Annotated in this window: 50 protein-coding genes and 2 tRNA genes (1 of these 52 running past the window's edge); 27 read left to right on the top strand and 25 right to left on the bottom strand. The window is 64.3% G+C overall.

Going from position 1 to position 57140, the window contains the following annotated elements; all coding sequences use genetic code 11:
- Together dnaK and dnaJ are read left to right on the top strand one after the other, a co-directional pair.
- A protein-coding gene (dnaK, locus tag DOM33_RS12160) for a molecular chaperone DnaK (RefSeq protein WP_110669351.1) crosses the window boundary here: on the top strand, positions 1-940 show its 3' end. The gene continues 995 nt to the left of window position 1, outside the view; the window shows 940 of its 1935 coding nt (coding positions 996-1935); its start codon lies off the left edge, out of view; its stop codon occupies positions 938-940.
- A 94-nt stretch (positions 941-1034) separates the two neighbouring features.
- The gene (gene dnaJ / locus DOM33_RS12155; protein ID WP_110669350.1) at positions 1035-2183 is read left to right on the top strand and encodes a molecular chaperone DnaJ; all 1149 of its coding nucleotides are present in this window, start codon (positions 1035-1037) and stop codon (positions 2181-2183) included.
- Between the two features lie 99 nt (positions 2184-2282).
- Here the strand turns inward: dnaJ and DOM33_RS12150 are convergent, their stop codons facing one another.
- From DOM33_RS12150 to DOM33_RS12135, 4 genes are read right to left on the bottom strand one after another with little or no spacing between them, the layout of a single operon-like run.
- Positions 2283-2546 (bottom strand): formate dehydrogenase subunit delta, encoded by a 264-nt coding sequence (locus tag DOM33_RS12150; protein WP_110669348.1) that lies wholly within the window; start codon positions 2544-2546, stop codon positions 2283-2285.
- Positions 2547-2586: 40 nt separating this feature from the next.
- Positions 2587-5547, bottom strand: a complete 2961-nt coding sequence (gene fdhF, locus DOM33_RS12145; protein WP_110669346.1) for a formate dehydrogenase subunit alpha — start codon at positions 5545-5547, stop codon at positions 2587-2589.
- Positions 5541-7109 carry a formate dehydrogenase beta subunit gene (locus tag DOM33_RS12140; RefSeq protein WP_110670247.1) on the bottom strand — a complete coding sequence of 523 codons (1569 nt, stop codon included), beginning with the start codon at positions 7107-7109 and terminating at the stop codon, positions 5541-5543. The genes fdhF and DOM33_RS12140 overlap by 7 nt, the downstream gene beginning before the upstream one ends.
- Positions 7109-7615, bottom strand: coding sequence for a formate dehydrogenase subunit gamma (locus DOM33_RS12135; protein ID WP_110669345.1), 507 nt, complete (start codon positions 7613-7615; stop codon positions 7109-7111). The genes DOM33_RS12140 and DOM33_RS12135 overlap by 1 nt, the downstream gene beginning before the upstream one ends.
- Positions 7616-7779: 164 nt before the next feature.
- On the opposite strand from DOM33_RS12135, the gene DOM33_RS12130 reads away from it, so the two are divergent.
- Positions 7780-8880 carry a substrate-binding domain-containing protein gene (locus DOM33_RS12130; RefSeq protein ID WP_110669343.1) on the top strand — a complete coding sequence of 367 codons (1101 nt, stop codon included), beginning with the start codon at positions 7780-7782 and terminating at the stop codon, positions 8878-8880.
- 61 nt (positions 8881-8941) lie between these two features.
- On the opposite strand, the gene DOM33_RS12125 is transcribed toward DOM33_RS12130, so the two are convergent.
- The 5 genes from DOM33_RS12125 to DOM33_RS12105 form a co-directional block, all read right to left on the bottom strand.
- Positions 8942-10594 carry an OFA family MFS transporter gene (locus DOM33_RS12125; RefSeq protein ID WP_110669341.1) on the bottom strand — a complete coding sequence of 551 codons (1653 nt, stop codon included), beginning with the start codon at positions 10592-10594 and terminating at the stop codon, positions 8942-8944.
- A gap of 296 nt (positions 10595-10890) precedes the next feature.
- Positions 10891-11640: an ABC transporter ATP-binding protein gene (locus DOM33_RS12120; RefSeq protein WP_110669339.1), complete on the bottom strand. Its 750-nt coding sequence runs from the start codon at positions 11638-11640 to the stop codon at positions 10891-10893.
- Positions 11634-12698 carry a FecCD family ABC transporter permease gene (locus DOM33_RS12115; protein WP_110669337.1) on the bottom strand — a complete coding sequence of 355 codons (1065 nt, stop codon included), beginning with the start codon at positions 12696-12698 and terminating at the stop codon, positions 11634-11636. The genes DOM33_RS12120 and DOM33_RS12115 overlap by 7 nt, the downstream gene beginning before the upstream one ends.
- Positions 12691-13899 (bottom strand): ABC transporter substrate-binding protein, encoded by a 1209-nt coding sequence (locus DOM33_RS12110; protein WP_110669336.1) that lies wholly within the window; start codon positions 13897-13899, stop codon positions 12691-12693. The genes DOM33_RS12115 and DOM33_RS12110 overlap by 8 nt, the downstream gene beginning before the upstream one ends.
- A 348-nt stretch (positions 13900-14247) precedes the next feature.
- Complete coding sequence (locus DOM33_RS12105; protein ID WP_162617965.1) at positions 14248-15246, bottom strand: esterase-like activity of phytase family protein; 999 nt, start codon at positions 15244-15246, stop codon at positions 14248-14250.
- Between the two features lie 226 nt (positions 15247-15472).
- Between DOM33_RS12105 and dapB the strand changes: the two genes are divergently transcribed.
- The 4 genes from dapB (at position 15473) to greA (ending at position 21493) form a co-directional block, all read left to right on the top strand.
- Entirely contained in the window at positions 15473-16282 is an 810-nt protein-coding gene (dapB, locus tag DOM33_RS12100; RefSeq protein ID WP_110669332.1) for a 4-hydroxy-tetrahydrodipicolinate reductase, read from the top strand.
- A 261-nt stretch (positions 16283-16543) separates the two neighbouring features.
- Entirely contained in the window at positions 16544-17701 is a 1158-nt protein-coding gene (gene carA / locus DOM33_RS12095; RefSeq protein WP_110669330.1) for a glutamine-hydrolyzing carbamoyl-phosphate synthase small subunit, read from the top strand.
- A gap of 89 nt (positions 17702-17790) precedes the next feature.
- Positions 17791-21024, top strand: coding sequence for a carbamoyl-phosphate synthase large subunit (gene carB, locus DOM33_RS12090; protein WP_110669328.1), 3234 nt, complete (start codon positions 17791-17793; stop codon positions 21022-21024).
- A complete protein-coding gene (greA, locus tag DOM33_RS12085) occupies positions 21017-21493 on the top strand; it encodes a transcription elongation factor GreA (protein ID WP_110669326.1) in 477 nt (158 codons plus the stop codon). Before carB ends, greA begins: the two co-directional genes overlap by 8 nt.
- 112 nt (positions 21494-21605) lie before the next feature.
- Here the strand turns inward: greA and DOM33_RS12075 are convergent, their stop codons facing one another.
- Positions 21606-21932 carry a YhbY family RNA-binding protein gene (locus DOM33_RS12075; RefSeq protein ID WP_110669324.1) on the bottom strand — a complete coding sequence of 109 codons (327 nt, stop codon included), beginning with the start codon at positions 21930-21932 and terminating at the stop codon, positions 21606-21608.
- A gap of 281 nt (positions 21933-22213) precedes the next feature.
- Here DOM33_RS12075 and rlmE point away from each other — a divergent pair, with 281 nt between their 5' ends.
- The 15 genes from rlmE to pnp all read left to right on the top strand — a co-directional run bounded on the left by rlmE (position 22214) and on the right by pnp (position 37958).
- Complete coding sequence (rlmE, locus tag DOM33_RS12070; RefSeq protein WP_110669323.1) at positions 22214-22873, top strand: 23S rRNA (uridine(2552)-2'-O)-methyltransferase RlmE; 660 nt, start codon at positions 22214-22216, stop codon at positions 22871-22873.
- A gap of 137 nt (positions 22874-23010) precedes the next feature.
- Positions 23011-24975 (top strand): ATP-dependent zinc metalloprotease FtsH, encoded by a 1965-nt coding sequence (ftsH, locus tag DOM33_RS12065; RefSeq protein ID WP_110669321.1) that lies wholly within the window; start codon positions 23011-23013, stop codon positions 24973-24975.
- A 226-nt stretch (positions 24976-25201) separates the two neighbouring features.
- The gene (gene folP / locus DOM33_RS12060; protein WP_110669319.1) at positions 25202-25996 is read left to right on the top strand and encodes a dihydropteroate synthase; all 795 of its coding nucleotides are present in this window, start codon (positions 25202-25204) and stop codon (positions 25994-25996) included.
- A complete protein-coding gene (glmM, locus tag DOM33_RS12055) occupies positions 25989-27374 on the top strand; it encodes a phosphoglucosamine mutase (RefSeq protein ID WP_110669318.1) in 1386 nt (461 codons plus the stop codon). Before folP ends, glmM begins: the two co-directional genes overlap by 8 nt.
- A gap of 67 nt (positions 27375-27441) precedes the next feature.
- Positions 27442-28191 (top strand): triose-phosphate isomerase, encoded by a 750-nt coding sequence (gene tpiA, locus DOM33_RS12050; protein WP_110669316.1) that lies wholly within the window; start codon positions 27442-27444, stop codon positions 28189-28191.
- 4 nt (positions 28192-28195) lie between these two features.
- A complete protein-coding gene (gene secG, locus DOM33_RS12045; RefSeq protein ID WP_110669314.1) occupies positions 28196-28576 on the top strand; it encodes a preprotein translocase subunit SecG in 381 nt (126 codons plus the stop codon).
- Positions 28577-28681: 105 nt separating this feature from the next.
- A tRNA-Leu gene (locus DOM33_RS12040) sits at positions 28682-28768 on the top strand.
- Positions 28769-28911: 143 nt separating this feature from the next.
- Positions 28912-28988, top strand: a tRNA-Met gene (locus tag DOM33_RS12035).
- A 159-nt stretch (positions 28989-29147) separates the two neighbouring features.
- Positions 29148-29609, top strand: a complete 462-nt coding sequence (gene rimP, locus DOM33_RS12030; protein ID WP_110669313.1) for a ribosome maturation factor RimP — start codon at positions 29148-29150, stop codon at positions 29607-29609.
- A gap of 90 nt (positions 29610-29699) precedes the next feature.
- Positions 29700-31193, top strand: coding sequence for a transcription termination factor NusA (gene nusA, locus DOM33_RS12025; protein WP_110669311.1), 1494 nt, complete (start codon positions 29700-29702; stop codon positions 31191-31193).
- A 27-nt stretch (positions 31194-31220) separates the two neighbouring features.
- A complete protein-coding gene (gene infB / locus DOM33_RS12020) occupies positions 31221-33743 on the top strand; it encodes a translation initiation factor IF-2 (protein WP_110669309.1) in 2523 nt (840 codons plus the stop codon).
- A gap of 142 nt (positions 33744-33885) precedes the next feature.
- Positions 33886-34314 (top strand): 30S ribosome-binding factor RbfA, encoded by a 429-nt coding sequence (gene rbfA, locus DOM33_RS12015; protein ID WP_110669307.1) that lies wholly within the window; start codon positions 33886-33888, stop codon positions 34312-34314.
- Complete coding sequence (gene truB / locus DOM33_RS12010; protein WP_110669305.1) at positions 34314-35231, top strand: tRNA pseudouridine(55) synthase TruB; 918 nt, start codon at positions 34314-34316, stop codon at positions 35229-35231. The genes rbfA and truB overlap by 1 nt, the downstream gene beginning before the upstream one ends.
- Positions 35232-35342: 111 nt before the next feature.
- Positions 35343-35612 carry a 30S ribosomal protein S15 gene (gene rpsO, locus DOM33_RS12005; RefSeq protein WP_110669303.1) on the top strand — a complete coding sequence of 90 codons (270 nt, stop codon included), beginning with the start codon at positions 35343-35345 and terminating at the stop codon, positions 35610-35612.
- A 216-nt stretch (positions 35613-35828) separates the two neighbouring features.
- Positions 35829-37958, top strand: a complete 2130-nt coding sequence (gene pnp, locus DOM33_RS12000) for a polyribonucleotide nucleotidyltransferase (protein WP_110669301.1) — start codon at positions 35829-35831, stop codon at positions 37956-37958.
- 209 nt (positions 37959-38167) lie between these two features.
- Here the strand turns inward: pnp and DOM33_RS11995 are convergent, their stop codons facing one another.
- From DOM33_RS11995 to pcnB, 7 genes are all read right to left on the bottom strand, one after another.
- On the bottom strand, positions 38168-39193 hold the full coding sequence (locus DOM33_RS11995) for an acyltransferase family protein (protein ID WP_110669299.1): 1026 nt from the start codon (positions 39191-39193) through the stop codon (positions 38168-38170).
- A 135-nt stretch (positions 39194-39328) separates the two neighbouring features.
- Positions 39329-40285 carry a type I pantothenate kinase gene (coaA, locus tag DOM33_RS11990; protein WP_110669297.1) on the bottom strand — a complete coding sequence of 319 codons (957 nt, stop codon included), beginning with the start codon at positions 40283-40285 and terminating at the stop codon, positions 39329-39331.
- A 9-nt stretch (positions 40286-40294) separates the two neighbouring features.
- Positions 40295-40819 (bottom strand): GNAT family N-acetyltransferase, encoded by a 525-nt coding sequence (locus DOM33_RS11985; protein WP_110669295.1) that lies wholly within the window; start codon positions 40817-40819, stop codon positions 40295-40297.
- Positions 40812-41675, bottom strand: coding sequence for a pantoate--beta-alanine ligase (gene panC / locus DOM33_RS11980; RefSeq protein WP_110669293.1), 864 nt, complete (start codon positions 41673-41675; stop codon positions 40812-40814). Before panC ends, DOM33_RS11985 begins: the two co-directional genes overlap by 8 nt.
- A gap of 26 nt (positions 41676-41701) precedes the next feature.
- Positions 41702-42493 carry a 3-methyl-2-oxobutanoate hydroxymethyltransferase gene (panB, locus tag DOM33_RS11975; RefSeq protein WP_110669291.1) on the bottom strand — a complete coding sequence of 264 codons (792 nt, stop codon included), beginning with the start codon at positions 42491-42493 and terminating at the stop codon, positions 41702-41704.
- 211 nt (positions 42494-42704) lie between these two features.
- The gene (gene folK / locus DOM33_RS11970; protein ID WP_110669289.1) at positions 42705-43199 is read right to left on the bottom strand and encodes a 2-amino-4-hydroxy-6-hydroxymethyldihydropteridine diphosphokinase; all 495 of its coding nucleotides are present in this window, start codon (positions 43197-43199) and stop codon (positions 42705-42707) included.
- A gap of 27 nt (positions 43200-43226) precedes the next feature.
- Entirely contained in the window at positions 43227-44651 is a 1425-nt protein-coding gene (pcnB, locus tag DOM33_RS11965) for a polynucleotide adenylyltransferase PcnB (RefSeq protein ID WP_110669287.1), read from the bottom strand.
- A 451-nt stretch (positions 44652-45102) separates the two neighbouring features.
- Between pcnB and DOM33_RS16180 the strand changes: the two genes are divergently transcribed.
- Entirely contained in the window at positions 45103-45369 is a 267-nt protein-coding gene (locus DOM33_RS16180) for a hypothetical protein (RefSeq protein ID WP_162617964.1), read from the top strand.
- 174 nt (positions 45370-45543) lie between these two features.
- Here DOM33_RS16180 and gluQRS read toward each other — a convergent pair whose 3' ends face one another.
- Together gluQRS and dksA are read right to left on the bottom strand one after the other, a co-directional pair.
- Complete coding sequence (gluQRS, locus tag DOM33_RS11960; RefSeq protein WP_110669285.1) at positions 45544-46407, bottom strand: tRNA glutamyl-Q(34) synthetase GluQRS; 864 nt, start codon at positions 46405-46407, stop codon at positions 45544-45546.
- Positions 46408-46572: 165 nt separating this feature from the next.
- Positions 46573-47010 carry an RNA polymerase-binding protein DksA gene (dksA, locus tag DOM33_RS11955; protein WP_110669283.1) on the bottom strand — a complete coding sequence of 146 codons (438 nt, stop codon included), beginning with the start codon at positions 47008-47010 and terminating at the stop codon, positions 46573-46575.
- 284 nt (positions 47011-47294) lie between these two features.
- On the opposite strand from dksA, the gene sfsA reads away from it, so the two are divergent.
- A complete protein-coding gene (sfsA, locus tag DOM33_RS11950; protein WP_110669281.1) occupies positions 47295-48050 on the top strand; it encodes a DNA/RNA nuclease SfsA in 756 nt (251 codons plus the stop codon).
- A gap of 33 nt (positions 48051-48083) precedes the next feature.
- Here sfsA and metW read toward each other — a convergent pair whose 3' ends face one another.
- The 5 genes from metW to DOM33_RS11925 all read right to left on the bottom strand — a co-directional run bounded on the left by metW (position 48084) and on the right by DOM33_RS11925 (position 52241).
- Positions 48084-48680, bottom strand: coding sequence for a methionine biosynthesis protein MetW (metW, locus tag DOM33_RS11945; protein WP_110669279.1), 597 nt, complete (start codon positions 48678-48680; stop codon positions 48084-48086).
- On the bottom strand, positions 48680-49855 hold the full coding sequence (gene metX / locus DOM33_RS11940) for a homoserine O-succinyltransferase MetX (protein ID WP_110669277.1): 1176 nt from the start codon (positions 49853-49855) through the stop codon (positions 48680-48682). The genes metW and metX overlap by 1 nt, the downstream gene beginning before the upstream one ends.
- Positions 49856-49927: 72 nt before the next feature.
- On the bottom strand, positions 49928-50518 hold the full coding sequence (locus DOM33_RS11935) for a YggT family protein (protein ID WP_110669275.1): 591 nt from the start codon (positions 50516-50518) through the stop codon (positions 49928-49930).
- A gap of 126 nt (positions 50519-50644) precedes the next feature.
- Positions 50645-51484 (bottom strand): pyrroline-5-carboxylate reductase, encoded by an 840-nt coding sequence (gene proC, locus DOM33_RS11930; protein ID WP_110669273.1) that lies wholly within the window; start codon positions 51482-51484, stop codon positions 50645-50647.
- 52 nt (positions 51485-51536) lie between these two features.
- A complete protein-coding gene (locus DOM33_RS11925) occupies positions 51537-52241 on the bottom strand; it encodes a YggS family pyridoxal phosphate-dependent enzyme (RefSeq protein WP_110669271.1) in 705 nt (234 codons plus the stop codon).
- Between the two features lie 39 nt (positions 52242-52280).
- Between DOM33_RS11925 and DOM33_RS11920 the strand changes: the two genes are divergently transcribed.
- Together DOM33_RS11920 and DOM33_RS11915 are read left to right on the top strand one after the other, a co-directional pair.
- On the top strand, positions 52281-53315 hold the full coding sequence (locus DOM33_RS11920) for a type IV pilus twitching motility protein PilT (protein WP_110669269.1): 1035 nt from the start codon (positions 52281-52283) through the stop codon (positions 53313-53315).
- A 48-nt stretch (positions 53316-53363) separates the two neighbouring features.
- Positions 53364-54488: a PilT/PilU family type 4a pilus ATPase gene (locus DOM33_RS11915; protein WP_110669267.1), complete on the top strand. Its 1125-nt coding sequence runs from the start codon at positions 53364-53366 to the stop codon at positions 54486-54488.
- Between the two features lie 26 nt (positions 54489-54514).
- Here the strand turns inward: DOM33_RS11915 and DOM33_RS11910 are convergent, their stop codons facing one another.
- Complete coding sequence (locus DOM33_RS11910) at positions 54515-55627, bottom strand: anhydro-N-acetylmuramic acid kinase (protein ID WP_110669265.1); 1113 nt, start codon at positions 55625-55627, stop codon at positions 54515-54517.
- Positions 55628-55741: 114 nt separating this feature from the next.
- Here DOM33_RS11910 and tyrS point away from each other — a divergent pair, with 114 nt between their 5' ends.
- Positions 55742-56941 (top strand): tyrosine--tRNA ligase, encoded by a 1200-nt coding sequence (tyrS, locus tag DOM33_RS11905; protein WP_110670245.1) that lies wholly within the window; start codon positions 55742-55744, stop codon positions 56939-56941.
- Positions 56942-57140 lie beyond the last annotated feature (199 nt).

Here is a 57140-nt window from a genome sequence, read left to right as displayed (position 1 = left end):
CGAGATCGACGACGTCATCCTCGTCGGCGGCCAGACCCGCATGCCGATGGTTCAGCAGAAAGTCGCCGAGTTCTTCGGCAAGGACGCTCGCAAGGACGTCAACCCGGACGAAGCCGTTGCCATGGGCGCGGCGATCCAGGGCGGCGTGCTTGGCGGTGACGTCAAGGACGTGCTGCTGCTCGACGTGACCCCGCTGACGCTGGGCATCGAGACGCTGGGTGGCGTGATGACGCCGCTGATCGAGAAGAACACCACGATCCCGACCAAGAAAACCCAGACCTTCTCGACTGCCGAGGACAACCAGACGGCCGTGACCATTCACGCGCTGCAGGGTGAGCGTAAGCAGGCGGGTCAGAACAAGTCGCTGGGTCGTTTCGACCTCGCCGACATTCCGCCGGCACCGCGCGGCGTGCCGCAGATCGAAGTCGCCTTCGACCTCGACGCCAACGGCATCCTGAACATCACCGCGAAGGACAAGGCGACCGGCAAGGAACAGTCGATCGTGATCAAGTCCTCCGGCGGTCTCTCCGACGACGAGATCGATCAGATGGTCCAGGACGCCGAAGCGCACGAAGCCGAGGACAAGAAGTTCGAAGAGCTGGTGCAGCTGCGCAATCAGGCCGACGGCATGATCCACGCTTCGCGCAAGACCCTGGAAGAGTCCGGTGACAAGGTCGACGCCGAAGAGAAGAGCAAGATCGAGACCGCGATCAGCGAACTCGAGGAAGCGCTCAAGGGCGACGACAAGGACGAGATCCAGGCCAAGCTCGACGCGCTGACCGAAGCCTCCGGTAACCTCGCGCAGAAGATGTACGCCGAGCAGGGTGAAGGCGAACAGGGCGAAGGCGAAGCCGCCGACGGTCAGGAAAGCGCCAAGAAGGAAGACGACGTGGTCGACGCCGAGTTCGAAGAAGTCAACGACGACCAGAAAAAGCAATAACCACGACGTCTAACGCCGTGTGAACGGCAGTAGCGCGGGGGCAATGTCTCCCGCGTTGCTGTTTGCAGGGTGCTGACACGGAGGCGGACCTTTCATGTCCCAACGTGACTATTACGAAGTATTGGGCGTCGACAAGGGCGCCGATACGAAGGAAATCAAGAAGGCTTATCGGCGGCTGGCACAGAAGTACCACCCCGATCGCAACCCGGAAGATCAGCAGGCAGCGGAGAAGTTTCGCGAAGTTTCCGACGCCTACGAAGTGCTCTCCGACGGCGAGAAGCGTGCGGCCTATGACCAGTTCGGTCACGCCGGCGTCGATGGTCAGGGTGGCGGCTTCGGTGGCGGTGGCTTCGGCGGTGCCGGTGCCGGCGGTTTCAGCGATATCTTCGGCGACGTCTTCGGCGATATCTTCGGGGGTGGCGGCGGTGGCCGGCGTAATCCGAACGCCCCGCAGCGCGGCAGCGACCTGCGCTACAACCTCGAGATCGATCTCGAAGACGCTGTCTTCGGCACCACTGTCGACATCCGGGTGCCGCGCCATATCGAGTGCGAGCACTGCGACGGCGGCGGCGCCGAGCCGGGCTCCAGCAAGGAAACTTGCCCGACCTGCCAGGGTATGGGCCAGGTACGTATGCAGCAGGGCTTCTTCGCCGTGCAGCAGACCTGCCCGACCTGTCACGGCGGCGGCCAGTCGATCAAGGTGCCGTGCCGCAAGTGCCACGGTGAGGGTCGTGTACGCGAGACGCGTACGCTATCGGTGAAGATTCCGGCAGGCGTGGACACCGGCGATCGTATTCGCCTGAACGGTGAGGGCGAGTCCGGCCTGAACGGCGGTCCCGCCGGCGATCTCTACGTCGAGGCGCAGATCAAGCCGCACCCGATCTTCGAGCGTGATGGCCGGCACCTGCACTGCGAAGTGCCGATCAACTTCGTCGATGCTGCCCTCGGTGGTGAACTCGAAGTGCCCACTCTCGAAGGGCGGGTGAAGCTCAAGATTCCGCCGGAGACCCAGACCGGCAAGCTCTTCCGCCTCAAGGGCAAGGGCGTCAAACCGGTCCGCGGTGGACCCGCCGGGGATCTGCTCTGCAAGGTAGTGATCGAGACACCGGTCAACCTCTCCGAAGAGCAGCGGGATCTGCTGCGCGCGTTCCAGGAGAGCCTGGGCAGCGCCAGCCGCCACTCGCCGAAGAAAGAGGGCTGGTTCGACGGCGTCAAACGCTTCTTCGAAGACATGAAGCCGTAGGCGCCAGATCGACCGTCCAAAGAGAAGGCCCCGTCCGGGTAGTACCGGGCGGGGCCTTTTTCGTGGTCTTCAGCGAGCAGGCGCGTCGAGTCGTCGGGCTTACCCCGCATCCGAGGTCTCTTCCCAGTTCTTGACCTCGCTCGACAGGGTCTTCAGCCGCATCACCGCCAGGCGCGAGACCGGCAGCAGCTCGCGGCCATCGTTCTCGGCGTAATCGATGATCTGACGTTTCATCTCGCGGGCCCAGAACTTCTTGAGATGGGCGGCGATCGGCTCGGCCGCCGCTTCATCGCTGTCGTGATGGCGGTTATTGAGGCTGATCTGATTGACCATCTTGATCAGCGGCGTCGTGGGATCGTTCATGGCGACCTCGCACTCCAGACGGGTTCAGGGTGTCCGGCGCTCATTTGAGTGCCGGCTCCGGGGCTTCGGCATCGGCCAGATAGCGCTGCTGGCGCTCGTCGAAGCGCTGGAACTGCTGCTGCCACGACGAGGGCTGCGAAACCTTCTCGACCTGCACGGCCGTTACCTTGTACTCGGGGCAGTTGGTCGCCCAGTCGGAGTTGTCGGTGGTGATCACGTTGGCGCCGCTGCCCGGGTGGTGGAAGGTGGTGTAGACCACCCCCGGTGCCATGCGTTCGCTGACCCGGCAGCGCAGCACGGTATGACCTACACGGCTACGGATACCGAGCCAGTCTCCATCGCGCAGTCCGCGGTCCTCGGCGTCCACCGGATGGATCTCCAGCACGTCCTCGGCGTGCCAGGCGCTGTTGGCGGTGCGTCGCGTCTGTGCACCCACGTTGTACTGGCTGAGAATGCGCCCGGTGGTCAGCAGCAGCGGGTAGCGGCCATTGACCCGCTCCTCCGTTGCCACGTATTCGGTGATGGCGAAGTGGCCCTTGCCGATCGGGAAGTCCACGCCGTGCATGGTCGGCGTGCCGAGCGGGTAGTCGTCGTTGCAGGGCCACTGGATGCTGCCGAGCCGTTCGAGCTTGTCATAGCTCACCCCGGTGAAGGTCGGCGTGAGGCTGGCGATCTCGTCCATGATTTCCGACGGATGGCGGTAGTGCATGTCGTAGCCCAGGGCGTTGGCGAGATCCTGCGTCACCTCCCAATCCTCCTTGCCGGCCACCGGCGGCATGACCCGACGTACGCGGTTGATGCGGCGCTCGGCATTGGTGAAGGTGCCGTTTTTCTCGAGGAAGGTCGCGCCCGGCAGCAGCACGTGGGCGTACTTGGCCGTCTCGTTGAGAAAGATATCCTGCACGATCAGGCAGTCCAGCGCCGACAGGGCCGCTTCGACGTGCTGGGTGTTGGGGTCGGACTGGGCGATGTCCTCGCCCTGGACGTAGAGCGCCTTGAAGGTGCCGTGGATGGCGGCATCGAACATGTTGGGGATACGAAGCCCCGGCTCGTCATCGAGTTTGGCGTGCCACACGCTTTCGAAGCGCTCGCGAATCGCCGGGTCGGCGACGTGCTGATAGCCCGGCAGCTCATGCGGGAACGAGCCCATGTCACACGACCCCTGGACGTTGTTCTGCCCGCGCAGCGGATTGACCCCGACGCCCTCGCGACCGATGTTGCCGGTCGCCATCGCCAGGTTGGCGATCGCCATGACCGTGGTCGACCCCTGACTGTGCTCGGTGACGCCCAGGCCGTAGTAGATCGCCCCGTTGCCGGCGTTGGCGTAGGTGCGGGCGGCTTCGCGAACCGCCTCGGCAGGTACGCCGGTCTCGCTTTCCACCGCTTCCGGGGCGTGACGCGGATCAGCGATGAACTCGCGCCAGCGCTGGTAGCCATCGGTGTCGCAGCGTCGGGCGACGAAGTCGGCGTCTTCCAGCCCTTCGGTGATCACCACGTGGGCGAGGGCATTGACCAGTGCCACGTTGGTGCCCGGCTTGAGCGCCAGGTGCAGACCCCCGCCACCGTGGGGCGTGGCAAGCAGGTCGATGCGTCGCGGGTCGGCCACGATCAGCCGGGCCCCCTGACGCAGCCGGCGTTTCATCTGCGAGGCGAATACCGGGTGGGCATCGGTCGGATTGGCCCCGATCACCAGAATCGTGTCTGCCTTCATCACCGAATCGAAGGTCTGGGTGCCGGCGGACTCGCCCAGCGTGGTCTTGAGCCCATAACCGGTCGGCGAGTGACAGACCCGGGCGCAGGTGTCGGTATTGTTGTTGCCAAAGGCGGCGCGAACCAGCTTCTGCACCAGATAGGTCTCTTCGTTGGTGCAGCGCGACGAGGTAATGCCGCCGACGCTGTCGCGACCATACTGCGCCTGAATCTCCTTGAGACGTCGCGCCGCGAAACCGATGGCCTCTTCCCAGGACACCGCGCGCCAGGGCTGGTCGATCGAATCGCGGATCATCGGCTCGCGAATGCGGTCCTTGTGGGTGGCATAGCCAAAGGCAAAGCGACCCTTGACGCAGGAGTGGCCGTGGTTCGCGTCTCCTCCCTTGTAGGGCACCATGCGCACCAGCTTGTCGCCCTTCATCTGCGCCTCGAACGAGCAGCCCACGCCGCAGTAGGCGCAGGTAGTCACGACGCTGTGCTCGGGGACGCCTTCCTCGATGACGCTTTTTTCCATCAGCGTCGAGGTGGGGCAGGCCTGCACACAGGCGCCGCAGGAGACGCACTCGGAATCCATGAAGGGTTCGTTCTGGCTGGCAGCCACTTTCGAATCAAAGCCGCGGCCCTCGATGGTCAGGGCAAAGGTGCCCTGCACCTCGTTGCAGGCGCGCACACAGCGCGAGCAGACGATGCACTTGCTGGGATCGAAACTGAAGTAGGGGTTGGAGTCATCAATCTCGGCGTCGAGATGGTTGGCACCATCGAAGCCGTAGCGTACCTCGCGAAGCCCTACAACACCGGCCATGTCCTGCAGTTCGCAGTCGCCGTTGGCCGGACAGGTCAGGCAGTCCAGCGGGTGATCGGAGATGTAGAGCTCCATGATGTTGCGACGCAGCTTCGCGATTTTCGCATTCTGCGTCGTCACCGACATGCCCTCGACCACCGGCGTGGTGCACGAGGCGGGCATGCCGCGACGCCCCTCGATTTCCACCGCGCAGAGCCGGCAGGACCCAAACGCCTCGAGATTGTCCGAGGCGCAAAGCCTTGGAATGGTGATGCCGGCCAGTGCCGCAGCGCGCATCACCGACGTCCCTTCCGGCACGCGAATGGCCGTGCCGTCGATGGTCAGCTCGACCGGCGTCTCGGACGTGCGCGCCGGGGTGCCCAGGTCGCGGTCGAAAAAGGCCGGATTGAAGGTGCTCTGGGCCTCGCCGACACCACCCAGGCCTGCGTTGAACGAATGGGTACCGGATTGTTTGGGATCGGCTGTTTTGGGATCGAAATAGTTCAGCATGTCGTACCTCCCACCGTTGCGGCCTGTCGAGGTGTCAGATCATCAGGGAAGTGCTGCAGGACGCTCTGCACCGGGAACGGCGTCATGCCACCCATGGCACACAGCGAGCCATCGACCATGGTGTCGCAAAGGTCGGTGAGCAGGGCGAGGTTCTTATCCAGCGACTCGCCGGCCCGCAGGCGGTCGATCACCTCCACGCCGCGCACGGCACCGATCCGGCACGGCGTGCACTTGCCACAGGACTCGACGCTGCAGAACTCCATGGCGAAGCGTGCCTGGTCACCCATATCGACGCTGTCATCGAACATCACCACGCCGCCGTGGCCTACCACGCCACCGAAGGCGGCAAAGCCTTCGTAGTCGATGGGGTGATCCCACTGGCTTTCGGGCAGATAGGCGCCCAGCGGACCGCCAACCTGCACGGCCTTGAGCGGACGTCCGCTGCGGGTGCCGCCGCCGAACTCCTCCATCAGTTCGCGCAGACTGGTGCCGAAGGCAAGTTCCACCAGCCCGCCGCGCTTGACGTTGCCGGCCAGCTGAATGGCCAGCGTGCCGCGCGAGCGGCCCAGGCCGTAATCGGCGTAGGTCTGACCGCCCTGATCCAGAATGAAGGGAACGGTGGCCAGCGACAGCACGTTGTTGACCACGGTGGGTCGGCCGAACAGCCCTTCGATGGCCGGCAGCGGCGGCTTGGCGCGTACCAGCCCGCGCTTGCCCTCGAGGCTTTCCAGCAGCGAGGTCTCCTCGCCGCAGATATAGGCGCCGGCGCCCAGGCGCACTTCCAGATGGAAGCCGCGGCCGCTGCCCAGAATGTCATCGCCGAGATAGCCGGCGGCTACGGCGCGCTCGATCGCCTCCTCGAGTACGGCGTGGGCCAGCGGGTATTCGGAGCGCAGGTAGATGTAACCCTGATCGGCGCCTGCGGCGAGACCGGCAATGGCCATGCCCTCGATCAGCAGGTAGGGGTCGCACTCCATCACCAGGCGGTCGGCGAAGGTGCCGGAGTCGCCCTCGTCGGCATTGCAGACCACGTACTTCTGGCCCGCAGGCTGATCGTGAACCGTCTGCCATTTGATGCCGGTGGGGAAGGCCGCGCCGCCACGCCCGCGTAGCCCGGAGGCGGTGACCTCGTCGACCACCGCCTGCGCCTCCAACGCCAGCGCCTTCTCCAGACCCTTGAAGCCGCGCAGTGCGGTGTAGTCCTCGATGGATACGGGGTCGGTGAGACCGATGCGCGAAAAGGTCAGGCGCTGTTGGCGCTTGAGATAGGCGATCTCTTCGGTGAGGCCGAGTGCCAATGGATGATCCTGGCCTCCGTCGAGCAGTCCGGCATCCAGCAGGGACTCCACCTCCGCCGGCGTGACCGGGCCATAGGCGACGCGGCCCTCGGGCGTGGCAACCTCGATCAGCGGCTCTAGATAGAAAAGCCCGCGCGAGCCATTGCGCACAATATTGATGTCGACATTGCGCGCCTTCGCGCCGCGCTCGAGGCGGGTGGCGACCCGATCGGCACCCAGCGCCAGCGCCGTGGTGTCCCGGGGGACATAAACGGTAACGGCCATCATTTCACCTCCACGACGGTCGCCGACAGTTCATCGGTCAGTTCATCGAACTGCTCGGGCGTCATGCGACCATAAACATCATCATTGACGCGGATAGAGGGGCCGCAGGCGCAGTTGCCCAAGCAATACACCGGCTCAAGCGTGAACTCGTGATCCGGTGTGGTCTGGTGATAATCAATGCCCAGCGCCTTTCTCGCATGCGCCTCGAGCTGGCGGCTACCCACCGCCTGACACGCCTCGGCGCGACAGATCTGAATCACGCTGCGCCCCGCCGGGTGGGTGCGAAAGTGATGGTAGAAGCTGATGATGCCGTGCACCTCGGCGCGGGTGTGGCGCAGTGCCTCGGCCACCCTGGGAACCGCCTCTTCGGGAATGAAGCCGAAACGCGCTTGAATGGCGTGCAGCAGGGGCAGCATCGCGCCCGGTCTCGCACGGTGGGCATCGATGACTGTCTGGAGCTCTGCCGGCGTCCAGGCGTCGGCAACGGGAGAAGCTGAGTGGGACATGGCCGGACCGCCTCATCGAGTCGTGAGTTGTCGCTGTCGAGGCGCCGCGCCGGCGACTCTCAGCCGATCGTCTTATAGGAATCGCCGTTCTTAACTGCTTTAAGTCAGGGTCGCTACCAGCGCCAAACTAGCACCCCGATTCAGGCCGAAAAATATGAACGACAATGCTTAGCCCAAGGTGGAACATCACCCCGGCGTGGCGCTATAGCCGCGATGACGGTGAGCGTCTCGACCCCGTGCTGTTCACGCTGCTGGCGAACCTTCACGACAGCGGCAAGCTCACCCAGGCGGCCAGTGGCGCGAAAATCTCCTACCGCCATGCCTGGAACGTGCTCAACCGCGCCGAGGCTTTTTTCGGCATGTCACTGGTGGAGATGCGCCGCGGCCATGGCACGCGTCTGTCGCCGCTGGGCGAGACGCTTCTGTGGTCCGAGCAGCGGGTCAAGGCGCGCCTCGGACCGCAGCTCGAGAGCATGGCCTCTGAGCTCAACCACCAGTTGCAGCAGCAGCTGGCCGGCTCCCATCCCGTTCTGCGACTCCATGCCAGCCACGGCTACGCGGTGGCGCTGCTGCCGGATTGCCCGGGGGAGCTGGACCTTCGCTACTGCAACCCGCTGGAGGCGCTCAACGCGCTGGGCCGCGGCGAGTGCGACCTGGCGAGCTTCCACCTGCCGGTCTGCCCGCGCCTTGCCGAGCAGGTGATGACGGCGTACCGCACACAGCTGGCGAGCCAGGATCTGGCAGTGATCCGCTTCGTCACCCGTCGTCAGGGGCTGATCCTGCGGCCCGCGGACGAGTCGCGGATTCGCGGGCTTGGCGATCTTCTGATGCCGGACGTGCGCTTCATCAACCGTGATGAACACTCCGGCACGCGGGTGCTGTTCAATCTGCTGCTGGCGGAGGAGGGCATCGAGGAGGCGGCGATTCCCGGGGCCTTTCACGAGGAGTTCACGCACACCGCGGTGGCGGCCTATGTGGCGGCAGGGATGGCCGACGCCGGGTTCGGCGTGGAAGCGGCGGCGGCGCAATTCGGACTGGCGTTTCGGCCGCTCTCTACCGAGCATTATCTACTGATTGGCCAGGCGGCGAGTCTCGAGCAGGAGCGTGTCCAGCATCTCCTGTCGCATCTGACGTCGCCGCCGCTGCTCGAGCAGATCGAGGGGCTTGCCGGCTACGCCGCCGATCGCCCCGGGGAAGTGGGCACGTTCGAGACGCTGCTGGCGGAGGATCGACGGCGGGAAGCCGAGGCATCGGCATCGTTATGAGCGTGGAACCCGCGTGGCCGCGGGTTCCTCGTGAGTTGAGACACTCCGACCGGGGTGCGACTCAGAACAGCGCCGCGGCCTTGGCCAGCGCGATGTAGAGCCCGATCAGGAAGGGAATACCCACGCCGAGCCAGGCGAGCACGCCGCCGATACCGAAGCGCCCGCGTGCTGCGGTCTCGGCGTTGGCGGCAACGCCGTCATCCTGCTGCAGCGCGCGCTCGCGGGCCAGCTCCTCATCGCTCATCTGCTGTGACGGTTTGACCGGCCGTACCAGCGCGTTGCAGATCAGCCCCAGAAACAGCAGACCCGCCATGATGTAGAGCGTGCGGTCGTAGACGAGGCTCGCTTCGACCCCGGCATCGAGCTGCGCCTCGCGCAGCGCGGCGATCACCAGCGGGCCGACCAGACCGGCGGCGGTCCAGGCGGTCAGCAGGCGGCCGTGGATCGCGCCAACCATCTGGGTGCCGAAGATGTCGGCGAGATATGCCGGCACCGTGGCGAAGCCGCCACCGTACATGCTGAGAATGACGCAGATCGAGATCACGAAGAGCCCGGCCATGCCGAGATGGCCCCACATGGGCAGCAGGCAGTACATGACGATGCCGATCGCGAAAAAGCAGTAATAGGTGTTCTTGCGGCCGATCTTGTCCGACAGCGATGCCCAGAACAGGCGACCGAGGCTGTTGAACAGGCTGATGAGTCCGACAAGGCCCGCGGCGGCGGCGACCACCGCCGCCTGCTGCGCTTCGTTCAGCGCCGCTCCGCGATCCTCGAGCCCCACCAGCGCGCCGCCGAAGACGTCCTGCAGCATCGGGCTCGCCATCGAGATCACCGCGATCCCCGCCGTGACGTTGAGGAACAGCACGCCCCAGATCAGCCAGAACTGCCGGGTTTTCCACGCGGTATTCAGGTGCACGTGCCCCTGGGTGATCATGGTGTTGCTCTTGGCCTTTTCCGACGGCGTCCAGCCGGCGGGCTTCCAGCCATTGGGCGGCACGCGAAAGCCGAGGGCCCCGCAGGCCATGACGATGGCGTAGATCCCCCCCAGGGTGATCAGCGTCATCGCCACTCCGGTGCCGCCGTCGGCGCCGTAGTGGTTCATCAGTACGACCGCCAGGGGCGCGCCGACCATGGCGCCGCCGCCGTAGCCCATGATCGCGAAGCCCGTCGCCATGCCGCGGCGGTCGGGAAACCACTTGATCAGCGTCGAGACCGGTGTGATGTAACCCAGTCCCTGGCCGATACCGCCGAGTACGCCGCAGCCCAGATAGATCAGCCAGAGCTGATGGTTCATCACGCCGAGACCGCCGACGATCAGTCCGCCGCCCCAGCAGAGTGCAGCGATGCAGCCCGCCTTGCGGGGGCCGGCGTGCTCGAGCCAGGCGCCCCAGATCGCCGCCGAGACCCCCAGCATCGCGATGAAGATACCGAAGACGTAGGTGACCTGGCTGACACTCCAGTTGCAGCTCGTGGTGGTCAGCGCCTGCAGCAGGCCCAGGTTGTTACAGCTGGCGGGGGCGTTGACGATCTCCTGGCTCATGGGAAGCCAGAACACCGAGAAGCCGTAGGCCATGCCGATACACAGATGGATCGCCAGCGCTGCGGTGGGTACCAGCCAGCGGTTGAAGTTGGGGCCCGCTATCGTTCGCTCGCGGGAGAAGAACCCCGCCGAGCCCGTGCCGCGACCCTCGGCGGTCTGCGTGATCCCAGTCATCGTGAACCCTCGTTTTTGATTGTCGTCGTGTTCGATCGTCGTCTTGCCATGCGCACGGTCCGGCGTTCCGGCGGTCCGGCGGTCCGTATTCGGCGCCGCCGCTAGCGGGCCGGTGAGTATCCGGGTATGCGGCGCTCACGGCCTGACGTCCGGCAGAAGGGGGACAGCATCGGAGGGCGGGGGATAAATGACAACTAGCGGAAATCATTATGCTTGTGCGTGCATAGGTGGCGGTTCGCCGCGCCGCGGCGGGGAAACCGCGGCACCGGCCTCGGCGATGCCGGAGGCGTCGACGGCTAGAGTGCGCCGTCGACCACGAGCAGTGGATGCCCGCGGGAGCAGCGCTCGATACGCCCCTCCACCCGGTAGATGTCACGCAGCAGTTCGGGCGTGACCACCGCCTGGGTCGGCCCGCACGCCTTGAGCGTGCCATCGGCGAGCACCATCGCCTGGTCGGTGAAGCGCAGCGCGTGACCGAGATCGTGCAGGGCGACCACGATCAGCATGCCCCGTTCGGCGGCGAGACGTCGCAGCACGGTGAGCAGGGCGATCTGGCGATGCAGGTCGAGGGCGGAGGTGGGCTCGTCGAGCAGCAGCACGTCCGGTGACTGCACCAGTGCCTGGGCGGCACTCACCAGCTGGCGCTGGCCGCCGCTGAGATCGCCGATGTCGCGCTCGGTCAGCGCCTGGATGCCCAGCTCGTCGATGGCGCGGTCCACCGCCTCCAGATCCGCCGGACTCACCTTGAGCCGTCGCCCCTGCATGCGCGCCAGCAGCACGCTCTCGTAGACGGTGAGCACGGCATCGACTCGCGTCTCCTGCGGCATGTAGGCGATGGGGCGCTCGGCCGTGGCGCCTTCCAGGCGGACCTCACCCTCACCGTCGACGAGTCCCAGCACGCGGCGAAAGAGCGTCGACTTGCCCGCGGCGTTCGGGCCGAGCAGCGCGACGATCTGGCCGCCGAAGAAGGTGGGCGTGTGGATGTCGTCGAGCACTGCCCGTTTGGCGTAGCGGGCGCTGACCTGGTCGAAGGCGAGACTCACCATGCCGATTTTCTCTGATTGAGCACGAGGAACAGAAAGAACGGGATACCTACCAGTGAGGTGATGATGCCGATGGGGATCACTGTCCCGGGAATCAGCATCTTCGACAGGATCGAGCCCACCGAGAGGATCAACGCCCCGCAGAGTGCCGAGCCCGGCAGGAAGAAGCGCTGATCCTCGCCGAGCAGCATGCGCGCGATGTGCGGGCCGACCAGACCGATGAAGCCGATGGTGCCGACGAAAGCGACCGAAATCGACGCCAGCAGCGACACCACGATCAGCACTTCCAGGCGCAGCCGGCGCGGATTCACGCCCATGCTCTCCGCCTTGGCATCGCCCAGACGCATCGCTGTGAGCGCCCAGCCGTGACGCGCCAGCAGCGGGATCGACACCGCCAGCACCGACAGCGTGATCCAGAGCTTCGGCCAGGTCGCCTTGGTGAGACTGCCCATGGTCCAGAACACCACCGCCGAGAGTGCCTGCTGGCTGGCGAAGAATTGGATCAGCGCCATCAGCGAATTGAAGATGAACACCATGGCGATGCCGAGCAGCACGATCGTCTCGATCGTCACCCCACGCTTGAGGCTGAGCAGGTGGATCGCGAAGGCGGTCAGCATTGCCACCAGGAAGGCGTTGATCGGCACCATATAGGCGACGCTGCCCGGCAGGATCGCCACGCCGAAGGCCAGCGCCAACGCCGCGCCGAAGCCGGCGCCGGCAGAGATGCCGAGGGTGAATGGGCTCGCCAGCGGATTGCTGAGGATGGTCTGCATCTGCGCCCCGGCGATGGAGAGGCTGGCGCCGACCACCACCGCCATCAGCGCCACCGGCATGCGGATGTCCCACACGATGACGCGGAGCTGATCGCTCACCGAGCCCGGCGAGACGAGGGCCGCGAGCACTTCATCGAGCCCGAAGCGGGCCGGGCCGAGGGCGAGATCGACGCACACGCTCAGACAGAGCGCGGCGAAGAGCGCGGCGAGGATCAGCTGGCGGCGCGCCACCAGCGAGCGGTAGAAGACGCGCCCCGGTGCCGGCGTCTCTAGCGCCGTCTTACTCATCGTCGTCGTCCAGCGAGACCCAGTAGCCCGGGCGATAGTCGACCGGCAGGAAGCGCTCGTGGAGCTCGCGAAGCGTCGCTTCCGGGTCGAGATCGTTGAAAAGATCGGGGTGGAACCACTTGGCGAGGCGCTGCACCGCAACGAAGTAGTAGGGGCTGTTGTAGAACTGGTGCCAGATGGCGTGGACCTGATCGTTGGCGACGGCGTCGATGCCGGTCATGGCGACGCGGTGAGTGAGCGCCTCGAGCTTGCGCCTGGCCTCGTCCATCTCCTCGCCGGGGCCGACGCCGACCCAGCCGCCGCCGGGCACGTAGGCTTCCCAGTCACCGCCGGTGACGACCACCTGCTGCGGGTTGGCGGCGATGATCTGCTCCGGATTCAAGTTGCCGAAGGTGCCGGGGATGATGCCGTCGGCGATGTTGTCACCGCCGGCGAGCGTCACGTAGTCGCCGAAATTGTGCGGGCCGAAGCTCATGCAGCACTCTTCGGTATAGCCGCCGGCGCGGTCGATGAACACTCGCGGGCGCTCGGGCTCGGCCTGCTCGAGAACGCGCGCGACCCGCGCCATCTGCGCGTTAGAGAAATCGATGAACGCCTCGGCGCGATCCTGCTCGTCGAGCAGCTCGCCCATCAGACGGATCGATTTGGGGGTGTCGGCGATGGGGTCTTCGCGAAAGTCGACGTAGACGATGGGAATGCCCAGCGCCGCCAGTTTCTGCTCGTAGCCGGCGTCCTCGGTGGCGGACTGCGACTCGACGTTCATGAAGATCACGTCCGGGTCGAGGGAGGCGGCCTGTTCGACGTCGAAGGTGCCGTCCTTGAAACCGCCGAAGGTGGGGATCTGTTCGAGCTGGGGAAACTTCTCGGCGTAGGCGGCGTAGTTTTCCGGGTCGGCCTGGGAGAGATCCTCGCGCCAGCCGACCACGCCTTGGAACGGCGTCTTTGGCTGCAGCACGCCGAGCAGATAGATCTGGCGACCCTCGCCGAGAATCATGCGTTTCACCGGCGTCTCGACGCTGACCTCACGTCCGGCGATGTCCGTCACCACCACCTCGTCCGCGGCGGCGAGGGGCGCCCACGACGTGAGCGCGAGGGTGGAAAGCGCTAGCAGCGCGGCAATCCGCACGGGACGAATGCCCGGTGCGCCGGCGCAAAAGCGGACGGATTCGTGAGAAGCGGGTGTCGTCGTCAGGTCGTGCATTCGAAAACCGATCGTCTAGGAGGTTGTCTGAGCGAGGCCGGTCAGNNCTGACCGGCCTCGCTGGCGGATAGAGCGCCGCGCCATCAAAGAATAACAATTCTCATTTACAGAGCGGCGAAGTATGCGCCGTTTTGTTCGGCGGGTCGAGGCGTTGCCGCTACGTTGCGAGGTTGCCGCTACGTTGCGAGAGGGCTGGCACCGGTCAGTGGCGAGGTCCGGTGAGAGCGTCGGCGAGCGTGGCGATGGGAGGGCCGGTGAGCGTGGCGGTGAGAGAGTCGGCGAGCATGGTAATGGAAGGGCCGGCGAGCGTGAGGAGGCGCGCGACGGCGAATGGCCGCCTGACCCGGTTCAGCTCGCGTTGGCCTCGTCGATCGTGAAACAGCTGAGCAGGGTGCGCTGCAGCAGGCTGAAGTTGTCGTCGCTGACCATGAGGTAACGGCCGTCGCCGATCCGGGTGAGCCCCTCGAAGTTGTCCACCGACCAGCCTTCGCCGTTGGAGAGGCGGGCGAGATCGGTGACCGTGACGCTGCCGTTCTTGGCCAGTGCCGCCCGGCGCAGGTTGATCACCACCGACGCCGGCGGCGTGTAGGCGCGCTCGAGCACCAACAGATCGCCATCGAGCGCTTCGAGGGCGGTCAGTGCCGAGTTCGTGTCGCTCGCCAGCGGATAGCGCCACTCGTGCTCGCCGTCGAGGGTGAAAAGCCGCGTGAGCGTGTCGGGCCACCCTTCGGGCGACGACTCGATCCCGCCGATCAGCCCGAAACCGGGCAGATCGGCCAGCCCCTCCAGCCCAGCGTTGGGCTGGGTGTCCGCGAGCCTGGCCGAACGGTGCGGGGCTTCGCCGGCGAGGCCGGAAGGATAGAAGCGTTGCCAGCGGGCATCGCCCTCGAACCCGATCACCAGCTGGGTGTTGCCGCGAACGCCGTCGCGAGCGTTCTCCAGCACGAGTGATTCGGCGTCGCTGCGCTCGCTCTCGAGAATGCTCCCCTGTCGGCTCCGCAGCGGGTAAGTATCGAGCGGTTGGTAGTCGCGAAGCTCTCCGCTGCCGGTGAAGTCGAGCCGGGCACGGTGCAGCCAGCCGCGATCCGAGACCAGAAAGAGCATCGACTCGTCCTCGTCCCAGCCGAGATCCGAAAGCCCGCCCACCGGCGTGCCGTCCTGCCACTTGCTCGGCAGCACCAGGGTGCCGCACCAGCTCACGCCCGGCGTGCTCGCCTCGAGCTCGGCGGTGGCCAGCGACGTGGGCTGGGGGACGGCGCTGCAGCCAGCGAGAAGCGTGCTGATCAGCAGGGCGCCGGTGATCGAGGCACCGGTGGGGTTTCTCGGGGCAGTCGAGCGAGTGGGCATGGCGGGGCGGGCTCCGGCAGATGGCGTCTGGACAATAGTGTAGCGGAGGGCGCTCGTGGCGGGCGTCATGGGATGGTCGTGTCGGCGCGCCGGGCTGCCGGTCGTCGGGGAGGCGCGTCACCGGCAGAGGGTGGCTGATACACTGCGCCTCTTGTCGGATCACGTTTCATCTCGGAACACGTTGCAGCGTTTGTCGGCGCGTACCGGGCATCAAGGAGAGGAATGCATGACGCGGATAGCCATCATCGGGGCAGCGGGACGCATGGGGCGTACGCTGCTGGAAGCCACGCACAAGAGCGATGCGGCGACCCTGGGAGCGGCGGTCGTGCGCGCGGACAGTTCGCTGATCGGCAGCGATGCCGGTGAGATGGCGGGCCTGGGCAAGCTGGGCGTGGCGCTGGCCGGCTCGCTCGGGGCGGTGCGTGATGACTTCGACGTGCTGATCGACTTCTCCACGCCGTCGCTGACGCTCGACAACCTCGCCTGGTGCGCCGATAACGGCAAGGCGATCGTCATTGGCACTACCGGCTTCGATGCCGCCGAGCTCGAACGGCTCGATGCACTCGCCGCGCGCGTGCCCACGGTCTTTTCCGCCAACATGAGCACCGGTGTCAATCTGACGGTCAATCTGCTCGAGACGGCGGCGCGGGCACTGGGGGACGCCGGCTTCGACATCGAGGTGATCGAATCGCATCACCGCCACAAGATCGATGCGCCCTCCGGCACCGCACTGATGATGGGACGCGCCGTGGCCGATGCCCTGGGGCGGGATCTGGCCGCCTGCGGGGTCTTCGAGCGCGTGGGCCAGGTCGGGCCGCGGCGCGCCGACGAGATCGGCTTCGCTACCGTGCGCGGCGGCGACATCGTCGGTGAGCACACCGTGCTCTTCGCCGCCGAGGGCGAGCGCATCGAGATCACCCACAAGGCCTCCAGCCGGCTCACCTTTGGCAACGGCGCCGTGCGCGCCGCGCTGTGGGTCGCCGGGCGCGCCTCGGGGCGCTACGACATGCAGGACGTGCTGGGGCTCAAGGCGTAGCGTCGGCGCATCGAACGACGATCGGCCGGCGGCACTGGAGCCCGAGAGCGCTTTCCGGTAGTATTTCGTCAATTTGGCCGAACGAAGCCGCAGGCGATGCAGCGACCAGGACAACAAGCGGGATGAAACCGGTGCTCCGGATTTCGTCCCGCTTTTTTACGACCTGAGTTTCTGACACCGCCCGCTGCGCCTCGTCGGCCGAGAATCGAGTTTCGGTGCGCCCGGAACTTTTGTTGGTGATCCGCCGAGGAGGAGAACGTCTTGAATAGACCCGCGATACTGGCTCTCGCAGACGGCAGTGTATTCAGAGGAACTGCGATCGGAGCCGACGGGCAGACCAGCGGGGAGGTGGTTTTCAATACCGCCATGACCGGCTATCAGGAAATCCTCACCGACCCCTCCTATACCCGTCAGATCGTCACCCTGACCTATCCGCACATCGGCAACACCGGCATCAACGCCGAGGACGTCGAGTCCGCGCAGATCGCCGCCGCTGGCCTGGTCATCCGCGACCTGCCGCTAATGGCCAGTAGCTTTCGCAGCCAGCGTTCGCTTTCGGACTACCTCCGCTCGCAGAACGTGGTCGGCATCGCCGATATCGATACCCGACGGCTCACGCGACTCTTGCGCAGCAAAGGCTCCCTCGATGGCGCGATTCTCGCCGGCGACGCGGCGCGCGGCGATGACGCCGTCGAGCGGGCGCTGGAAGCGGCGCGGGCCTTTCCCGGACTCAAGGGGATGGATCTGGCCAAGGTCGTCTCCTGCCAGTCCGCCTACGAGTGGAGCGAGGGCGACTGGACGCTGGGGCAGGGCTACGCCGATGCCGCCGCGAGCGAACGGCCCTATCACGTCGTCGCCTTCGACTATGGCGTCAAGCACAACATCCTGCGCCTGCTGACCGCGCGCGGCTGTCGACTGACGGTGGTGCCCGCCGAGACGCCGGCGGCGGATGTGCTGGCGATGAACCCGGACGGCGTCTTTCTCGCCAACGGCCCCGGCGACCCGGCGCCCTGCGACTACGCCATCACTGCCATTCGCGAGGTCCTCGACGCCGACGTCCCGGTCTTCGGTATCTGCCTGGGCCATCAGCTGCTGGCGCTGGCCGCGGGTGCCACCACCGTGAAGATGAATCACGGCCACCACGGCGCCAACCATCCGGTGCAGGATCTCGACACCGGCCACGTCATGATCACCAGTCAGAACCACGGTTTCGCGGTGGACGAGACGAGCCTGCCGGCCAACGTGCGCGCGATCCATCGCTCGCTGTTCGACGGCACGCTCCAGGGGATCGAGCTGACCGACCGCCCGGCCTTCAGCTTCCAGGGTCACCCCGAGGCGAGCCCCGGACCGCAGGACGTGTCGCCGCTGTTCGACCGCTTCGTGTCGATGATGCAGGCGCGCAAGCGCCAGGTCGCTTGAACCGCTCGCGACCTTCCGACGCCATTGAATCGAGTCTTTTCGGGTCGGCGCGCCGCGCCGCCCTCTCCTTTTTCGACGAGTGTTAGCGCATGCCAAAACGTACGGATCTCGACAGCATTCTGATCATCGGCGCCGGCCCCATCGTCATCGGGCAGGCGTGCGAATTCGACTACTCCGGGGCCCAGGCCTGCAAGGCGCTGCGTGAAGAGGGCTACCGCGTCATCCTGGTGAACTCCAACCCGGCGACCATCATGACCGACCCGGTGATGGCAGATGCCACCTACATCGAGCCGATCACCTGGCAGGCGGTGGCGCAGATCATCGAGAAGGAGCGTCCGTCGGCGATCCTGCCGACGATGGGCGGGCAGACCGCGCTCAACTGCGCGCTGGAGCTCGACAAGCACGGCGTGCTCGACGAGTACGGCGTGGAGATGATCGGGGCCAACGCCGACGCCATCAACAAGGCCGAGGATCGCGATCTCTTCGACAAGGCGATGAAGAACATCGGCCTCGAGTGCCCCAAGGCCAAGGTCGCCCACGCGATGGCGGAGGCCTGGGAGATCCAGGCCGAACTCGGCTTCCCGGTGATCATCCGCCCCTCCTACACCATGGGCGGTTCCGGCGGCGGCGTGGCCTACAACAAGGAGGAGTTCGAGGAGATCTGCACCCGCGGTTTCGAGCTCTCCAACAACCACGAACTGCTGATCGACGAATCCTTGCTGGGATGGAAGGAATACGAGATGGAGGTCGTTCGTGACAAGAACGACAACTGCATCATCGTCTGCGCCATCGAGAACTTCGACCCGATGGGCGTGCACACCGGCGACTCCATCACCGTCGCCCCGGCGCAGACCCTCACCGACAAGGAGTACCAGAGCATGCGTAACGCATCGCTCGCGGTACTGCGCGAGATCGGTGTCGAGACCGGTGGCTCCAACGTCCAGTTCGGCGTCGATCCCACCACCGGGCGCGTGGTGGTGATCGAGATGAACCCGCGAGTGTCGCGCTCCTCGGCGCTGGCCTCCAAGGCGACCGGCTTCCCGATCGCCAAGATCGCCGCCAAGCTGGCGGTGGGCTACACCCTCGACGAGCTGCAGAACGACATTACCGGTGGCGCGACGCCGGCCTCCTTCGAGCCGTCGATCGACTACGTCGTCACCAAGATCCCGCGCTTCACCTTCGAGAAGTTCCCCCAAGCCAACGACCGCCTGACCACCCAGATGAAGTCGGTGGGCGAGGTGATGGCGATCGGCCGGACATTCCAGGAATCGCTGCAGAAGGCGCTGCGCGGTCTCGAGATCGGCGTCGACGGCCTCGATCCCAAGGTCACCGACTTCAACGTCGACAACATGGCGCTGATCAAGGGCGAGCTGCAGGCCGCCGGCGCCGATCGCATCTTCTACATCGCCGACGGCATGCGCAGCGGTATGAGCGTCGATGAAGTGTTCGCGCTGACCAACATCGACCGCTGGTTCCTGGTCCAGCTCGAAGAGCTGATACGCCTGGAACAGGCCGTCGCCCAGCGTGCCCTGAGCGATTTCGACGCCGACGAGCTCTTCCGGCTCAAGCGCAAGGGTTTTGCCGACGCGCGTCTGGCGAGCCTGCTGGGTGTCGCCGAGAGCGAGGTGCGCAGTCGGCGCCACCAGTTCGACATTCGCCCGGTCTACAAGCGGGTCGACACCTGTGCCGCCGAGTTCGCCTCCAGCACCGCCTACATGTACTCCACCTACGAGGAGGAGTGCGAAGCCGAGGTCACGGATCGCCAGAAGATCATGGTGCTCGGCGGTGGGCCGAACCGTATCGGCCAGGGGATCGAGTTCGACTACTGCTGCGTGCATGCCGCGCTTGCCATGCGCGCAGACGGCTACGAGACCATCATGGTCAACTGCAATCCGGAGACTGTCTCCACCGACTACGACACCTCGGATCGACTCTACTTCGAGCCGGTGACCCTCGAGGACGTGCTCGAGATCGCGGACAAGGAGAAGCCGGTCGGGGTGATCGTGCAGTTCGGCGGGCAGACCCCGTTGAAGCTCGCCCGCGCACTCGAAGCCGCCGGCGTACCGATCATCGGCACCACCCCGGATGCGATCGACCGCGCCGAGGACCGTGAGCGCTTTCAGCAGATGATCGACAAGCTCGGTCTCAAGCAGCCGCCCAACGCCACTGCGCGCAGCTTCGAGGACGCCTTCGCCAAGGCGGAAGCGATCGGCTACCCGCTGGTGGTGCGGCCAAGCTACGTGCTCGGCGGCCGGGCGATGGAGATCGTCTACGACGCCTCCGAGCTCGAGAACTACATGACCCACGCGGTGAAGGTCTCCAACGACTCGCCGGTACTACTGGATCACTTTCTGAGCGCGGCGATCGAGGTCGACATCGATGCCGTCTGTGACGGTGAGCAGGTGGTGATCGGCGGCATCATGCAGCACATCGAGCAGGCCGGCGTGCACTCCGGCGACTCGGCCTGTTCGCTGCCGCCGTACTCGCTGCCCGCCGACGTGCAGGACGAGATGCGCGAGCAGATCAAGCGGATGGCGCTGGAGCTCGGGGTCGTCGGCCTGATGAACGTCCAGCTCGCCTGGCAGGACGGTGAAATCTACGTGATCGAGGTCAATCCGCGGGCTTCGCGCACGGTGCCGTTCGTCTCCAAGTGCATCGGCACGTCGCTGGCGCAGGTCGCGGCGCGCTGCATGGCCGGCAAGACGCTCGCCGAGCAGGCGTTCACTCGCGAGATCATCCCGGGCTACTACAGCGTCAAGGAAGCGGTTTTCCCGTTCAACAAGTTCCCCGGCGTCGATCCGATCCTGTCGCCGGAGATGAAGTCCACCGGTGAGGTGATGGGTAGCGGGACCACGTTCGCCGAAGCGTTCTACAAGGCGCAGCTCGGCGCCGGCGAAGCGATTCCCAAGCTCACCGGCGAGCGCAAGGCGTTTCTCTCAGTGCGCGAGCCGGACAAGCAGGGTGTTATCGAGGTCGCCCAATCTCTGCTAGCCTTGGGCTTTACACTAGTGGCAACACGCGGCACGGCCAGGGCTCTGGAAGAGGCCGGTGTGCGCGTTGCCGTCGTCAACAAGGTTTACGAAGGTCGTCCGCATATCGTCGATCTGCTCAAGAACGACGAGATCGCCTATATCGTCAACACGACCGAAGGTCGTCAGGCGATCAACGACTCCTCCGTGATTCGGCGCACGGCGCTTTCGCGCAAGGTGCCCTATGCCACGACGCTGGCCGGCGCGCGCGCGGTGTGCATGGCGCTGGAATACGGTAGTGAGATTACGGTGCGACGGCTGCAGGAACAGCATGCAGGAGCAGTGAATGAATAAGGTCCCGATGACGGTCCACGGTGAGCAGGCGCTACGCCAGGAGCTCGATCAGCTCAAGGGCGTCGAGCGTCCGCAGGTGATTGCGGCCATCGCCGAAGCGCGGGAACACGGCGATCTCAAGGAGAACGCCGAGTATCACGCGGCCCGAGAGCAGCAGGGCTTCATCGAAGGGCGCATTCAGGAGATCGAAGGCAAGCTGTCCAACGCGCAGGTCATCGATGTCGCCAAGATGCCCAAGAACGGCAAGGTGATTTTCGGTGTCACCGTCGAGCTGCTCAACCTCGAGACCGACGAGGAAGTGAGTTACCGCATCGTCGGCGAAGACGAAGCGAGCATCAAGGATGGCAAGATCTCGGTGACCTCGCCGATCGCGCGTGCGCTGATCGGCAAGTCCGAGGGTGACGTGGTCAACGTGCGCACGCCGGGCGGCGACGTGGAGTACGAGATCTCGAGCGTCGAGCATCTCTGAGCTTCGAGCTTCGAGCTTCGAGCTTCGAGCTTCGAGCTTCGAGCTTCGAATGACGAAAAACGCCAGCGACGATCGTCGCTGGCGTTTGTGTTTACGGCCTTTCCCGGGGCGTTCAGTGGCGGCCGTGATGGTTCTCGGCGCGGGCGATGTTGGAGAGCTTGGGGTTGGCCCTGGGGTTGTGGCGGTAGAGCAGCGGGACCTTGCCCAGCGACTGCACCAGTTCGGCGCCAGTGGCAGTCGTCAGCTCTTGGATCATGGCCTGGCGCTCGTCTCGCTCGGCGAAGGCGAGCTTGACCTTGACCAGTTCGTGATCACGCAGGGCGCGCTCGAGTTCCTGCAGGGCACCTTCGCTCAGGCCGTTCTCGCTGACGGTGACGATCGGCTGCAGATGGTGCCCAATGCTGCGGTAGGCTTTCTTTTGTGCGGGTGACAAGCTCATGATAGTCTGACCGTTGGAGTTCGCGAAGTCTCGATCGCTCGAGCTTGAATAGCATCGATAGCTCGAGTTCAGTGTCGATACGTGAATGTCTACAGCGGTGCTGCTTTCGGTCTCACCACCGCACTGTTCAAACGCGACATGGTACGGGTTTCGACCGCGGCGGGGAAGGTGATACGAGACCCCGTCCGAGTCTGTCGCGCCGCCGACGACCGATTTTTCCCGTCGCGACGTACCGCATCTCAATTCCCTTCGATTTCGTAAACGCGATCAGGTGACCGCTAGTGGCACGCTCTTCGACTTCCGATAAGGCCAATGCCGCCTCGCGGCAGAGCAAAAGCAGTCCCGGTTGGCTCAAGGAGCACTTCGACGACCGCTACGTCCAGCAGTCGTGGAAGGACGGCTACCGTTCACGAGCGAGCTACAAACTACTCGCGCTCGACGAGCGAGACGGGCTACTCGGTCCGGGCATGTCGGTCATCGACCTGGGTGCCGCCCCCGGCAGCTGGAGTCAGATCGCCGCCGAGAAGGTCGGTCCGGAAGGTCGAGTGATTGCCTCGGATATCCTGGAGATGGATGCGCTGGCAGGCGTCAGTTTCATTCAGGGAGATTTCACCGAAGAGACGGTGCTCGAGGCCATTCTGGCGGAGCTCGGCGAGCGTCGTGTGGATCTGGTGATGTCGGATATGGCGCCCAATATGAGCGGTATGGCGGCGATCGATCAGCCCCAGGCGATGTACCTGGTCGAGCTGGCACTGGATCTGGCGCGCCAGACGCTCTCGCCCGGCGGCAACTTTCTGGCCAAAGTGTTTCAGGGCGAAGGATTCGACGACTATCTGCGCGATCTGCGATCGAGCTTTCGCAAGGTAGTGACACGCAAGCCGGAGGCCTCCCGCGCGCGATCGCGGGAAGTCTACCTGCTGGCACAGGGATTTCACGGCTAGACGCTCGATGGCCGTCGCCGGCAAACGAGTGTCAGGCGATGTTCGAGCTTGCAAGCGTGGCTACCCGCCCTCATCTGAGTTAGGGTCGAGGTCACGACAAGCGCTGGCAGCAAGGTTCGTACTACGAGGGTGGTGTCTTGAACGACATGGCGAAAAATCTAATTCTCTGGTTGGTCATCGCAGCGGTCCTGCTGACGGTGTTCAACAACTTCAGTGTGGATAGTTCGCCGCAGGCGATGAACTATTCGCAGTTCGTGGAGCAGGTCCAGAACGATCAGGTGCGAAGCGTCACCATCGATGGCTACACCATCAATGGCGAGCGTGGTGACGGCACCCAGTTCCAGACGATTCGTCCCGCGGCGGAAGATCCGAAGCTGATGGACGATCTGCTGGCGCATGACGTCACCGTGGTCGGGCAGAAGCCCGAGCAACAGAGCCTATGGACGCGGCTGCTGATCGCCAGCTTCCCGATCCTGCTCATTCTCGCCATCTTCGTGTTCTTCATGCGCCAGATGCAGGGCGGCGGCAGTGGCAAGGGCGGTCCGATGAGCTTCGGCAAGTCCAAGGCGAAGCTACTCAGCCAAGATCAGATCAAGTCCACCTTCGCCGATGTCGCTGGCTGTGACGAGGCTAAGGAAGAGGTGGTCGAGCTCGTCGACTTCCTCAAGGATCCCTCCAAGTTCCAGCGTCTGGGCGGCCAGATCCCCCGCGGCGTATTGATGGTGGGTCCGCCCGGTACCGGTAAGACGCTGCTCGCCAAGGCGATCGCCGGTGAGGCCAAGGTGCCGTTCTTCTCGATCTCCGGCTCCGACTTCGTCGAAATGTTCGTGGGCGTGGGCGCATCCCGCGTGCGTGACATGTTCGAGCAGGCCAAGAAGCAGGCACCCTGCATCATCTTCATCGACGAGATCGACGCCGTCGGTCGCCACCGGGGTTCCGGCATGGGCGGCGGTCACGACGAGCGCGAACAGACGCTCAACCAACTGCTCGTCGAAATGGATGGCTTCGAGGCCAACGACGGCATCATCGTCATCGCTGCCACGAACCGTCCCGACGTACTCGACCCGGCACTGCTGCGCCCGGGCCGCTTCGACCGTCAGGTGACCGTGCCGCTGCCCGACATCCGCGGTCGTGAGCATATCCTCAACGTGCACCTGCGCAAGGTGCCGATGGGTGACGGCGTCAAATCGAGCGTCATCGCTCGCGGGACCCCCGGTTTCTCCGGTGCGGATCTTGCCAATCTGGTCAACGAGGCGGCGCTGTTCGCAGCAAGGCGCAACCGTCGTACCGTCGGCATGGACGAGCTGGAACTCGCCAAAGACAAGATCATGATGGGCTCCGAGCGTCGCTCCATGGTCATGTCCGAGAAAGAGAAGCTCAACACCGCCTATCACGAGTCCGGTCATGCCATCATCGGTCTGGTCGTGCCCGAGCATGATCCGGTCTACAAAGTGACCATCATTCCGCGCGGGCGAGCCCTTGGCGTCACGATGTTCCTGCCGGAAGAGGATCGCTATAGCTACTCCCGTCAGCACATCATCAGCCAGATCTGCTCGCTGTTCGGTGGCCGTATCGCCGAAGAGATGACGCTGGGCCCGAATGGGGTGACCACCGGCGCTTCCAACGACATCAAGCGCGCTACCGAGCTCGCTCACAGCATGGTCGCCAAATGGGGTCTCTCCGAGGAGATGGGGCCGCTGATGTACGACGAGGACGAGTCGCACCAGTTCCTCGGTGGCCCTGGTCAGGGTGGCGGCAAGCTGACCTCCGGCGAGACCTCCTCGCGTCTCGACAAGGAGGTGCGTCGCATCATCGACGAGTGCTACGCCACGGCGCACAAGATTCTCGAGGAGAATCGCGAGAAGCTCGATCTGATGGCCGAAGCGCTGATGCAGTACGAGACGATCGATGCCAACCAGCTGAAGGACATCATGGAAGGGCGTAAGCCGCGGCCGCCGGAAGACTGGGACGATCAGGGGCCGAACTCGGGTACTGGTCGCCCGATCGGTGGCGCCGAGCCGCAGCCCGGTGACGAGGGCGCGCCGGATGACACCGGCGGTCGTCGACCCTCCGATCCGCTGGGCGGTCCCACCGGGCCGTAACCTTGCGAAAGACTCGAGACGGGGCGCCAATTGGCGCCCCGTCTTGTTTTGTAGGGTGCCGGTTGCGAGATGGTTCGGCCCGCGGGCGGGGACGCGCGCTGTTGCGCCTAGGCGGGGCGCTACTTAGAGTGAAGCCTTTTGAGCGAGATCAATGATGCGACCGCAATCCGGGGGTCGGACGCTTAAGTGTGGCCAACGCCGGCTCCAACTCGACCGCCCCTGCGTCATGGGCATTCTCAATGTGACGCCGGACTCCTTTTCCGATGGTGGGCACCACGATGCGCTCGACGCTGCCCGACGCCACGCCGAGCGACTGCTCACCGAGGGGGCGGCGATCATCGACGTGGGCGGAGAGTCCACTCGGCCGGGTGCCGAGGGCGTGCCACTGGAGCGCGAGCGCGAGCGCGTACTGCCGGTAGTGGAGATGCTGGTGCGCGAGTTCGACGCGCTGGTGTCGGTGGATACCAGTGCGCCGGAGATCATGACCGAAGTCGCTGCCGCCGGGGCGGGGATGATCAATGACGTCCGTTCGCTGACGCGCCCCGGGGCGCTGGAGGCGGCGGCGGCGACCGATCTGCCGGTCTGTCTGATGCACATGCTCGGCGAGCCGCAGACGATGCAGCGGGCGCCACACTACGACCAGCCGATCGAAACGGCGGTCGTCGACTTCCTCGAGTCGCAGATCGCGCGATGCGAGCGCGCCGGTATCTCGCGTGAGCGGCTGATACTCGATCCCGGTTTCGGCTTCGCCAAGACGCTCGAGCACAACCTGCGCCTGCTGAATCGCATGGACGCACTGGAAGCGCTCGAGCTGCCATTGCTGGTCGGCATGTCGCGCAAGAGCATGGTCGGCAAGACGCTCGGGCGGGGCGTCGACGAGCGGCTTCCCGGCAGCCTCGCACTTGCCGTGATGGCAGTGGAGCGAGGCGGACACATCATTCGGGTGCACGACGTGGCACCCACAGTCGACGCGGTCAACATGACTTGGGCCGTGCTTCAGGAGCGAATCGATCATGAGTAGGCGTTACTTCGGCACCGACGGCATTCGCGGTACGGTCGGTCAGGCCCCCATCACTGCCGATTTCATGCTCAAGCTGGGCTGGGCGATGGGTCGCGTGTTGTCGCGCAAGCTTGCCGGCCACCAGACCCGTCAGAAGTCGTCGCAGGCACCGCGACCCAAGGTGGTGATCGGCAAGGACACGCGCATCTCCGGCTACATGTTCGAGTCGGCGCTGGAAGCGGGGCTTTCCGCCGCCGGCGCCGACGTGTCGCTGCTGGGTCCCATGCCGACCCCGGGCATCGCCTATCTGACGCGCACCTTTCGCGCCGATGCGGGTATCGTCATCTCCGCGTCACACAACCCGTACCACGACAACGGCATCAAGTTCTTCTCCGCCGAGGGCCTCAAGCTTGCCGACGATGTCGAAAGCGAAATCGAAGCGGAGCTCGATCGACCGCTGGAGACGATGCCGCCCAATCAGCTCGGTCGCGCCGTGCGCATCAACGACGCCGCCGGTCGCTATATCGAGTTCTGCAAGTCGACCGTTCCTAATCGGCTCGAACTCCACGGGCTCAAGATCGTGCTGGACTGCGCCAACGGGGCGACATACCACATTGCGCCGAACGTATTCCGCGAGCTCGGCGCCGACGTCAGCGTGATCGGTGCCGAGCCGGACGGGCTCAACATCAACAGCGACGTGGGTTCCACCCATCCCGAGCGCCTGCAGGCCGCCGTGACGTCGAGCGGTGCCGACCTGGGTATCGCTTTCGACGGCGATGGTGACCGGGTGCTGCTGGTGGATCGTGATGGCGCGCTGGTCGACGGCGACGAGCTTCTCTATATCCTCGCTTGCGACCTTCATGCCCGGGGCAAGCTCAAGGGCGGCGTGGTCGGTACGCTGATGAGCAATTTCGGTCTCGCCGCCGCGTTCGAGAAGGCCGGCATTCCGTTCGTACGCGCCAAGGTGGGCGATCGCTACGTGACCGAGAAACTGCTCGCCAATGATTGGCTGCTCGGGGGTGAGGCATCGGGGCACATCGTCTGTCGCCACGTTCAGACCACCGGTGACGGTATCGTGTCGGCGCTGCAGGTGCTGGCCGTCATGGTGCGCGAGAGCGCGCCGCTCGGCCGTCTGCTCGAGGGCTTCGACAAGGCGCCGCAGTCGCTGGTCAACGTTCGCCTACCGGCCGGTACCGATGTCGCCGCGCTACTGGAACACGCGACGGTCGCGCAAGCCGTCGCTGAAGTCGAACATGAGCTCGGCGCCAGTGGTCGAGTACTGCTGCGGGCCTCGGGCACCGAGCCCTTGATCCGCGTGATGGTCGAGGGCAGACCGCAATTCGACGTTCAGGCACTCGCACGGCGGATCGCCGAAAGCGTCGAAAGCCTCATTCCATGAGCCAGCAGCGCGTGTTGTCTTGCTGTCAAGGCTCTTATACCATGTCGCTCCACCGACGGGAGGTCGCATGCGCAAGCCGCTGATCGCAGGTAACTGGAAGATGAACGGCTCGGCAGAACTGATCGACGCGTTCGGTCAGGCATTCGCCGAGGACAATTTCTCGTCTAGTGCCGAGATTCTGATTCATCCCCCCTTCCCCTATCTGGATGCAGCCAGGCGAGTCTTTGCAGGTACCTGCATCGAAATCGGGGCGCAAACGCTCAATCCGCTGCATTCGGGTGCTAGGACCGGCGAAGTGAGCGGTCAAATGCTGCGGGAGTTCGGCGTCGAATACGTACTGGTGGGTCACTCCGAGCGTCGTCAGCTGTACCAGGAGAGCGACGAGCAGGTCTTCGATCGGACCCTCGCCGCCCTGAACGTGGGCATCAAGCCGATTCTCTGCGTAGGGGAAACCCTCGAGGAGCGCGACAACGGGCAGACCGATGACGTGGTGCTGCGTCAAGCTGGCTATGTCATGGCGCGTCTCGAGCCTGAACAGCGCCGGCTGGTGACGATCGCCTACGAACCCGTCTGGGCGATCGGTACCGGGCGTACGGCGACACCCGATCAGGCGCAGGCGGTGATGGCGTCCATCCGTCGCTATCAGGCGCAGTTCGATCGGGAGCTGGCCGAGGGGTTGCGACTCCTCTACGGCGGCAGCATGAATGCGAGCAATGCCAAGGAGCTGCTCGCGCAGGAAGATATCGACGGCGGCCTGATCGGAGGAGCTTCACTCAAGGTCGACGATTTCAAAGCGATTTGTCAGTCAGCAGGTTAATGTCATGCAGATAGCAGTCTTGATGGTCCATGTCGTACTCGCCATTGCCGTGGTGGTACTGGTACTGCTGCAGCAGGGCAAGGGCGCCGAAGCCGGTGCGGCATTCGGGGGTGGCTCCTCACAGAGCGTGTTCGGTTCGAGCGGCGGTGGCAACTTCCTCGCCAAGGTGACGGGTGGTCTTGCCGCGCTGTTTTTCGTCACTTCGCTGGCGCTGGCGTACTTCGCCTCGCACGCCGGCAGCGCCCCGCAGAGCGGCATTCCCGACGCCCAAGTCATCGAGCAGCAACATAATGGTGCGCCAACGCTTGACGACGGCGAGCAAAGCGGGAATAATGCTGCGCCAGCACTCGAGGAAGAGGAAGGGCAGTCAACTTCAAATCCTTGAGTCGAAAGGAAAACTCGTCGTCGATTCGAATGGCTTGCCGATTCGGACAAAGTATTGGATAAAATGACGAGTCGATGCAGGCGCCAAGCCTTCATCACCCCCTGTGCCGAAGTGGTGGAATTGGTAGACACGCTATCTTGAGGGGGTAGTGACCTTACGGTCGTGCGGGTTCAAGTCCCGCCTTCGGCACCATCGTTGAGTTTTCGGGTCTCGACCCTTTGAGCCAACGAATAGAAAGATGCTGACCGATAGGAAAAATGATTCGGGAAGCATGGCGAAGATTCGGCATTTCTTGACCCGCTCCGGGGCCGTTTCTATACTCGCCAACCTGATGTTGCGGGGTGGAGCAGTCTGGTAGCTCGTCGGGCTCATAACCCGAAGGTCGTCGGTTCAAATCCGGCCCCCGCTACCAAGTTTCTTGAAAGGCCCCTTCTTTAGAAGGGGCTTTTTGTTGGCGGCTTTGTCATTTTCTGCATTGCCTGCTGACGCCAACGCCAGTCAGCCACCTAGCACCTTGCATGTCTTTCAACTCCCGGTCAGGTGCCTGATGCAACTGCTGTAGGAGTCGTTTGTGGTCACCAAGGACGCCGCGCTGTATGCGATCATCGAACCCGTGGTCACTGCCATGGGTTTCGAGCTATGGGGGCTCGACTATCTGGCCCAGGGCAAGCACTCCAAGTTGATGATCTACATCGACAGCCCCAACGGCATCACGGTCGATGACTGTGCCGGTGTCAGTCGGCAGGTGAGCAGCGTGCTGGACGTCGAAGATCCGATCTCGAGCAACTACAGCCTGGAGGTCTCCTCTCCGGGGCTCGATCGCCCACTCTATACCCTCGATCACTTTTCCCGCTTTCGTGGCCACACGGTCCAGCTCAAACTGCGTAGCGCCTTCGATGGCCGGCGCAAGTTTCAGGGACAACTGGCGGGCGTTGACGGTGATGAAGTGTTGATTCGCATCGAGTCCGAGGAGTACTGCTTTCCCATCGAAAGCATCGACCAGGCGCGCGTCATACCGCAGTTCGAAGACTGACTTCGAACATCCGCCATTCGATCATAATGAAAAACGCCGAATCGACGGATAGGGCGTTTCAAAGAACCGGTTTTTCGGCGAGGCATAGGCATGAGCAAAGAGATACTGCTGGTCGTTGACGCCATCTCCCACGAGAAGAGCGTACCGCGTGACGTCATCTTCGAGGCCGTCGAGGCTGCACTCGCCAGTGCGTCGCGCAAGCGCTTCGAAGGGGAAGACGTCAGTGTCCGCGTCGAGATCGATCGTCGCAGCGGCGAATACGATACTTTCCGCCGCTGGGTCGTGGTCGAAGACGAAGAGTACGTCAGCGAAGACCGCGAGATTCCGCTTTCCGAAGCCGAGCAGCGCGACCCGCCGTTGGCACTGGGTGAGGCGGTCGAAGAGCAGATCGAATCGGTCGCTTTCGGCCGTATCGCTGCTCAGACTGCCAAGCAGGTCATCGTGCAGAAAGTGCGCGAAGCCGAGCGGGCCCAGATCGTCAAGCAGTACACCGAGCGTGAAGGCGAGCTGGTTGCCGGTATCGTCAAGAAGACGACTCGCGACGGCCTGATCATCGATCTCGGCGAGAACGCCGAGGGTTTTCTGCCCCGCGGCGAGATGATCCCCGGTGAGCGCTACCGCATGAACGAGCGCGTACGCGCGCTGCTGTGGAAGGTCGATGCCGAAGCGCGAGGCTCCCAGCTCATTCTCTCCCGTACCAAACCGGGAATGCTGGTCGAGCTCTTCAAGATCGAAGTGCCCGAGATCGCCGAGCAGCTGATCGAGATCAAGGGTGCGGCCCGCGATCCCGGCGCTCGCGCCAAGATCGCGGTCAAGACCAACGACAAGCGCATCGACCCGGTCGGTGCCTGTGTCGGCATGCGCGGTTCGCGCGTGCAGGCGGTGTCCAACGAGCTGCGTAACGAGCGCGTGGACATCATTTTGTGGGACGACAACCCCGCCCAGCTGGTGATCAATGCCATGGCGCCGGCGGAAGTCGCCTCCATTCTCGTTGACGAGGACGCTCATTCGATGGACGTCGCCGTCGGCGAGGATAACCTTGCCCAAGCCATCGGTCGTAGCGGCCAGAACGTGCGACTCGCCAGCGAGTTGACCGGCTGGACGCTCAACGTCATGACCGAAGACGAGGCCGAGGGTAAACGCGAGCAGGAAGTCGACAGCCTGATCGAATATTTCATCAATCATCTCGAGATCGAAGACGAAGTCGCCCGCATCCTGGTCGAGGAAGGGTTCACGACGATCGAAGAGTTGGCCTACGTGCCGCTCGAAGAGATGCTGGAGATCGAAGATTTCGATGAAGATCTGGTCGAGGAACTGCGAGCGAGGGCCAAGGATGAGTTACTCAACCTGGCCATTGCCTCGGAAGAGGCGCTTGATGGCGCTCAGCCCGCCGAAGACCTTCTTGCGATGGACGGCATGGAACGCCACCTGGCTTTTGTTCTCGCCAGTCGTGGCATCGTCACCATGGAGGACCTCGCAGAACAGTCCATCGAGGATTTGAAGGATATCGACGACGTGGACGAGGAGCGCGCAGCGGCACTGATCATGACTGCCCGTGCGCCTTGGTTTCAGAGCGAAGAGTAACGTGGTCACGGGTTCAGGAGGGTCGTAATGTCAGACATGACCGTAAAAGAGTTTGCAGGGAAGGTGGGGCGCGATGTGTCCCGCCTGCTCGAACAGATGAAGGATGCGGGTCTGCCGCATCAACAAGAGGGCGATGCTGTCTCCGAAGAGGACAAGCAGCGCCTGCTCGACCACCTGACCAAGAGTCACGGTGGGGGTAAGGGGCCGCGCAATCGCGTCACCCTGACTCGTAACACCCGCAGCAAGATTCGCTCCGGCGAGCGCGGCAAGACGATCGAGGTGCAGGTGCGCAAGAAGCGTACCTACGTCAAGCGCGATGCCGAGCCCACCGAAGAGCCGGCGGCGGAAGAGAGCGGGCCACGTCAGCTGGTCGGCGACATGGCCGATCAGGCGCAGCAGCATGCAGAAGAGCAGGCTGCGGCGGCGGCACTCGAGAGTGCCCAGGCCGAGCAGAGCGCTGGCCAGGCGGCTTCCGACAAGGCCGCTGCACCGGCACCTCAGCCGAGCGCGCCCGGGGAGAACCTCTCGCAGGAGCCGCAGGTCGAGGATAGCGAGCCGACCTCCAATAGCCAGCCCTTCGTCGAAGCGCCGCCGAAAGAGCCCCGCACCGAGAATCGTCGCGCCCATCCGAAGAAGGACAAGGAGCGTGATCAGGATCGCCGCGGGCGTCGTGACGAGGACGATCGCAACGAGCGTCGTCGCGGTGGCAAGAAGGTCAAGCGTGCCGAGCGTCGCGGCACCCGGCGTGGCGGTCGCAGCGACAACCAGCACGGCTTCCAGAAGCCGACGCAGCCGATCGTGCGTGAAGTCGCACTGCCGGAATCGATCAGCGTGGCCGAGCTCGCCGATAAGATGTCGGTCAAGGCCAACGAAGTGATCAAGGCCATGTTCAACATGGGCGCTGCCGTCACCATCAACCAGACCATCGATCAGGATACTGCCGCGATCGTCGTCGAGGAGATGGGACACAAGCCCCGGTTGGTCAAGGAAGATGCGCTCGAGACCGAAGTGCTCGAAAACATCTCCTATGAAGGCAACGAGATTCTGCGTTCGCCGGTGGTCACCGTCATGGGCCACGTCGACCACGGCAAGACCTCGCTGCTCGACTTCATTCGTCGCACCAAAGTGGCGACGGGCGAAGCCGGCGGCATCACTCAGCACATCGGCGCCTATCACGTCGAAGGCGAGCACGGCGGTGTCACCTTCCTCGATACCCCGGGTCACGCGGCGTTCACCGCCATGCGTGCTCGCGGTGCCCAGGCGACCGACGTGGTCATCCTGGTTGTGGCCGCCGATGACGGCGTCATGCCCCAGACCATCGAAGCCGTCGAGCACGCCAAGGCTGCCGGCGTCCAGCTGGTCGTTGCGATCAACAAGATCGACAAGGAAGGCGCCGATCTCGACCGCATCCGCAACGAGCTCTCCCAGCATGGCGTGATCTCGGAAGAGTGGGGCGGCGATACGCAGTTCGTACCCGTCTCGGCGAAGACTGGCGACGGCATCGATCAGCTGCTCGAATCCGTTCTGCTGGTCTCCGAAGTCCTCGAGCTCAAGGCCGTGCCGGAAGCGCCCGGCAAGGGCGTGGTCGTCGAATCGCGCCTCGACAAGGGGCGTGGCCCGGTGGCGACGGTGCTGGTCCAGAACGGCACGCTCAAGCGTGGTGACATCGTGCTTGCCGGTCTCCACTACGGCCGCGTTCGCGCACTGATCAACGAGCTTGGCAAGCAGGTCGAGGAAGCCGGACCCTCGATGCCCGTGGAGATCCAGGGTCTCGACGGCACGCCGGAAGCCGGCGAAGACTTCATGGTGCTGACCGACGACAAGAAGGCGCGCGAGATCGCCAACTTCCGTCAGGGCAAATACCGCGAAGTCCGCCTGGCGCGCCAGCAGAAGGCCAAGCTGGAGAACATGTTCAGCCAGATGGGCCAGGACGAAGTCGCCAAGGTCAACATCGTCCTCAAGTCCGACGTTCAGGGCTCGCTGGAAGCGATTCGTGGCGCGCTCGAAGAGCTGTCCACCGATGAAGTCCAGGTGGCCGTGGTCTCCTCGGGTGTTGGCGGCATCACCGGTACCGATGCCAACCTGGCGCTCGCCAGTGAGGCGATTCTGGTCGGCTTCAACGTGCGTGCCGATGCCTCCGCGCGGGAGATCGTCGAGCGTGAAGGGCTGGATCTGCGCTACTACAGCGTCATCTACCAGCTCATCGACGAGGTCAAGCAGGCCATGAGCGGCATGCTGGCGCCTGAGTGGCGCGAGCAGATCGTGGGTATCGCGGAAGTTCGCGATGTCTTCAAGGCACCGAAGATCGGCGCTATCGCGGGCTGCATGGTCGTCGAGGGCACCGTTCATCGCAATAAGAAGATCCGTGTACTGCGCGAGAACGTGGTCATCTACGAGGGTGATCTCGAGTCGCTGCGCCGCTTCAAGGACGACGTCAACGAAGTGCGCAACGGCATGGAGTGTGGTATCGGCGTCAAGAACTACAACGACGTTCAGGTCGGCGACAAGATCGAGGTCTTCGATCAGGTCAAGGTCGAGCGTACGCTGTAACGCCCTGATCTCTCGTACGTTCGCGTGCGAGAGACCCCGCGTCGCCGTCTCCCGTGACAGGGAGGCGGCGACGTCGGTTTGGACGACACCGCGGCACCGCCGCACCGCGAAGCGCGGCAACTGAAGCCGCAGGACATACGACATGCGCGAATTCAAACGGACCGATCGAGTCGCCGACCAGCTTCAGCAGGAGCTGGCCGTTCTGATCCAGCGCGAGATCAAGGATCCGCGTTTGGGGATGATCACGGTCAGCTCGGCGAAGGTGAGTCGCGATCTCGGCTATGCCGATATCTACGTGACACTGCTGGGCGAGAACGATCCGGCGCGTATCAAGGAAAACCTGAGCGTGCTCAAGCGCGCCTCGGGCTTTCTGCGCAGCCAGATCGCGCGTCGCATCAAGCTGCGTCACGTGCCGGAACTGCGTTTTCATTACGATGAAAGCGTGGTGCGCGGGCATCACCTCTCGGCGCTGATCGACGAAGCCGTTGCCAGTGACCACCGTGATGACGCCGGCGAGCCCGGCGACGAGACCACCGGCGCCTCGCCGAAAGGAGACGAGGAGAGCCGCTGATGGCGCGTCGTCGTAAAGGGCTCGCCATCGACGGAGTGCTGCTGCTGGACAAGGCCCAGGGCGTCTCCAGCAATCACGCTCTCCAGCGAGTTCGGCGTCTACTGCAGGCGCGCAAGGCGGGCCACACCGGCACGCTCGATCCCATGGCGACCGGCCTGCTGCCGATCTGCCTGGGCGAGGCGACCAAGTTCTCGGCGCACCTGCTGGAAGCCGACAAGGTCTATCGAACCCGGGTCAAGCTGGGCGAGACGACGGATACCGGCGACGCCGAGGGCGAGATCGTCGAGCGCCATGGGCTGCCGTCGAGTCTCGACCGGGCCCGTATCGAAGCGGCGATCGATGCCTTTCGCGGCGAGATCGACCAGGTACCCCCGATGGTCTCGGCGCTGAAGCACGAGGGACGCAAGCTCTACGAGCTCGCCCGCGAGGGCAAGACGATCGAGCGTGCGCCACGACGCGTGACGATATATGATATGCGCCCGTTCGATTGGGCGGCGGATGGGTTCTGGCTCGAGGTGCGCTGCAGCAAGGGCACCTACATCCGCACTCTGGCCGAGGATATCGGCCGCTCGCTGGGCGTCGGTGCACACATCACGGCACTCGAGCGGCTCGAAACCGGCCCGTTCGGCAGTGAGCGTCGCATCTCGTTCGAAACGCTCGAGTCGATGAGCGAAGAGGAGCGGCTGGCGCACCTGATGCCCGTCGACGTTCTGCTGGCGCATCTGCCGACGCTGCAGGTCGATGACGAGGCCGCGAGACGCTTGCTGCTGGGGCAGCGGGTCGGTGTTCTCGAGACGGCGCTTGCGCCAGGCGACACGGCAAGGCTTTACCGCGACGAGTCCTTTCTGGGACTGGTCGAGTCGACCCAGCCAGGGGAGATCGCTCCCAAGCGGCTGGTCGACACGGCGACGCGCTGAGCGCGGCGTCGACAATAGGATCGGGTTTACCCGATTCATGACGCGAGAGACTGCAAATATGCGTGGTCTCCGACATTCATCACTCAAGCATATTGCTTAGGAGAGTGTTTCATGGCACTGACTGCCGAAAAGAAGGCCGAAATCGTCAAAGAGTACGGCCAGGGCGAGAACGACACCGGTTCGCCGGAAGTCCAGGTTGCGCTGCTGAGCGCCAACATCGACGGCCTGCAGGGCCACTTCAAGGGCCACAAGCAGGATCACCACTCCCGTCGTGGCCTGATCCGCATGGTCAACCAGCGTCGTAAGCTGCTGGACTACCTGAAGGCCAAGAACTTCGAGCGTTACCAGTCGCTGATCCAGCGCCTCGGTCTGCGCCGCTGAGCCACGCGTCGATCCCATCGACGCTGTGTGCCGAGAAACAAGCAGTCCCTCGCGGGGCTGCTTGTTTTTTTATGCCTGTCATTTGGCGCCGCTTGTTTGGTGCCCGTCATGGAGCCATCGACGCCCCCGGCGATCGCTAGCCGTTGCTGACGCTAACGCCTAGAATGGTCGCCACGACTAAAGATCCCAACGAATTCGACAAGTAAAGGAAAGCCTGTGAATCCGGTTCAGAAAACGTTCCAGTACGGTTCCAGTACCGTCACTATCGAGACGGGCCGAATCGCCCGTCAGGCCAGCGGTGCCGTGCTGGTCACCATGGAAGACACCGTGGTGCTGTGCACCGTGGTCGGCCGCAAGGACCTCAAGCCCGGCCAGGACTTCTTCCCGCTCTCCGTGCACTATCAGGAGAAGACCTACGCGGTCGGCAAGATCCCCGGTGGCTTCTTCAAGCGCGAAGGCCGCCCCACCGAGAAAGAGACCCTCACCTCGCGACTGATCGACCGTCCGATTCGTCCGCTCTTTCCCAAGGGCTTCATGAACGAAGTCCAGGTCATCTGCACCGTGCTCTCCACCGACCGTAACCAGGATCCGGACATCGCCGCGATGATCGGTACCTCGGCCGCGCTGTCGATCTCCGGGCTGCCGTTCAACGGCCCGATCGGCGCCGCACGGGTCGGCTTCAACGAGTCGCAGGGCTACTTCCTCAATCCCAAGGTGGACGAGCTGCCGGCTTCCGAGCTCAACATGGTCGTCGCGGGCACCGACAAGGCCGTGCTGATGGTCGAGTCCGAAGCCAAGGAGCTGAGCGAAGACGAAATGCTGGGCGCAGTGCTTTACGCCCATCAGGAGATGCAGGTCGTCGTCGAGGCGATCAAGGCGTTCGCCAGCGAAGCGGGCAAGCCGCGCTGGGACTGGCAGCCGGCGACGGAAAACGCCGAGCTCAAAGCCGCGATGGCGTCCAGCTACGGGACCGCCGTGGGCGAGGCCTACCGGATCACCGACAAGATGGCGCGTCAGGATGCGCTATCCCAGATCCGCACGCAGGCGCTCGAGGAGCTCGCCAGCGGCGAGAGCCCGCGCTTCAGCAAGGACGAAGTCTCCGGGGCCCTCGCCAGCCTTGAGAAGAAGACCGTGCGCAGCCGCGTCGTCGCCGGCGAGCCGCGTATCGACGGTCGCGATCACAAGACCGTGCGTCCGCTCGACGTCAGCGTCGGCGTGCTGCCGCGCACCCACGGCTCCGCGCTGTTCACCCGTGGCGAAACGCAGGCCGTGGTCGCTGCCACGCTGGGCACGCTGCGCGATGCGCAGCTGATCGAGTCGCTCGAAGGCGAGACCAAGGATCGCTTCCTGCTGCACTACAACTTCCCCCCGTACAGCGTCGGCGAAGCCGGCTTCATGGGCGGTCCCAAGCGTCGTGAAATCGGCCACGGCCGACTGGCGCGTCGCGGCGTGCAGGCGATGCTGCCGAACGAGGACGACTTCCCGTACACCATCCGCGTGGTGTCCGAGATCACCGAGTCCAACGGTTCGAGCTCGATGGCTTCCGTCTGCGGCACGTCGCTGGCGCTGATGGATGCCGGCGTGCCGATCAAGGCGCCGGTCGCCGGTATCGCCATGGGTCTGGTGAAGGACGACGATGGTTTCGCCGTGCTGACCGACATCCTGGGCGACGAGGATCACCTCGGCGACATGGACTTCAAGGTGGCGGGTTCTGCTGCCGGCGTGACCGCGCTGCAGATGGACATCAAGATCGAGGGCATCAACGAGGAGATCATGGAGACTGCGCTGCAGCAGGCCCACGACGCCCGCCTCCAGATCCTCGACAAGATGAACGCCGTCATCAACCAGAGCCGTACGGAAGTCTCCGAGCACGCGCCGGCAATGCAGACGATCAAGATCAACTCGGACAAGATCCGCGACGTGATCGGCAAGGGTGGCGCCACCATTCGCCAGATCTGTGAAGATACCGGTGCCTCCATCGATATCGACGACGACGGTACCGTGCGCATCTACGCCGAAGACCGCGCCGCCGCCAAGCGCGCCATCGACACCGTGCTGGCGATCACCGCCGAAGCGGAGATCGGCAAGCTCTACCGCGGCAAGGTCGTTCGACTCGCCGACTTCGGCGCCTTCGTCAACTTCATGCCGGGCACCGACGGGCTGGTCCATATCTCCCAGATCGTTCCCGAGCGCGTCAACGACGTGAAGGACTACCTGAGCGAAGGCCAGGAAGTGACGGTCAAGGTACTCGATATCGACAACCGCAACCGCGTGAAGCTCTCGATCAAGGAGATCACGCCGGAAGAGAAAGCGGCTTTCGAAGCCTCCCTCGAAGCGAGTGAGTGAGCCGGCTGGTGAGTGCGACCGGCGGGCGCCGTCCGCCGGCCCTCACCGCTGACTGGCCGGATCGGGTCGATACCCCGACCTGATATCGCTGAATGAACGCCCGACCGGCACTGCCGGTCGGGCGTTTTTTTATGGCTTCCCCAGGGCCGGGAAGTCAGCGTGATTGGGCTCGGTTGTGATCGCTATCGATGCGCCGCCGTCGCAAGAGGCTAGGCCATCGCCAGACGTGGGCGCCCTTCCGGTAGCCACCGCTTGAGTCGCCGCGAGAGACGTTTCTCCACCAGCTCGAAGCTCAGCCAGGAGAGCAGCGCGATCAGTGGCACGCACAATGCCAGCGCTAGATAGGGATCGAGACCGAGGCGCTGGGTCAGTAGATAGTTGCCCGGCCAAAGCACCAGGACATGGATCAGATAGGTCGAGTAGGACCAGTCGCCCATCGCCTTGAAGAAACGCTGACCACCGATACGCGACTCGAGCCCGATCACCGCGATGACCAGCAGTGCGCTCGGCAACCCCCAGCCCAGAAAACGCGCAGCACCGGTGGGATCGTTGAACATGAGGATCGTGCCTAGACTCGCGGCGATCGCAAGCCACGGCCAGCAGCGGCCTTCGGGAATCCCATGGCGGCCGTAGATCACACCGATGCCCATGCCGAGCAGGAACTCGAAGATGATCGGGTCAGTGTAGAAACTGCTCAGGAACGGCTGATGCGCGAACAGCGTATTGATTGCGATGATCGAGATCACCACCGCCCAGACCCGATGGCGCCGGGAGAGCGTCAGCGACAGCGCGAACACCACGTAGAACAGCATCTCGAAGTTGAGCGTCCAGCCGACCGGCAAAATCGGATAGTAGCCGTAGCCGCCAGGGTTTTCCGCCGGAATGAACAGCAGGGATTTGAGAAAGCCGGTGACGCTGAATGCGTATTCGGGCATGACGTCACTGGCGAAGACGATGACCAGCGCCGTGAGCGCCGTGTAGAGCCAGTAGGCGGGGGCAACACGGATGAGACGATGGAGTAGGAAACGTGGAGTCGACAGTCGCTTGCCTCGGGTGGAAACGGTAATCACGAAGCCGCTGATCACGAAGAAGATATCCACACCCACTTGGCCGCGGGTCGAGAAGAGAGACTCGACCCAGTTACCGGCGTCGAAACTGAAAAAGACCTGCATGAAGTGGTGGAAAACGACCACCCAGGCGGCCAGGGCACGAAGCGCCTGTACGGAGATGAGCATTGCAAGAACCCTGCCTAGCCAATCGAAAGATAGTGACTGAGAAGGGTTTGAAGACGAAAAGTTCGCCGATACAACAGAACGTTACGCGAAAATGGCATGGCGGCCGTGCGCGAGGGCCTGGAAGGGCGCGTCTGCCTAGACCTTGCGCAGCGCCACTTGCTCGACGAGATGATCGGCACCCTTGCGCAGGATCAGATCGGCCCGTGGCCGGGTCGGCAAGATGTTCTCGCGCAGATTGCGACGGTTGATGTCCCGCCAGAGGCCTTCTGCGATTCCGACCGCTTCGCTCTCGTCGATCTGGGCATAGCGGTGGAAGAACGATGCCGGGTCCTGAAAGGCGGTCTCGCGCAGCAGGCGAAAGCGCTCGAGATACCAGTGATGGATATGGTTCTCGTCGGCATCGATGTAGAGCGAGAAGTCGAAGAAGTCGGAGACGAACGGCACCATCTTGCCGTCTTCCGGCAGATCGCGAACCTGGAGCACGTTGATGCCTTCGACGATCAGAATGTCGGGGCGGTCGACGGTCTGAAACTCGTTTTCCCGCACGTCGTAGGTCAAATGCGAATAGAGCGGCGCCTGGACGTTACGCACGCCTGCCTTGATCCAGGAGAGAAATCTCAGCAGGGCGCCGATGTCATAGCTCTCGGGAAAGCCCTTGCGCGTCATCAGTCCTTTGTCGCGCAGCACGGCGTTGGGATAGAGAAAACCGTCGGTCGTGACCAGATCCACCTTGGGGCTCGAGGGCCAGCGGGCGAGCAGCTCCTTGAGAATGCGCGAGGTGGTCGACTTGCCCACGGCCACCGAGCCGGCGATGCCGATGATGAACGGCGTCTTCTGCGTGTCGTCGATGTCGAGAAAGCGTTTGCGCTGTGCATAGAGCTGCTGGCTCGCTTCGACATAGGACGACAGCAGCCGGGACAGCGACAGATAGATGCGAGAGACCTCGTCGAGATCGACCGGGTCATTGAGCGAGCGCAGTCGCCGGACCTCTTCGGAGGCAAGCGTCAGCGGCGTATCGGCGCGAAAACGCGACCACTGATCGACGCTATAGAACTGGTAGGGCGAGAATGGGTCCGGCCGCAGTTGATTCATGACGTGTCTCTAACCGTGGGAATCGGGCGCACAGTCGGCCCGCGCGTCATTGTCCGGATTGTCGGACGACTCGGCAAATCGCGTGAGCATCATGGGGATGACGCCGCGCTCGTCGCGCTCGCCCACAGGATAAAAACCCAGGCGACGATACAGCTCGAGCGCCACGGTATTGTCGCCGGCGACGTTGAGCGTCAGCCGCTCGGCACCACGCTTGTGCCCCTCCTGAATCAAGCCCTCGCAGAGACGCCGACCTAGCCCCCGGCCGCGCATCTCGGGGGCGACGATCAGCCGGGCCAGGTGGTGGTGATGCGGCCCCTTGGGCGAGAGCTGACCGAAGGCGAGAAGTTCGCCGCCTTGCTTGAGGCAGTAGGAGGGCATGGCGCCGGCGTCGATCTCGCGCCATAGCCGGTCGCTCTCGAGCGGCCAGTGAAGGTCGGGCCCGGCCCAGCGCTCGAGTTCCAGCGGCGATGCTATCCAGCCCGCAACGGTGGCCAGATCCGGCGGCAGCGCTGCCCGCCAATCCAGCTCAACCATGGTCGGCGCCAGGGAGCTCGACCTCGAGGTTGTCGATCAGCCGAGTCGTGCCCAGATAGACGGCGCCCAGGAGCCGGGCGCGAAACGTGCGTGCCGGGTCGAAGGGGGTGAGATCCGCGGCGCGCAGCGCCAGATAGTCGATCTCGAAACCCGCCTCGACGAGTACGCGTTGCGTCCTCTCGAGCACGACCTCGCAAGCCTCACCGCGGGCCAGTGCCGCGCCCGCCTGGGCGAGCGCGCGGGGGAATACGACGGCCTGGTCGCGCTGCGCCGCAGAGAGATAGCCATTACGCGAGGAGAGCGCCAGACCGTCCGCAGCCCGTACGATGGGCACGCCAACGATATCGATCGGGAAGTGCTGGTCGCTGACGAGTTTGCGGATGACGGCGAGCTGCTGGTAGTCCTTTTCACCGAAGCAGGCGATATCGGGCTGGACGAGGTGAAAGAGCAGCGATACCACCGTCGCCACACCGTCGAAGTGACCCCGGCGCGCGCCACCGCAGAGCCCCTCGGAGACGCCGGGCACATGGATTCGGCTCGGATTCTCGACGCCCCCGGGATAGAGCGTCTCCACACTCGGGGCGAAGAGCAGATCGCAGCCGCGAGTCGCCAGGACCTCGCGGTCCGCCGCCAGCGTGCGCGGATAACGCTCGAAATCCTCGCCGGGGGCGAACTGCAGTGGATTGACGAACAGCGTGGCGACGACGAGGTCGGCCCGGGCGCACGCCTCGTCCACCAGGCGCAAATGGCCTTCGTGAAGGTTACCCATGGTCGGCACCAGGGCAATACGCGAGCCGGCGCGCCGGTGGTGGTACAGCGCATCGCGGAGTGTGGCGATGTCGTGCACGGTCTGCATCGAGCGGTCTCCTCGGGACGCGATGGTTAGAAGCAGTGCTCGTCGGCGGGGAAGTGGCGTGCCTTCACCGCCTGATCGTAACGGTCGAACGCCGCCTTGATGCTGTCGTGGCCTAGCAGGAAGTTCTTCACGAAGCGGGGCGAGTAGCCGCTGTCGAGCCCCAGCACGTCATGCATCACTAGGATCTGACCGTCGACGTCGGGACCCGCGCCGATACCGATCACTGGCACGTCGACCGCCTGGCTGACGGCCTGGCCGAGGGCGCGGGGCACGCACTCGAGCAGGATCGCTGCGGCGCCGGCTTCGACGAGATGCTGGGCGTCTTCGACGATACGTCTCGCGTCGGCGTCGTCCTTGCCCTGGACCTTGAAGCCGCCCAGACGATTCACGCGCTGCGGTGCGAGGCCAAGGTGGGCGCAGACCGGCACGCCACGACGGTCGAGCTCGCGAATGCCGTCCGCCATCCAGGCGTCGCCCTCGATCTTGATCAGCTCGGCGCCCGCCCGCATCAGCACACCCGCATCGCGGAGCAGCTGCCCGGTATCGGCGTTGCTCATGAAGGGAAGATCGACCATCAGCAGACTGCGACTGCGCCCACGCGACACGCAACGGGTGTGATAGGCGATGTCTTCGAGGGTCACCGGCAGGGTGCTCGTGTGGCCCTGAAGCACCATGCCAAGAGAATCGCCGACCAGCAGCACATCGATACCTGCCTCATCGGCGGCACGAGCAAGCGTCGCATCGTAGGCGGTCAGGCAGCTGAAAGGTTCACCGCGGCCTTTGGCATCGCGCAGGGTGGCGAGCGTTACACGTTTCATCGGCACTCTCCGAGTTGGCGACTGGGCCGGTGCTAACGGGCGCTGGCTGGTACCGGACCGGGAGTCGAGTCAGACCGGAGTGTAGTGCGTCGGAATCGTTGCGCAACACGACCTTGGCGACAGCGAGGGAGGACGACGCCTACGAGCGACGGCGCTTGTGGCCGCCGGGACGCTTAATGGCGACGACGCTTGTCGATGTCGGAATGTCTGCTCAGACGTCGAGCGGGTGCAGTGGCTGGTGTCGAAGCCGGTCGTGCCAGACGCGCAGCGGCTCCCCCTCGACGGAGAGCCCTGGGGCAATCGCCGACAGTGGTTCGATCACGAAACGTCGATTCGTCATTTCGGGGTGAGGCAGGGTGAGGCGCGAGGTCGAAAGACGAAGGCCGTCGTACCAGAGCAGGTCGAGGTCGAGGGTGCGCGGCCCCCAGTGGCGCTCACGAACGCGCCGGTGACGCTGCTCCAGCGCCTGCAGCTGATCGAGCAGTGCCAGCGGCGAGAGCCGCGTCACTATCGCCGCGGCGGCGTTGACGAAGTCGGGCTGATCCTGCGGGCCGACCGGTGCACTGGTATAGAGTGGCGAGCGAGCCGTGACCTCGGTGAGCGGCAGCCACGCAAGGCCTTCGAGTGCCCGCCGCACCTGGTCGATGGGGTCGTCGAGATTACTGCCGAGACCAACGTAGGCGACGGCCTTTCGAGACTGATTCATCGCGCCTGGGTCATCCTGCGTCGCGCATCATTCGTCGAGCGTCGGCGGTGCCGGGCGATTGGCGGGGCGCCGACGTTTACGCGGGCGCTTGCGTCGCGGCTTGCCGCTGGTACCCGCGGGGTGGCCGCCATCGGCTTCGTTGATGAGCGTCTGCTGGCGCGGTTCGTCGGCGTCCTGGAACTCCGTCCACCAGGCACCCAGCCCGCTTTCGATCTCGCCGGCGCTTTCGCGAAGCAGCAGGAAATCGTAGGCGGCGCGAAAGCGCGGATTCTCTCGAGTCTGAAAAGCGCGACGGCCCCGCCGCCGGGGCAGCTGCTGCTGAAGATCCCAGATTTCGCGCATCGGCATGCTGAACCGCTTGGGAATCGAGGTGTGCTGCAGCTGACGGGTGATGACCTGCTGTGCGGCGGCCTGCTGGGCCGGCACGTCCGGTAGATCCTGTTCGTGACCCAATCGCGTCTTTCTTTGCTGCACGCAGGGCCAGAGTAGTGCGGCGAAGAGAAATGCCGGCGTTACCGGTCGCTCGCGTGCCAGACGGTCGTCGGTGTTGGCGAGTGCCTGTTCGATCAGCGCTTCTGCCCAAGGCAGTTCCGCCAACGCTTCATCGCTCTCGGGGAATAGCATGGCGTAGAGGCCGTGCTCGCGCAGTACTCGAAAGCTTTGTACGGCATGGCCGGACAAGAAGAGCTTGAGGACTTCCTCGAAGAGACGCGCTGGAGGAATTTGCAGAAGCAGTGGCGCGAGCTCTCGAATCGGGGCTTCGGTCTCTTCTGCGAGCGTGAAATCGAGCTTGGCAGCGAAGCGCGCCGCACGCAGCATGCGCACGGGATCCTCGCGGTAGCGCGTTTCCGGATCGCCGATCAGGCGCAGCACGCGCGCCTCGATGTCCTCGAGACCGCCGGTCCAGTCGTAGATCGAGAAGTCGGCGACGCTGTAGTAGAGCGCGTTGACCGTGAAGTCTCGGCGGATCGCGTCCTCCTCCACGCTACCCCAGACGTTGTCGCGCAGCAGAAGGCCATCGTCGGACTGCTGGCTCTGACTGACGTCCTGCTCTTCGCCATGACCGCCCCGAAACGTCGTGACCTCGACCACTTCACGACCGAACCGCACATGCACGATACGAAAGCGCCGGCCGATGATTCGCGAATTGCGAAACAGCTGACGCACTTCGTCGGGCGTGGCGTTGGTGGCGACGTCGAAGTCCTTCGGGTGTCGCTCGAGCAGTGAGTCGCGTATACAGCCGCCAACCAGATAGGCTTCGAAACCGGCGCCGTTGAGCCGATACAGCACCTTGAGTGCATTTTCGCTGAGGTTTCGGCGGGAAACGCTGTGCTCGTCGCGGGAGAGAATGATCTGCTGACGTACAGGGGCGTCGGAGGCGGGCGATTGACCGAAGAGAGTCTTCAAACGTTCACCGGGACGTTGGAGAAAGCGGGAAAATCCTTTGAACATGCGGCGAATTCGACTCGCAGAATAGCAAAACTCTAGTGTAGCGGAGCCTCGATACCTTGCAAAGCGACTCCCTATGCGTTGGATCGCCGACGAGAGCGAACGAGCGGCTTACGCTTCCTGCTCGCGTCGGATGGCCTGCCGGATCGAGCCCGACATGAAAAAGGGGCCCGTAGGCCCCTTCGTAAGAGATGCGTTGCAACGTCCGTGCTGCATGTTCTTGTTCGTGATGGCGCATCGCCTTGAATACGCATCACAGTCGTCATTCTCAAAGACGACCACCTCGTATTCAAAACAATCTTCCAACCACGACAGGCAGTGCCTTTCCCCGCGTATTGTTGTTGTAGCGGGCAGTCTTCCATCCTCGAAGGTTATTGTTGTTGTGCTTCGCCAGGAGAGAACGTCGCGTCCTGATTGGTAACCGACTCTCGAGCGTTGGAGTTGTTGTTCGCCCGTGGAGGGTGCCGATGGCATTGGCGTTATTGTTGCCTCGACCCTTCCGAAGTCATTGCGAGATGCCGTTGTTGTTGTTGAAGGCACCTTGGCAGCGCCGACCGTATCGATTGTTGTTGTTGGCGAAGCGGTCGTCGGCCTGTTGTTTTTCTTGTCTATAAGGTTGCACTCGGCGTGCCATTTTACAAAAAATACTTTATATACAGTCGCTTATAATGTTTGGAGCGATTTTTCCGTCGACCGTGCTACGAATTGGACGATCCGATGAACCATTAGAGGGCGTTTTGGAATCCCGGTGCGTGATCGTGGTGCATCGTTGGTGGCAATGGCGATAGGGTGCCGCAAAACCGGCGAGTTTTCGCTTAGACCATAGTCTTTCGCTCGAGCGGAAAATTGGCGAGCGCGCGAATTGCCGCGGTGTTCGACCCGCAATAGGAGACGTCTAGCGATGAGCGGAGCGTGCCGCCGTCCAGCGCGCCAGCGCGACATGAAGCTGAGAGTCGATATTGGCAGTACGCTCCTCGAGGGACTCAGGCGTCAGCCCGAGGTGCGTCAGCGCGTGAGGAAGGAGCTGGCGAGCCGTCGTCGGGTCGCAGGGGATGGGGGCTGCCAAATTTTGTTTGGAAAGTTTTTGTCCGTCGTCGCCGATGACGAGCGGCAGGTGAAGATAGCGAGGTTGTGAATAGCCGAGTGCAGCCTGCAGCTGTCGCTGCCACGGTGTGTTGTCGAGAAGGTCGGCACCGCGTACGACATTGGTAATGCCCTGGTCGGCATCATCGACCACCACCGCGAGCTGGTAAGCCCATAACCCGTCCTTTCGCTTGAGTACCACGTCACCTTGGGCGCTGGGATCGAAGCGCTGCTCGCCGAGGCGTCGATCCTGCCACACGACCGGCCGGTCGCCGCAGTCGGTACGCAGCCGCCAGGCCTGCGGTCGGTCGGGATACAGTGACCCCGTGCGACACCAGCCGGGGTAGTGCGCGTGCGCCTGCCATTCGCGCCTGGAGCAGCCACAGGGGTAGGCCATTCCGATGGCGGCGAGGCGATCCAGCGCTGCCTGGTAAGCCGCGTCCCGATCGTGCTGATAGCGGATATCGCCGTCCCAGGTCAGGCCGAAGGCTTCGAGCTGTCGGCAAATGGTGTCGATGGCACCGGGTTGGCAGCGCGGCGGATCGATATCCTCGATACGCAGCAGCCACCGTCCGCCCGCCGCCCGGGCATCCAGCCAACTCCCCAGCGCGGCCACCAGCGAGCCGAGATGAAGCGGTCCCGAAGGCGTGGGGGCAAAGCGACCGATGTAGGTCATGTCGGCTCCCGATCGTAGTGGAGAACTCGCCAACGCAAAGCGGGCACCCTTGGGTGCCCGCTGGCATGTTCGTGTCCGACTCAAGGGCGTGGTGCATCGGCGAAGGGGGCAGCCAGATCGTTCCGGACCGCTTCGTCAGGTCAGCCGCCGAGCTGCTTCGTCAGGTCAGCCGCCGAGCTGCTTCTCCTTGAGCTCCGCCAGCGTCTTGCAGTCGACGCAGAGCGTCGCCGTGGGCCGCGCTTCCAGGCGCCGGATACCGATCTCGACGCCGCACGCCTCGCAAAAGCCGTAGTCGTCTTCGTCAATCTTCTCGATAGTTTCGTTGATCTTCTTGAGCAGCTTGCGTTCGCGGTCACGCGTACGCAGCTCCAGGCTGAAACCCTCTTCCTGCGTGGCACGGTCAGCGGGATCGGCGTAGTTGTTCGCCTCTTCTTGCAGGTGGCGAACCGTGCGATCGACCTCTTCCATAAGATCCTGTTTCCAGCCCAGCAGGATCTCTCGGAAGTGCGCAAGCTGCTTGTCGTTCATATACTCTTCACCCGCCGCCGGCTCGTAGGGGGTGAAGACTTTGGGCGCTTCCGTTTTCTTTTCTGCTACTGGCATGGGGCTGCCTCGTTACGCAAGTGACTTGGGCCGAGGATCGGCCGTGGACAGCGTGAGCCGCTGCCCGAAGCCCTGCTTATTTAGCGAAAAAGTGTCTCCATTGCAACCGAACGGTGGCTTTATTTTTCCCATGACTCGCCTGCGTGAACGCCCATCTTTTTCTGTGTCGGAAGGCGACCTGCCGCGCCGCTTCGACACAGGGTCGGCCCAGCCTCGTGGTCTGTCTGTGCCCCGGGACGTCGACGCAAGTTTCCGGTCCCAACGAGTATGGGGAGGAGCGTGCGATGGATGACGAGCTGATTGCTGGCACGCTGCTTCGCCGCTACAAGCGTTTCTTGGCCGATGTCAGGCTCGACGACGGTCGTGAGGTGGTGGCGCACTGTCCCAATACCGGCTCCATGCGCGCGGTCAACGTTCCCGGCTGCCGCGTCTGGCTATCCCCGAGTACCAACCCGGCGCGCAAGCTCGCCTGGACCTGGGAGCTGATAGAACTCCCCGACGGTCAGGGAGGCGTCGACTGGGCATCGGTGCACACCGGGCGAACCAATGCCCTGGTGGCGCAGGCGCTGCGAGCGAACACGATCGTTGAGCTTGCCGGCTTCATCGCTTTCAAACGAGAGGTGGGAGTCGTCGGCTCACGGCTCGACTTTCGACTCGAGCGTGATGGTGCGCCGGCAACCTACGTCGAGGTGAAGCAGGTCACGCTCAAGGAGCGCGACGGTCACGGTTACTTTCCCGATGCAGTGAGCGAGCGTGGCCGCCGGCATCTGGAGGCGCTCGCCACCCTCGTCGAGCAGGGCCATCGTGCGGTGCTGCTCTACTGCGCGGCGCATACCGGGATCGCGGACGTGGCCCCGGCGGCGCATCGCGACCCTGCCTACGCGCACACGCTGATGGCGGTGGCCGAACGGGGCGTGGAGGTTCTGGCCTACGGCTGCCGACGGCTGGGGCCGGCAAGTGCACCGACGGGGTTGGCGATCGATCGTCGCCTGCCGGTGGATCTCGCCCGGCGATTCTCGGCCGATGCGGCGAGCGACTGACCCCGCGCCGTGGGGCTTGGTGCGCCTTGAGCGTTAACTGCCGCGCCGCACGCGAAAGATCGCGGTCTCACCGAAGAGATTGGGCCAGTGCCGCGAGCTCCAATGCCCTTCATGATTGGCACTGCCCACCGCTTCATCGACGATGGTCACGCCCTTCTGCCGGCAGAGCGCGGCGAAATCCTTGAACGTCGAGAGATGAATGTTGGGCGTGTCGTACCAGGCGTGCGGCAGCGAACGCGACACCGGCATGCGCCCGCGCAACGACAAATGCAGGCGGTGCTTCCAGTAGGCGAAATTGGGGAAGGCGATGATGCACTCCGGGGCCACCCGCAGCATCTCGTCGAGCATGGTGTCCGGGCGTCGCAGTGCCTGCAGTGCCTGGGTCATGATCACCAGATCGCAGGCGTCGTCGTCGAAGTTGCCGAGGCCATCGTCGAGGTTCTGCTCCAGCACGCTCACGCCCCGGCGCAGACAGCTGGCAATACCCGCGGGGTCGATCTCCAGGCCGTAGCCGGTGACCTGCTTGTCGCGGGCAAGCGCCGCCAGCAGCGTGCCGTCGCCGCAGCCCAGATCCAGCACGTGGGCATTCGGGGCGATCCACCGATAGATCAGTGCCAGGTCGGCGCGCATCAGTGATTGCCCCCATTGTTGGACTCGCCACGCTTCAGGTCGTCGTCGATGCGTTGCATGAAGCTCGAGAAGACGGCTTCGTACTGCGCGTTCGGCAGCAGAAAGGCGTCGTGACCGTGGGGCGAATCGACATTGATGTAGCTGACTCGCTTGCCGGCGCGCAGCAGTGCCGTGACCAGCTCCCGCGAGCGTGCCGGCGCGAATCGCCAGTCGGTGGTGAAACTGATCACCAGATACGGGCAGGCGACCGGTGACAGCGCCGCGGCCAGGTCGCCGCCGTGCTCGCCGGCGGGGTCGAAGTAGTCCAGCGCCTTGGTCATCAGCAGGTAGGTATTGGCGTCGAAGCGCGTCGAGAAGGTGTCGCCCTGATGGCGCAGATAGGACTCCACCTGGAATTCGACGTCGTAGCCGAAATTGAGCTGATCGCTTCGCAGGTCGCGACCGAAGCGTGAGCCCATCGAGTGCTCGGAGAGATAGGTGATGTGCCCGATCATGCGCGCGAGCTTGAGCCCGAGCTTGGGAATCGCTTCACGCTCGGCGTACCAGCCGTCGAAGAAGTCCGGGTCGGAGCGAATCGCCTGGCGCGCGACCTCGTTGAAGGCGATGTTCTGGGCCGACAGTCTCGGCGTAGCGGCGATCGTTGCGACGTTGGCGACCCGCTCGGGATAGGCCATCGACCACTGCATCGCCTGCATGCCGCCGAGGCTGCCGCCGACAACGGCGGCGAAGCGGTCGATGCCGAGACGATCGGCGAGCCGCGCCTGGCTATGCACCCAGTCCGCCACCGTCATCACCGGGAAGGTCGGCCCCCACTGTTGCCCGGTCGCCGGGTTCACGCTCGCGGGACCGGTGCTGCCGTGGCAGCCGCCAAGATTGTTGAGCGAGACCACGAAGAAGCGGTCGGTATCGATCGCCTTGCCCGGACCGATGTAGGCGTCCCACCAGCCGGGCTTGCGATCCTCGGCATCGTGATAGCCGGCGGCGTGATGATGCCCTGACAGGGCATGGCAGATGAGCACGGCGTTGCTGCGCTCGGCGTTGAGCGTGCCGTAGGTCTCGAAGACCAGCTCGAAGCGCTCGAGCGTCTTGCCACAGGCCAGCGCCAGCGGCGACTCGAAGGTCGCCGTCTGCGGCGTGACCAGTCCGACCGAGTCGGACGGGAAGGAGGCTGACATGAAACTCGCAATACTCCAGATTCAGCGCGACCGGCGGCGACCGTGCCGGCACCGGTCGCGCGGTGAGCGCGTCTAGAAACCGACGAGGGCGCCCGGCAGGCCGGCGGCGCGTGCCAGAGAGCCGACGAGGAGGCCGTCGAGCAGGTTGATGGCGATGAACACGACGATCGGCGACAGGTCGATCATGCCGAGCGACGGGATCACCCGGCGTACCGGCGCCATGATCGGCTCGACGATCTGCATGACCAGTAGCGCCCCCGGATGGCTCGCCTGCGGTGCGACCCAGCTCAGAATGATCATGATGATCAGGGCGAAGAAGTAGATCTTGAGAATGGCATTGATCACGCCCGCGATGGCAGCGAGGAGCAGCCCCTGGAGTGGCGGCATGCCGAAGCCGGCGAGCTGAAGGACGAGAATGATCACCAGCGCCTTGAGCAGGAAACCGGCGAAGAGCGTGGCGATGTCGAAACGCCCCACCGGCCGTAGAATTTTCTGCAACGGGGCCACTACCGGCTGGGTCGCTTTCACCACACCCTGGCTCATGGGGTTGTAATAGTCGGCCTGCGAGAACTGCAGTAGAAAGCGCAGCATGAGGACGAACAGATAGACGCTGGCCAGCGTGTTGACCAGCATCAGGCCGGCGCTTCCGAGATTACTGCCCATGACGTTCTCCTAGTGATGGCGAGGGCTCGAGTCGAGAGGGGGATGAGAGAGCGAAGCGGCGGTCCGAGGCGCGAGCGTCGGCGTTCGCGCCTCGGGGGTTTGAACTCGCATCCTGAATGTTTGGGCTCACGCCTGGCTCAGCTCCTGGGAGAGTGCCCGCGCGCGCGCGGCAGCGGCATGGGTGGCCTTCTCCACCAGCCCGGCGAGGTCGCCCTCCTCGAACGCGGCGATGGCGCGCTCGGTGGTGCCGTTGGGCGAGGTAACGCGCCGGCGCAGCTCGGCCGGGTCGAACTCGCTCTGGCTGGCGAGCGCCGCCGCACCGTGAGCGGTCTGCAGCGCGAGGCGGCGGGCGCTATCCGGCGGCAGGCCGAGTTCGATGCCGGCGGCCTCGAGCGACTCCATGAATAGAAAGAAGTAGGCCGGACCGCTTCCCGAGATGGCGGCGACGGCGTCGATCTGCGCTTCGCGCTCGACCCACTCCACCAGTCCTACACTCTCGAAGAGTTCGGTGGCGATCTTGTGCTGTGACGCGTCGACCCGGTCGTTGGCGTAGAGCCCGCTGGCGCCCGCACCCACCAGCGACGGCGTGTTGGGCATGCAGCGAACGACGGCGAGCTCGCCGCCGAGCCAGCCTTCGAGTGTCTCGATCGTAAGGCCCGCGGCGACCGAGACGATCAGCGGCCGCCGCTGCTGCACCGCGTCACGCAGGGAGAGGCAGAGCTCACGCATCATCTGCGGTTTGACCGCGAGGACCACGACGTCGGCATCGGCCACGGCGGCGGCGTTGTCGGCCTCGGTGCGAATCCCGTACTGCTCGGCGATCTCGCGGCGACGCGACTCGCTGCGCGCGGTCGCGACGATGGCAGAGGCCGGGTAGCCGCTTTCGAGCATGCCGCCGAAGATGGCCCCGGCCATGTTGCCGGCACCGAGAAAGGCGACTCGGCTGGCTTGGAAGGTATCGGTCATCGCGTGATCCTGTAGATGTATCGAATGCTCGGTTCGGGCAGTTCGCGCGGTGTCATGGTGACGGACGACTGCCGAAAATGGCGGTGCCCAGTCGCACGACGGTGGCGCCCTCGGCGACCGCGGCTTCCAGGTCCCCGCTCATGCCCATCGAAAGGGTGTCCAGTGTGGCCTCGGGGAACCGGCGGCGCAGGGCCTCAAAGGTCTCGCGCACCTCGCGGAAGGCGCGGCGCTGGGATTCGACGTCGTCGCTCGGGGCCGGCAGTGCCATCAGTCCGCGCAGACGAATCTGTGGCAGCGTCAGCGCCGTCTCCACCAGGGCGGGCAGCGCGTCTGCCGTCACGCCGGCCTTGCTCGCTTCACCGCTGACATTGAGCTGCAGGCAGAGATCGAGCGGCCCTTTGTCCTCGGGGCGCTGTTCGGAAAGACGCCGCAGGATCTTGTCGCGGTCGACGGCGTGGACCCAGTCGAAGTGTTCGGCGACCTCGCGGGTCTTGTTCGACTGTAGCGCACCGATGAAGTGCCACTCGATCTCGTCGAGATCGGCAAGGGCGCGACGTTTGTCGAGCGCTTCCTGGAGGTAGTTCTCGCCGAAGGCGCGTTGACCGGCCAGATAGGCCTGCCTCAGGATGGCCGCGGGTTGCGTCTTGCTCACTACCAGCAACGTGGCCGCATCCGATGGGCGGCCGGCCGCTTTCAGCGCGTCCTGCAGTCGCCGCCTGGCGGTAGTGAGAGACTCGGACACCGACGCTTCTGGCATACTGGCAGCGACCTTTTGCAGGGGATCGAATAAAAACTCATGGATATTACCGAACTGCTGGCGTTCTCGGCAAAGCAGGGGGCATCGGATCTTCACCTGTCGGCAGGGCTGCCGCCGCTGATTCGCGTCGACGGCGACATGCGCCGGCTCAACGTGGCGGCGCTCGACGATAGCCAGGTTCGCCGCCTGATCTACGATGTCATGAACGACCGTCAGCGTCGCGATTTCGAAGCGGCGCTGGAGACCGACTTCTCCTTCGAGGTGGCCGGCGTCTCGCGCTTTCGTGTCAACGTCTTCACGCAGGGACGCGGTGCCGGAGCGGTCTTTCGGACCATCCCCAGCAATGTGCTTTCGGTCGACGAGCTCGGTCTTGGCGACGTCTTTCGGCGCTTGTCGATGCTCGCCCGGGGGCTGGTGCTGGTGACCGGGCCGACGGGCTCGGGCAAGAGCACGACGCTGGCGGCCATGATCGACTACATCAACGACAACCGCCAGGATCATATCCTCACCATCGAGGATCCCATCGAGTTCGTTCATCAGAGCAAGCGCTGTCTGATCAACCAGCGCGAGATCCACCGGGATACCAAGGGCTTCGCCCCGGCGCTGCGCTCGGCGCTGCGCGAGGACCCGGACGTGATCCTGGTGGGCGAGCTTCGCGATCTGGAGACGATTCGACTGGCACTGACCGCTGCCGAAACGGGGCATCTGGTCTTTGGTACGCTGCACACCACGTCGGCGGCCAAGACCATCGATCGCATCATCGACGTCTTCCCCGGTGACGAAAAGGGGATGGTGCGCTCGATGCTCTCCGAATCGCTGCAGGGCGTGATCTCGCAGACGCTGCTCAAGCGCGAGAGCGGCGGCCGGGTCGCGGCCCACGAAATCCTGGTGGCGACCTCGGCGATTCGTAATCTGATTCGCGAGGGCAAAGTGGCCCAGATGTACTCCGCGATTCAAACCGGCGGCAACCTGGGCATGCAGACGCTGGATGCTGCGCTCACGCGTTTGGTTGCCGAAGGTGTCGTCTCGCGCCAGGAGGCGAACGCCAAATCCCGTGCCGGTCTCGACGGCTGATCAACGCGCGCTCGAGAGCCGGCGGCTATGCCCGTTCAGGATATTGTCATGACCCCGTCACAATGGTTCGAACAGCTGCTCGACATCATGCTGTCGCAGCAGGCCTCAGATCTTCTGATCTCTACCGGTGCGCCACCGTGTCTGAAGCTCGACGGCAAGCTCGTTGCGCTGGGCGAGACGGCACTACAGCCCGAGCAGGTGCGCGAGCTGGTGGCGGCTACGCTGCCCGCCGGGCGTCGCGATGCGTTCGACAGCGAGCTCGAGGCCAACTTCGCGCTGAGCCTCAGCGGCAAGGGGCGTTTTCGTGTCAGCGCTTTCTACCAGCGCAGCCAGCCGGCGATGGTGGTTCGCCGAATCGCCTTCGAGATTCCGGAGCTCGAGACGCTGGGACTGCCGGAAACGGTGGCGACGCTCGCGACGATCAAGCGCGGGCTGGTGCTGGTGGTCGGTGGTACCGGTAGCGGTAAGTCGACCACGCTGGCGTCGATGATCCAGCAGCGCAATCGCACGGTCGGCGGGCACATCATCTGTATCGAAGATCCGATCGAGTACATGCACCCGCACCAGCGCGCGATCATCAACCAGCGCGAGGTGGGCATCGATACCGAGTCCTATGAGGTAGCCCTCAAGAATGCGCTGCGCCAGGCGCCGGACGTGATCATGATCGGTGAGGTTCGCAGTCAGGACACCATGGAGCTGGCACTGAGTTTTGCCGAGACCGGGCATCTGTGTTTGGCGACTCTCCATGCCAACAGCGCCGATCAGGCGATCGAGCGCATCCTCAATCTGTTCCCGCCGTCACGCCGAGAGCAGGTATGGATGGACCTGTCGCTCAATCTGCAGGCGGTCGTCGCCCAGCGCCTGCTGCCACGAGAGGATGGCAGCGGGCGCTGCGCGGCGGCGGAGGTGATGCTGAAGTCGCCGCTGATCAGTGAGCTCATTCGGCGGGGTGAGGTCGGCGAGATCAAGGACGTGATGCGCCGCTCTCATGAGCTGGGAATGCAGACCTTCGATCAGGCGCTCTACGCGCTCTACCGGCAAAAACGCATCAGTCAGAACGTTGCCCTCTCTCATGCCGACTCCGCCAACGATCTGCGCATGCTGATCAAGTATGGAGAGCAGGGTGAGGCGCCGGCAGACGGCGAACGCTTCACGCTGGCCGGCGACGACTAACCGGTGACGAATCGCCGGCCCGAGCGTTAGGGGGCATAGATCCCGCCCAGTACCCTGGGGCCGCGTGCGCCGGTGACCTCCGGCAGGTTGCCTGGCAGCGCTTTGAGTCGGCGCCAGGCGAGCCAGGCGAACGCGCCGGCCTCCAGCCAGTCCGCCGACCAGCCGAAATCGTGGCAGTCGAGAAAGGACACCTCCGGAAGATGCGCGGCGAGCCGCTGCATTAGGTGGCGGTTTCGTGCCCCGCCCCCGCAGACGATGAGGTCGGTATCGGTATCGCTGACGAAAGGGCGCGCAGCACGGGCGACGCTTACCGCGGTCAGCTCCGCGAGTGTCGCCTGCACGTCCGCGCTTCGCTCGCTTCCCGCCAACCGTTGCTCGAGCCACGCGAGATGAAACCGCTCGCGTCCGGTGCTCTTGGGCGGTGGCTGGTGGAAGAAAGGCTCTTCCAGCAGGCGCGATAGCAGTCCCTTGTCGACCGTACCGCTGGCGGCCCACTCGCCGTCGGTGTCGATGGGGCCCTGACGATGACGCGCGTGCCAGGCATCGACAAGCAGGTTCGCCGGCCCCGTATCGAAGCCGATCACCGGTAGTGTCTCGGCAGGAGCCAGCCGGGTCAGGTTGGCGATACCGCCGAGATTGAGCACCAGCCGTGTCCGGCTGGCGTGGCCGAAGACTGCCTGGTGGAAGATCGGCGCGAGCGGCGCCGCCTGCCCGCCGGCGGCCATGTCGCGGCGGCGGAAGTCGGCGACCACGCAGCAGCCGGTCAGCTCGGCCAGCAGACTGGGGTTGTCCATCTGGCAGGTATAGGGCGGCGTCGCGGTTGGGGCGTGCTCGATGGTCTGGCCGTGGCTGCCGATGGCGGTGATCGCCCCCGGCGAGAGCGCATGACGCGCGAGTAGCTGGGCAACGGCGTCGGCCTGATACGCGCAGAACGCTCCTTCCATTGCGCCAAGGGTGGCGAAATCGATCCGACTCGCCTGCGTGAGTGTCAGCAGTCCTTCGCGCAGCTCGTCGGAAAGCGGCAAGCAGAGCGCGTCGATCAGGCGAGCCGGGACCGAAGGGTCATCGACGATATCGACCAGGGCGGCGTCGATGCCGTCGAGACTGGTACCGGACATCAGTCCTATATAAAGAGGCATGACAGCTCCTGAGCTCGGGTGGCGAGTTCCGCGGTGATAGGGGAGTCGTGCTACCATTGCCGGCTTTCAAGCCCGATAGCGTTCGTAGTGGAGATCGTAGTGAAGAGCGATACGATGACCGAGGTCGCCGATGCGCTGGCGCTGATCAAGCGCGGCACGCACGAGATTTTGATCGAAGACGAGCTGGTAGAAAAGCTCGCGTCCGGTCGTAAGCTGCGCATCAAGGCGGGGTTCGACCCCACGGCGCCGGATCTGCACTTGGGGCACAGCGTGTTGCTGACCAAGATGCGTCAGTTCCAGGAGCTGGGCCACGAGGTGATCTTCCTGATCGGTGACTTCACCGGCCGCATCGGCGACCCCACCGGTAAGAACGTCACGCGCAAGCCGCTCACCGAGGAAGAGGTCAAGGCCAACGCCCAGACCTATCGCGACCAGGTCTTCAAGATTCTCGATCCGGACAAGACCGAAGTGCGCTTCAACGCCGAGTGGTTCGGCGAGATGTCGGCGGCGAACATGATCGAGCTGGCGGCACAGAGCACCGTGGCACGCATGCTTGAGCGCGACGATTTCGAGAAGCGCTACAAGGCCGGACAGTCGATCTCCACGCACGAATTTCTCTATCCCCTGGTTCAAGGCTACGACTCCGTCGCGCTCGAGGCGGACATCGAACTCGGCGGCACCGATCAGAAGTTCAACCTGCTGATGGGCCGAGAGATCCAGAAGCATTTCGGCCAGGAGCCCCAGGTCGTCATCACCATGCCGCTGCTCGAAGGGCTCGACGGTGTGCAGAAGATGTCGAAATCGCTCAATAACTACATCGGGGTCGACGATACGCCGGGGGTGATGTTCCAGAAGATCGTCTCCATGCCGGACGCGCTCATGTGGCGTTACTTCGAGCTGCTGTCGCTCAAGAGCAATGAAGAGATCGAGACGATTCGCCAGGAGATCGAGCAGGGGGCGAATCCGCGTGATATCAAGATGGCGCTCGCCCGCGAGCTGATCACGCGCTATCACGGGGAAGACGCCGCGGCCAACGCTCATCGGGCGAGCGGCAATCAGCTGGCGGAGGGCGAGCTGCCCGAAGATCTCACCGAAGTGGCGCTCGATTTCGAGGGCGCAACGCAGGCGCCGATTGCTGCCGTGATCAATCGGGCCGATCTGGCGACCAATAGCGCTCAGGCCAAGGACATGCTCGCCAACGGTCGCGTCAGGGTGGACGGAGAGGTCGTCGCCAAGGACACGATGCTGGAAACCGGCAAGAGCTATGTCATTCAGGCCGGTAAGAAGCGCTATGCCCGGGTGATCCTTGGCTGAAAGCCAAGGCTTGCGGTTCCCGAACGCCCGCCACTGCGCGGGCGTTGTCGTATCTGGGGCATGTCGAAAGCAGGCGGTAGAAAGGGGCTGCCATCGTCGCGTCACTTTTTTATGAATCAAGGCTTGCCAAGTCGGCGGTGGGTCCGTAAAGTACGCATCCGCTGACGCCGAGACAGGTTTTCGCGGTTAGCGTGAAGTA

It is taken from the genome of Salinicola halophilus, assembly GCF_003206155.1.
Lineage (GTDB): Bacteria > Pseudomonadota > Gammaproteobacteria > Pseudomonadales > Halomonadaceae > Salinicola > Salinicola halophilus.
Note: the sequence above shows the minus strand (reverse complement) of the source record. Positions and strands in the feature narration are given on the sequence as shown.

What these genes read in the sequence shown, in the direction of transcription:
- dnaJ (WP_110669350.1), top strand. Translation starts at nt 1,035, where the DNA reads ATGTCCCAACGTGACTATTACGAAGTATTGGGCGTCGACAAGGGCGCC.
- DOM33_RS12150 (WP_110669348.1), bottom strand. Translation starts at nt 2,546, where the DNA reads ATGAACGATCCCACGACGCCGCTGATCAAGATGGTCAATCAGATCAGC.
- fdhF (WP_110669346.1), bottom strand. Translation starts at nt 5,547, where the DNA reads ATGCTGAACTATTTCGATCCCAAAACAGCCGATCCCAAACAATCCGGT.
- DOM33_RS12140 (WP_110670247.1), bottom strand. Translation starts at nt 7,109, where the DNA reads ATGGCCGTTACCGTTTATGTCCCCCGGGACACCACGGCGCTGGCGCTG.
- DOM33_RS12135 (WP_110669345.1), bottom strand. Translation starts at nt 7,615, where the DNA reads ATGTCCCACTCAGCTTCTCCCGTTGCCGACGCCTGGACGCCGGCAGAG.
- DOM33_RS12130 (WP_110669343.1), top strand. Translation starts at nt 7,780, where the DNA reads ATGCTTAGCCCAAGGTGGAACATCACCCCGGCGTGGCGCTATAGCCGC.
- DOM33_RS12125 (WP_110669341.1), bottom strand. Translation starts at nt 10,594, where the DNA reads ATGACTGGGATCACGCAGACCGCCGAGGGTCGCGGCACGGGCTCGGCG.
- DOM33_RS12120 (WP_110669339.1), bottom strand. Translation starts at nt 11,640, where the DNA reads ATGGTGAGTCTCGCCTTCGACCAGGTCAGCGCCCGCTACGCCAAACGG.
- DOM33_RS12115 (WP_110669337.1), bottom strand. Translation starts at nt 12,698, where the DNA reads ATGAGTAAGACGGCGCTAGAGACGCCGGCACCGGGGCGCGTCTTCTAC.
- DOM33_RS12110 (WP_110669336.1), bottom strand. Translation starts at nt 13,899, where the DNA reads ATGCACGACCTGACGACGACACCCGCTTCTCACGAATCCGTCCGCTTT.
- DOM33_RS12105 (WP_162617965.1), bottom strand. Translation starts at nt 15,246, where the DNA reads ATGCCCACTCGCTCGACTGCCCCGAGAAACCCCACCGGTGCCTCGATC.
- dapB (WP_110669332.1), top strand. Translation starts at nt 15,473, where the DNA reads ATGACGCGGATAGCCATCATCGGGGCAGCGGGACGCATGGGGCGTACG.
- carB (WP_110669328.1), top strand. Translation starts at nt 17,791, where the DNA reads ATGCCAAAACGTACGGATCTCGACAGCATTCTGATCATCGGCGCCGGC.
- greA (WP_110669326.1), top strand. Translation starts at nt 21,017, where the DNA reads ATGAATAAGGTCCCGATGACGGTCCACGGTGAGCAGGCGCTACGCCAG.
- DOM33_RS12075 (WP_110669324.1), bottom strand. Translation starts at nt 21,932, where the DNA reads ATGAGCTTGTCACCCGCACAAAAGAAAGCCTACCGCAGCATTGGGCAC.
- folP (WP_110669319.1), top strand. Translation starts at nt 25,202, where the DNA reads ATGGGCATTCTCAATGTGACGCCGGACTCCTTTTCCGATGGTGGGCAC.
- glmM (WP_110669318.1), top strand. Translation starts at nt 25,989, where the DNA reads ATGAGTAGGCGTTACTTCGGCACCGACGGCATTCGCGGTACGGTCGGT.
- tpiA (WP_110669316.1), top strand. Translation starts at nt 27,442, where the DNA reads ATGCGCAAGCCGCTGATCGCAGGTAACTGGAAGATGAACGGCTCGGCA.
- secG (WP_110669314.1), top strand. Translation starts at nt 28,196, where the DNA reads ATGCAGATAGCAGTCTTGATGGTCCATGTCGTACTCGCCATTGCCGTG.
- nusA (WP_110669311.1), top strand. Translation starts at nt 29,700, where the DNA reads ATGAGCAAAGAGATACTGCTGGTCGTTGACGCCATCTCCCACGAGAAG.
- infB (WP_110669309.1), top strand. Translation starts at nt 31,221, where the DNA reads ATGTCAGACATGACCGTAAAAGAGTTTGCAGGGAAGGTGGGGCGCGAT.
- rbfA (WP_110669307.1), top strand. Translation starts at nt 33,886, where the DNA reads ATGCGCGAATTCAAACGGACCGATCGAGTCGCCGACCAGCTTCAGCAG.
- truB (WP_110669305.1), top strand. Translation starts at nt 34,314, where the DNA reads ATGGCGCGTCGTCGTAAAGGGCTCGCCATCGACGGAGTGCTGCTGCTG.
- rpsO (WP_110669303.1), top strand. Translation starts at nt 35,343, where the DNA reads ATGGCACTGACTGCCGAAAAGAAGGCCGAAATCGTCAAAGAGTACGGC.
- DOM33_RS11995 (WP_110669299.1), bottom strand. Translation starts at nt 39,193, where the DNA reads ATGCTCATCTCCGTACAGGCGCTTCGTGCCCTGGCCGCCTGGGTGGTC.
- coaA (WP_110669297.1), bottom strand. Translation starts at nt 40,285, where the DNA reads ATGAATCAACTGCGGCCGGACCCATTCTCGCCCTACCAGTTCTATAGC.
- DOM33_RS11985 (WP_110669295.1), bottom strand. Translation starts at nt 40,819, where the DNA reads ATGGTTGAGCTGGATTGGCGGGCAGCGCTGCCGCCGGATCTGGCCACC.
- panC (WP_110669293.1), bottom strand. Translation starts at nt 41,675, where the DNA reads ATGCAGACCGTGCACGACATCGCCACACTCCGCGATGCGCTGTACCAC.
- panB (WP_110669291.1), bottom strand. Translation starts at nt 42,493, where the DNA reads ATGAAACGTGTAACGCTCGCCACCCTGCGCGATGCCAAAGGCCGCGGT.
- folK (WP_110669289.1), bottom strand. Translation starts at nt 43,199, where the DNA reads ATGAATCAGTCTCGAAAGGCCGTCGCCTACGTTGGTCTCGGCAGTAAT.
- pcnB (WP_110669287.1), bottom strand. Translation starts at nt 44,651, where the DNA reads ATGTTCAAAGGATTTTCCCGCTTTCTCCAACGTCCCGGTGAACGTTTG.
- gluQRS (WP_110669285.1), bottom strand. Translation starts at nt 46,407, where the DNA reads ATGACCTACATCGGTCGCTTTGCCCCCACGCCTTCGGGACCGCTTCAT.
- dksA (WP_110669283.1), bottom strand. Translation starts at nt 47,010, where the DNA reads ATGCCAGTAGCAGAAAAGAAAACGGAAGCGCCCAAAGTCTTCACCCCC.
- sfsA (WP_110669281.1), top strand. Translation starts at nt 47,295, where the DNA reads ATGGATGACGAGCTGATTGCTGGCACGCTGCTTCGCCGCTACAAGCGT.
- metW (WP_110669279.1), bottom strand. Translation starts at nt 48,680, where the DNA reads ATGCGCGCCGACCTGGCACTGATCTATCGGTGGATCGCCCCGAATGCC.
- metX (WP_110669277.1), bottom strand. Translation starts at nt 49,855, where the DNA reads ATGTCAGCCTCCTTCCCGTCCGACTCGGTCGGACTGGTCACGCCGCAG.
- DOM33_RS11935 (WP_110669275.1), bottom strand. Translation starts at nt 50,518, where the DNA reads ATGGGCAGTAATCTCGGAAGCGCCGGCCTGATGCTGGTCAACACGCTG.
- proC (WP_110669273.1), bottom strand. Translation starts at nt 51,484, where the DNA reads ATGACCGATACCTTCCAAGCCAGCCGAGTCGCCTTTCTCGGTGCCGGC.
- DOM33_RS11925 (WP_110669271.1), bottom strand. Translation starts at nt 52,241, where the DNA reads ATGCCAGAAGCGTCGGTGTCCGAGTCTCTCACTACCGCCAGGCGGCGA.
- DOM33_RS11920 (WP_110669269.1), top strand. Translation starts at nt 52,281, where the DNA reads ATGGATATTACCGAACTGCTGGCGTTCTCGGCAAAGCAGGGGGCATCG.
- DOM33_RS11915 (WP_110669267.1), top strand. Translation starts at nt 53,364, where the DNA reads ATGACCCCGTCACAATGGTTCGAACAGCTGCTCGACATCATGCTGTCG.
- DOM33_RS11910 (WP_110669265.1), bottom strand. Translation starts at nt 55,627, where the DNA reads ATGCCTCTTTATATAGGACTGATGTCCGGTACCAGTCTCGACGGCATC.
- tyrS (WP_110670245.1), top strand. Translation starts at nt 55,742, where the DNA reads ATGACCGAGGTCGCCGATGCGCTGGCGCTGATCAAGCGCGGCACGCAC.